At 37.4% G+C, this 40997-nt stretch carries 53 protein-coding genes; 6 read left to right on the top strand and 47 right to left on the bottom strand.

Annotation, left to right across the window (positions count from 1 at the left end):
• Window positions 1-290: 290 nt before the first annotated feature.
• Window positions 291-881, top strand: a complete 591-nt coding sequence (locus FC81_RS03035; RefSeq protein ID WP_057742885.1) for a hypothetical protein — start codon at window positions 291-293, stop codon at window positions 879-881.
• Window positions 881-1072, top strand: a complete 192-nt coding sequence (locus FC81_RS03030) for a hypothetical protein (RefSeq protein WP_057742883.1) — start codon at window positions 881-883, stop codon at window positions 1070-1072. Before FC81_RS03035 ends, FC81_RS03030 begins: the two co-directional genes overlap by 1 nt.
• 110 nt (window positions 1073-1182) lie before the next feature.
• On the opposite strand, the gene FC81_RS03025 is transcribed toward FC81_RS03030, so the two are convergent.
• From FC81_RS03025 to FC81_RS02915, 25 genes are all read right to left on the bottom strand, one after another.
• Window positions 1183-2379: a GH25 family lysozyme gene (locus FC81_RS03025; protein ID WP_157054685.1), complete on the bottom strand. Its 1197-nt coding sequence runs from the start codon at window positions 2377-2379 to the stop codon at window positions 1183-1185.
• A 51-nt stretch (window positions 2380-2430) separates the two neighbouring features.
• Window positions 2431-2898: a phage holin gene (locus FC81_RS03020; RefSeq protein ID WP_057742879.1), complete on the bottom strand. Its 468-nt coding sequence runs from the start codon at window positions 2896-2898 to the stop codon at window positions 2431-2433.
• A 13-nt stretch (window positions 2899-2911) separates the two neighbouring features.
• Window positions 2912-3160, bottom strand: a complete 249-nt coding sequence (locus tag FC81_RS03015) for a hemolysin XhlA family protein (protein ID WP_057742877.1) — start codon at window positions 3158-3160, stop codon at window positions 2912-2914.
• A 75-nt stretch (window positions 3161-3235) separates the two neighbouring features.
• Entirely contained in the window at window positions 3236-3703 is a 468-nt protein-coding gene (locus tag FC81_RS03010; RefSeq protein ID WP_057742875.1) for a hypothetical protein, read from the bottom strand.
• 18 nt (window positions 3704-3721) lie between these two features.
• Window positions 3722-3898, bottom strand: a complete 177-nt coding sequence (locus tag FC81_RS10865; RefSeq protein WP_157054683.1) for a hypothetical protein — start codon at window positions 3896-3898, stop codon at window positions 3722-3724.
• Window positions 3895-4368, bottom strand: a complete 474-nt coding sequence (locus FC81_RS03005; RefSeq protein ID WP_057742873.1) for a hypothetical protein — start codon at window positions 4366-4368, stop codon at window positions 3895-3897. Before FC81_RS03005 ends, FC81_RS10865 begins: the two co-directional genes overlap by 4 nt.
• A 12-nt stretch (window positions 4369-4380) precedes the next feature.
• Window positions 4381-4647, bottom strand: a complete 267-nt coding sequence (locus tag FC81_RS03000; protein ID WP_057742872.1) for a hypothetical protein — start codon at window positions 4645-4647, stop codon at window positions 4381-4383.
• Window positions 4647-5087 carry a DUF1617 family protein gene (locus tag FC81_RS02995; protein ID WP_057742870.1) on the bottom strand — a complete coding sequence of 147 codons (441 nt, stop codon included), beginning with the start codon at window positions 5085-5087 and terminating at the stop codon, window positions 4647-4649. Before FC81_RS02995 ends, FC81_RS03000 begins: the two co-directional genes overlap by 1 nt.
• Window positions 5088-5196: 109 nt before the next feature.
• Window positions 5197-11274: a phage tail protein gene (locus tag FC81_RS02990; protein WP_057742868.1), complete on the bottom strand. Its 6078-nt coding sequence runs from the start codon at window positions 11272-11274 to the stop codon at window positions 5197-5199.
• A 3-nt stretch (window positions 11275-11277) separates the two neighbouring features.
• Entirely contained in the window at window positions 11278-12129 is an 852-nt protein-coding gene (locus FC81_RS02985; protein WP_057742867.1) for a phage tail domain-containing protein, read from the bottom strand.
• A gap of 48 nt (window positions 12130-12177) precedes the next feature.
• Window positions 12178-16557, bottom strand: a complete 4380-nt coding sequence (locus FC81_RS02980; protein WP_057742865.1) for a tape measure protein — start codon at window positions 16555-16557, stop codon at window positions 12178-12180.
• Window positions 16558-16580: 23 nt separating this feature from the next.
• A complete protein-coding gene (locus FC81_RS11035) occupies window positions 16581-16733 on the bottom strand; it encodes a hypothetical protein (protein WP_164477446.1) in 153 nt (50 codons plus the stop codon).
• Between the two features lie 56 nt (window positions 16734-16789).
• A complete protein-coding gene (locus FC81_RS02975) occupies window positions 16790-17278 on the bottom strand; it encodes a phage tail tube assembly chaperone (protein WP_057742863.1) in 489 nt (162 codons plus the stop codon).
• Between the two features lie 101 nt (window positions 17279-17379).
• Window positions 17380-18075: a phage tail protein gene (locus tag FC81_RS02970; RefSeq protein ID WP_083478729.1), complete on the bottom strand. Its 696-nt coding sequence runs from the start codon at window positions 18073-18075 to the stop codon at window positions 17380-17382.
• 2 nt (window positions 18076-18077) lie between these two features.
• Window positions 18078-18464 (bottom strand): DUF806 family protein, encoded by a 387-nt coding sequence (locus tag FC81_RS02965; protein WP_057742861.1) that lies wholly within the window; start codon window positions 18462-18464, stop codon window positions 18078-18080.
• Complete coding sequence (locus tag FC81_RS02960) at window positions 18464-18865, bottom strand: HK97-gp10 family putative phage morphogenesis protein (protein ID WP_235804621.1); 402 nt, start codon at window positions 18863-18865, stop codon at window positions 18464-18466. The genes FC81_RS02965 and FC81_RS02960 overlap by 1 nt, the downstream gene beginning before the upstream one ends.
• A gap of 1 nt (window position 18866) precedes the next feature.
• Complete coding sequence (locus FC81_RS02955) at window positions 18867-19220, bottom strand: phage head closure protein (protein WP_057742887.1); 354 nt, start codon at window positions 19218-19220, stop codon at window positions 18867-18869.
• The gene (locus FC81_RS02950) at window positions 19213-19527 is read right to left on the bottom strand and encodes a head-tail connector protein (RefSeq protein WP_057742860.1); all 315 of its coding nucleotides are present in this window, start codon (window positions 19525-19527) and stop codon (window positions 19213-19215) included. Before FC81_RS02950 ends, FC81_RS02955 begins: the two co-directional genes overlap by 8 nt.
• A gap of 114 nt (window positions 19528-19641) precedes the next feature.
• Entirely contained in the window at window positions 19642-20856 is a 1215-nt protein-coding gene (locus tag FC81_RS02945) for a phage major capsid protein (protein ID WP_057742858.1), read from the bottom strand.
• An 18-nt stretch (window positions 20857-20874) separates the two neighbouring features.
• Window positions 20875-21822, bottom strand: coding sequence for a head maturation protease, ClpP-related (locus tag FC81_RS11250; RefSeq protein WP_083478728.1), 948 nt, complete (start codon window positions 21820-21822; stop codon window positions 20875-20877).
• Window positions 21800-22996, bottom strand: a complete 1197-nt coding sequence (locus FC81_RS02935) for a phage portal protein (protein WP_057742857.1) — start codon at window positions 22994-22996, stop codon at window positions 21800-21802. Before FC81_RS02935 ends, FC81_RS11250 begins: the two co-directional genes overlap by 23 nt.
• A complete protein-coding gene (locus FC81_RS02930) occupies window positions 22996-23181 on the bottom strand; it encodes a DUF1056 family protein (RefSeq protein WP_057742855.1) in 186 nt (61 codons plus the stop codon). Before FC81_RS02930 ends, FC81_RS02935 begins: the two co-directional genes overlap by 1 nt.
• An 11-nt stretch (window positions 23182-23192) precedes the next feature.
• Window positions 23193-25049: a terminase large subunit gene (locus FC81_RS02925; RefSeq protein ID WP_057742853.1), complete on the bottom strand. Its 1857-nt coding sequence runs from the start codon at window positions 25047-25049 to the stop codon at window positions 23193-23195.
• On the bottom strand, window positions 25036-25506 hold the full coding sequence (locus FC81_RS02920) for a phage terminase small subunit P27 family (protein ID WP_057742852.1): 471 nt from the start codon (window positions 25504-25506) through the stop codon (window positions 25036-25038). Before FC81_RS02920 ends, FC81_RS02925 begins: the two co-directional genes overlap by 14 nt.
• 134 nt (window positions 25507-25640) lie before the next feature.
• Complete coding sequence (locus tag FC81_RS02915) at window positions 25641-26396, bottom strand: HNH endonuclease (protein ID WP_057742850.1); 756 nt, start codon at window positions 26394-26396, stop codon at window positions 25641-25643.
• A gap of 100 nt (window positions 26397-26496) precedes the next feature.
• Here FC81_RS02915 and FC81_RS10725 point away from each other — a divergent pair, with 100 nt between their 5' ends.
• Complete coding sequence (locus FC81_RS10725) at window positions 26497-26634, top strand: ribbon-helix-helix domain-containing protein (RefSeq protein ID WP_083478727.1); 138 nt, start codon at window positions 26497-26499, stop codon at window positions 26632-26634.
• Here the strand turns inward: FC81_RS10725 and FC81_RS02910 are convergent.
• From FC81_RS02910 to FC81_RS02825, 22 genes are all read right to left on the bottom strand, one after another.
• Window positions 26631-27158, bottom strand: a complete 528-nt coding sequence (locus FC81_RS02910) for an HNH endonuclease (RefSeq protein ID WP_057742848.1) — start codon at window positions 27156-27158, stop codon at window positions 26631-26633. The two genes, FC81_RS10725 and FC81_RS02910, sit on opposite strands and share 4 nt — an antisense overlap.
• A complete protein-coding gene (locus FC81_RS11220; protein WP_268871904.1) occupies window positions 27158-27280 on the bottom strand; it encodes a hypothetical protein in 123 nt (40 codons plus the stop codon). The genes FC81_RS02910 and FC81_RS11220 overlap by 1 nt, the downstream gene beginning before the upstream one ends.
• A gap of 462 nt (window positions 27281-27742) precedes the next feature.
• A complete protein-coding gene (locus FC81_RS02905; RefSeq protein WP_057742847.1) occupies window positions 27743-28183 on the bottom strand; it encodes an ArpU family phage packaging/lysis transcriptional regulator in 441 nt (146 codons plus the stop codon).
• Window positions 28184-28410: 227 nt separating this feature from the next.
• Complete coding sequence (locus FC81_RS02900) at window positions 28411-28593, bottom strand: hypothetical protein (protein ID WP_057742846.1); 183 nt, start codon at window positions 28591-28593, stop codon at window positions 28411-28413.
• On the bottom strand, window positions 28586-29152 hold the full coding sequence (locus tag FC81_RS02895) for a hypothetical protein (protein ID WP_057742844.1): 567 nt from the start codon (window positions 29150-29152) through the stop codon (window positions 28586-28588). Before FC81_RS02895 ends, FC81_RS02900 begins: the two co-directional genes overlap by 8 nt.
• Window positions 29149-29385, bottom strand: coding sequence for a hypothetical protein (locus tag FC81_RS02890; RefSeq protein WP_057742842.1), 237 nt, complete (start codon window positions 29383-29385; stop codon window positions 29149-29151). The genes FC81_RS02895 and FC81_RS02890 overlap by 4 nt, the downstream gene beginning before the upstream one ends.
• Window positions 29382-29570: a hypothetical protein gene (locus FC81_RS10860; protein ID WP_157054682.1), complete on the bottom strand. Its 189-nt coding sequence runs from the start codon at window positions 29568-29570 to the stop codon at window positions 29382-29384. The genes FC81_RS02890 and FC81_RS10860 overlap by 4 nt, the downstream gene beginning before the upstream one ends.
• Window positions 29509-30018, bottom strand: a complete 510-nt coding sequence (locus FC81_RS02885; RefSeq protein WP_083478725.1) for a phage N-6-adenine-methyltransferase — start codon at window positions 30016-30018, stop codon at window positions 29509-29511. The genes FC81_RS10860 and FC81_RS02885 overlap by 62 nt, the downstream gene beginning before the upstream one ends.
• Before the next feature lie 107 nt (window positions 30019-30125).
• A complete protein-coding gene (locus tag FC81_RS02880) occupies window positions 30126-30983 on the bottom strand; it encodes an ATP-binding protein (RefSeq protein WP_057742841.1) in 858 nt (285 codons plus the stop codon).
• A gap of 12 nt (window positions 30984-30995) precedes the next feature.
• The gene (locus FC81_RS02875; protein WP_057742840.1) at window positions 30996-31805 is read right to left on the bottom strand and encodes a phage replisome organizer N-terminal domain-containing protein; all 810 of its coding nucleotides are present in this window, start codon (window positions 31803-31805) and stop codon (window positions 30996-30998) included.
• Window positions 31806-31819: 14 nt separating this feature from the next.
• Entirely contained in the window at window positions 31820-32245 is a 426-nt protein-coding gene (locus FC81_RS02870) for a single-stranded DNA-binding protein (protein ID WP_057742838.1), read from the bottom strand.
• Window positions 32242-32925 (bottom strand): putative HNHc nuclease, encoded by a 684-nt coding sequence (locus tag FC81_RS02865; RefSeq protein ID WP_057742836.1) that lies wholly within the window; start codon window positions 32923-32925, stop codon window positions 32242-32244. Before FC81_RS02865 ends, FC81_RS02870 begins: the two co-directional genes overlap by 4 nt.
• Window positions 32926-33795: a PD-(D/E)XK nuclease-like domain-containing protein gene (locus FC81_RS02860; protein ID WP_057742835.1), complete on the bottom strand. Its 870-nt coding sequence runs from the start codon at window positions 33793-33795 to the stop codon at window positions 32926-32928. It lies immediately after the preceding gene.
• The gene (bet, locus tag FC81_RS02855; protein WP_083478724.1) at window positions 33728-34543 is read right to left on the bottom strand and encodes a phage recombination protein Bet; all 816 of its coding nucleotides are present in this window, start codon (window positions 34541-34543) and stop codon (window positions 33728-33730) included. The genes FC81_RS02860 and bet overlap by 68 nt, the downstream gene beginning before the upstream one ends.
• A complete protein-coding gene (locus FC81_RS02850) occupies window positions 34543-34824 on the bottom strand; it encodes a hypothetical protein (RefSeq protein WP_057742833.1) in 282 nt (93 codons plus the stop codon). Before FC81_RS02850 ends, bet begins: the two co-directional genes overlap by 1 nt.
• Complete coding sequence (locus FC81_RS10855) at window positions 34802-34978, bottom strand: hypothetical protein (RefSeq protein WP_157054681.1); 177 nt, start codon at window positions 34976-34978, stop codon at window positions 34802-34804. The genes FC81_RS02850 and FC81_RS10855 overlap by 23 nt, the downstream gene beginning before the upstream one ends.
• 12 nt (window positions 34979-34990) lie before the next feature.
• A complete protein-coding gene (locus FC81_RS02845; RefSeq protein WP_057742831.1) occupies window positions 34991-35689 on the bottom strand; it encodes a hypothetical protein in 699 nt (232 codons plus the stop codon).
• A gap of 177 nt (window positions 35690-35866) precedes the next feature.
• On the bottom strand, window positions 35867-36190 hold the full coding sequence (locus tag FC81_RS02840; RefSeq protein WP_057742830.1) for a hypothetical protein: 324 nt from the start codon (window positions 36188-36190) through the stop codon (window positions 35867-35869).
• 194 nt (window positions 36191-36384) lie between these two features.
• On the bottom strand, window positions 36385-36549 hold the full coding sequence (locus FC81_RS10850) for a hypothetical protein (protein WP_157054680.1): 165 nt from the start codon (window positions 36547-36549) through the stop codon (window positions 36385-36387).
• On the bottom strand, window positions 36546-36863 hold the full coding sequence (locus FC81_RS02835; RefSeq protein ID WP_057742829.1) for a DUF771 domain-containing protein: 318 nt from the start codon (window positions 36861-36863) through the stop codon (window positions 36546-36548). The genes FC81_RS10850 and FC81_RS02835 overlap by 4 nt, the downstream gene beginning before the upstream one ends.
• A gap of 119 nt (window positions 36864-36982) precedes the next feature.
• A complete protein-coding gene (locus tag FC81_RS02830; protein ID WP_057742827.1) occupies window positions 36983-37744 on the bottom strand; it encodes an antA/AntB antirepressor family protein in 762 nt (253 codons plus the stop codon).
• A gap of 16 nt (window positions 37745-37760) precedes the next feature.
• Window positions 37761-38012, bottom strand: coding sequence for a helix-turn-helix transcriptional regulator (locus FC81_RS02825; RefSeq protein ID WP_057742826.1), 252 nt, complete (start codon window positions 38010-38012; stop codon window positions 37761-37763).
• 144 nt (window positions 38013-38156) lie between these two features.
• On the opposite strand from FC81_RS02825, the gene FC81_RS02820 reads away from it, so the two are divergent.
• The 3 genes from FC81_RS02820 (at window position 38157) to FC81_RS02810 (ending at window position 40938) form a co-directional block, all read left to right on the top strand.
• Window positions 38157-38813 carry a LexA family protein gene (locus FC81_RS02820; RefSeq protein ID WP_187327405.1) on the top strand — a complete coding sequence of 219 codons (657 nt, stop codon included), beginning with the start codon at window positions 38157-38159 and terminating at the stop codon, window positions 38811-38813.
• Window positions 38814-38991: 178 nt separating this feature from the next.
• Window positions 38992-39708, top strand: a complete 717-nt coding sequence (locus FC81_RS02815) for a hypothetical protein (RefSeq protein WP_057742822.1) — start codon at window positions 38992-38994, stop codon at window positions 39706-39708.
• 99 nt (window positions 39709-39807) lie between these two features.
• A complete protein-coding gene (locus FC81_RS02810; RefSeq protein WP_057742821.1) occupies window positions 39808-40938 on the top strand; it encodes a tyrosine-type recombinase/integrase in 1131 nt (376 codons plus the stop codon).
• Window positions 40939-40997 lie beyond the last annotated feature (59 nt).

Below are 40997 nucleotides of genomic sequence, written 5' to 3'. Positions count from 1 at the left end.
TATGCCGGCTGCAGGCGTTCTTAGAAGAATATAGACTAATATGATAATTAACAAATACCGGTTTTATAGTATTTTTAAGTTCTCTACTATTATATAGTAATGTGTTATTTTGTAAAGCGATGCAATTTTGTTGCAATTGGTTGCACAAAAAATAAGCCCCCATCTCAAATGAGACGGAGGCTTTTACTGCACGCATAAATAAATTTTAAAATAATAGCACATTTATGTTGACGTTTCTTTATGTGTGCGTTACTATAGTCTTGTAAGATAAATACGAGGAGGAAATTAAAATGAAAATTGAAAAATTGAACTTGGAAAAAGCTTTACAGAGCGAATGGAAAGAATGGAAAAACTATGGTAAGAACCGTCTTTACTTCAATGTTGAAGAATCACCACTTTTAGACTTAGGTTTTTACAAATCAGGAAATATCAATTTTTCAGAATTTAAGGGTGAAAAAATTTCTCACGCAGAGGCTGGCAAATTAGTCGCATCTAAAATTTTCATTGACCTTGATACAAACGAGCTACATGTTGAAGCCGCTGGCGATGAAGATATGTTAGACGAAATTGCAAAAGCTGCTATTGAAGAAGTTGAAGAAAAGGAAGATGAAGAAAAGATGGCAAAGCTAGAAGTTGAAGTTAAAGAAACTGCTGAAGGCATCACAGGAAACATTTTGGACATGGAATTAGTAGGCGACAACCGTGAAGACTGGGCTGCTTTTTCAGACCTCTTCAATGACTCGATAATGAGTGAAGATGAATACGAAGATCTTTGTGATATTTTCAATCAGCATTCGACCATTGAAGGTGTATTGAAAGACTTGAAAGAACATAAACTCATTGAAGACTATGAATTTTTGGAAGGGGAAGACGAAGATTGATGATAGCCGATCCAGATATGATACAAAAACTGCTAAATAGTGATTTGTCTGGCTGGAAGATTGAAAAAGAGACCGGTGTGTCCCGCAATGCGATCCTTGAGATGCGGCATGGGCGTAGGAAAATTAAAAATCTTCGACTTGAGACAGCAATCAAGCTTACCGCATACGCTAGCAAAAAAATTATAGATTAATGAGCACAAAAAATAAGCCTACCCCATTTGAGAGATAGGCTTTTCGATGTTGAATCGATTAAACGTGTTGTTGCTTTACGACTGACCGACAAAAATGTCGGGCAGTTATATTATCTAAATGTTCCCAGTGGTACTCCGTTTTCCCGTACTGCAATGTAATGATGATAACCAGCGCAATTTACATAGCTAATATATACATAGTTGCCACGTACATAGTAACCGTCATACTTAACGGACTCGCCTGGATAGTATGTTGCTCCGGTCGGTTTTACTCCTGGATAAGCAAACACTCTCAAAGCTGTTTTAGCTGTGAATGTACCGTTCTCGCGGTTAATTGTATATCCGTCATCATTAAATGTTCCAGAAACGTTGTTAGATATGCTTTGAGTTTGAGCCTGCACCTTAACTACATCTGTACGATTTACAGCAGACATAATTTCTTTAATTACTACACGATTGCCACTAGCAGATAGAACGTGATAGTTCTTATTCTTTGCGAACTTAGGAATCGTAGTGTTGGATCCGTAATACTTATTTGCTGCCGTTTTAATATAAACGGTATCGCCTGCATTTAACTTATCTGTCGTAGCTGTAGCAGTTCCGTTATGGATTGCTTGTGCAGGGCTTGAAGCGTTAGACGTGCCAACATGATAATACTTATCATTGTAGTTTTGAGAAACGTCAAAATTGCGACCAAGCATATTCCAAAATTGAAAATCCGATCCCCACTGCCATGAGTTATTGGTTGAATTGCGTGTTCCCGTTGGTATGCCAGGATAACCAGCAATCCACCCTTTATTTGCACTATTTGTACTAAAGTGATAATTATTCCAGCTTTCACTAGTATAAAGATCAGTCGAGTAATACCCTAATTTATTTAATTGCTTGTAAAATATGTCATTAAATAGATTATTTTGTGCGAAGGTGTAATACAAAGCTGTAGATTCGCTATCATTTACCATTACAACGTGTTTGTCAGAAGTAATTGACTTTACATAATTTGCAAAATAATTAGCTTCGTTAATAGAATCTTGAACGCTGGTAAGATGGCTGAAATGATAGAAGTTCAGTGCAAGACCAGCCTTATCAGCGTTTTGTGCTTGCGATTTAGCGTATGGGTTTTTATACCAATCACCTTCTGTCGCTTTAACAACAACTGCTTTAACACCTTGCGACTTCATTTGTTGATAATCTGAAACAGATACGTAACCGTTATTTGAGCTAACATCGACCATATCAGCACGAGGCTGCGTCACTGACTGAGTCATTGCATGCGCTGAATTAGCCCACAAAAATGGAGCAACCAAAATGGCTGCCCCAATCAATATTTTTTTAATTTTCAAAGGATTACCTCCTAGTTAGTCTTGAACATTTTGCATAGCAGCTAATTTTTGTTGCTTGCTCTGTAATTCTTGCTGTTCCTTAGCGATCTGATCCTCTAACTCTTTCTTTTGAATTGCCTTTTCATCAGCGGTAAGCTCTGCCTCAGTTTTCTGTGGGTATACCTTTTCCAAATTAGCGGACAAATCAGCGTAGGCTTTCTCAACTGCGTTAGCTACAATATCTTGGTCAGCTTTGGTAAAGCCTAACTTAGCTAACCCTTCTAGCACAAATTGAACAGCTTTACTCTTTTTGAGTTCTCCTTCTAAGTATTGATCTACGCCTAATTTTTCAACTGCGACCACAGCCGCTTTCGCCAGCGGCCCAATCGCATTCAAAACTGCAAGTGCTGTTTTATTGTTAAGCAAAGCCTTTGCAACAAAGCCACCAATCACTGGAATAGCTACTACTGCAATGCTAATAATTAAATCTGCTACATTATTCATAAATAAATTCCTCCTAAATAAACTTTTCGACTAAGTACAAGGCGATCGGAATCACGATAGCCACAATGGTCGTGCGCCAGTTCCATTTGTTATCCGACTTGATATCTTTGATATCCTCTGCGTTCTGTTTGGACATTGCGTAGGCTTTATCAGCTTTCTCACCAATTTTATTAAGCCCAGACGTATTTGTTTCAACTTTCGCTAAGCGCTGTTGAATATCCATCAGAAGTTCAATGACATTTACATCTTCTTTTTCCTGCAACTCACCACTTCCTTTTTCCTACCCGCCCACCACTATTTTTGTGTAAAAAAATAGCCTAGCTTTGAGCTTGGCTTATTAGCTATTTGTCGTCATATAGACAATGTTGATTGGTAAAAACTGCTGTGCTGTAATAGCACCTGTACTAGAAGCTTCAATAGTCCAAACTCCATCACTACCTGAACAATGCCACCTCAAAGTATTGCTTCCTGCTGTTGGTGAAATTGCATATACACTGTGATCTGGCGCTACACTCGAAGGAATACCAAATGCTGACCCTACATTGGTTAAGTTTGTTGCGGCTCCTTTAAGTTCTACTAATTTAATATTCCCCATTTGTATATAGCGGTAAGTTAAAATTGTTGCATCATTATAGTTTTTACCACCATTATAAAAAGTAACTCCAGCACTTGACCAACCTGTAAATGCAGGAATATTTCCAATATTATTTAAATTAGGCTTGTTGGTAATATTAGAATAATCTGTTTGAGGTAAAATTGTATTTCCATCTTTATCGTGTAATTGAACTGTATTAGCATTTGCCATTTTATTATCAAAACCTTTCTATTTGTTCTCTAATCGTGTAATACGTGCTTTAATGCTATTTAATTGAGACAGTTGAGAGTTAATGTTATTTAACTGATTTGATAATCCATGTACGCTATCAATTGAACTTTCAACATAACATTGGTGTTCATCTCCATCTGCATCAACATATGTTAATCCAACAATTTTTATCATATAGTTACACTTCCTTGATCAATAATTGAAATTTTATCTACCGTTGTACTTTCATATCCTGTTTGAACATCTGGAATAGTTACATCACTAATTTTTGTATAACTAATATTAAGTCCACTATTCGTACCCAAATCTCTTAATTTAAGTGAAACTAAATCTGTACTAAATTTATCTAAGTCAAGAAATTGTGGTGTTTCAGTTTGTTCTTCATCTAATCGAGCTTTTAAAGTGGAATAAGTTTTACCATGTACATCAATTCGTGCATCTGTAACTTCACTAGGTTGTGGAGAATTTTGTATTTGTTGGTTAAAACGTAAATCATAACCAGCCATAACACCCTGTAGCCATGCATTTAAGCTGCTTCCATAATTATTAAGCTTGGACCAGTTACGGTTATGAGAGCTATACATCTCGCCACCTAGCAATGGAGATGGTTCATATTCAAGACTGAGGCTTGGTAATTCTGCCATAATTTAACCTCCTTATTGTGCTGTAGTCGGTGTTGCTGTCGGTTCTGTATATGCTGTAAGCGCAGCTAACTTTTTACGCCCAATTTCTGTAAGTTGTTTCTTGTTGTAGTCATCAAAAGTCTTATCTTGCTCTAAGTCTGCCGGCAGTAATCGAAGATAAGCATTAATGCTATTGCCAGAATTATCAGTGTCATATGAAACAAAACCGATGTTAACTGCTGCAGTGTTACCATTATTGTCAAATTGATAGTTTAAATTGTTCAAATTAATTGCTAACATTATTTATTTTCCCCCTCAAAATTCTTTTCCAACTGCGTCAAAACAAGCTCGTAATTTTCAGCATCTGATCCTGAAAGCTCATATTCATAATTTACTAAAGCATCATATAGAGCTTTTAGCTTTTTACCATACTCTGTGAATTCAATAATCACTTCTGAATCTGTAAGTTCATCAAAAGCTTTATTTACGTCTTCAAGTTTTTTTCCTTCTAGCAACTGTAGTTTGCTATCTTTCCCTACCACAAATTTGCCATGGTCGTCTTTCTGAAAGTATTCGCCACGAATCTCATCAGCATCTTTATCTTGTTCTTTTGCTTTTTCACTCAATCTTTCAACCAATCGAGTTCTACCGATGCTTGCCAAATTTTTAAGCTTAAGCTTGATTAAAAAGTTTGCTAAATTTACAATTTGAAAATTTTTGAATTCTAAAGTCTTTGTCATTTTATTTTTCCTTTCTTGTATCTCTGTTACTATTAGCGTGTTTGATGTCTTGATTCATTTTTACGAGACTATAAAAATAGCCGCCATATCCGGCGACTACTAAATCTTATTAAGCTGCTAACTTCTCAACTTTCTTTTTCAAGCTGTCTATTTCTTTTTGCTGCTGTTGTACTGTATCAATTAATCCTGTAATCAAGTTACTTTCATTGACTCCAGTCCCTTCATCGTTAATAAAAATATCATCTAGTTTAAACTTCTTTTTATTGTTAACATTGTCGATAACTTGCCCATAATGGAGCTTATTACTGCTTGCTTCATCTTTATAATGATATGACGCTAAGTCGATGTTTAGAATCTTATCAGCTAATACACCAAGTTCCAGTTTAGTAACATCTTTCTTGACGCTTAAGCGTGACCTATGCGTTAAGCTATCGTACGTAACATCACCAGCTAGCAGTTGTCCTCTTCCGCCACTATTATTCCAGTAATAAAATTTACCTGTTTCGTTGAACCAAGAACCACCATCTGTTGAAAATCCACCGAAATGGAATTTGTGGCCATTAGTATCGAACCAGATATCACCTGAAGCAGGAACAAAATGAACATCATTACCTGAATTGTAAGCTTTCAGTTGCTTACCTGATCCAAAATAAGTTGTTGATGTCAACTGAACATCATCTAAAAATGTCGTTCCAATAAAACCATTTGTGACACCAACCCCCGTTGGAGAGTATAAAAGACCACCAACGGCTGCGGCATCTTCAATTGAGGTACTACCATCAACAGGAGACAGACTTCCAATTCTGACCTGATCACCGCCATAAGGATTTCCCCACCACTGTTGTGGAGTTAATCCGATTAATATGCCAGACTCACCACTCCCCTTTGCGGTAGCCTTTTGATAGTTCCACCCAAAGCCACGTACATATCCTTGAATCTCTGTCTCGTAATCGCTTGCGTTGTTTGAAGTGTGCCCATTTAACTTTACAGGTGTTTGCATCTCAATACCGCTTTTAGTTACGTTTATGCCCCACTTCAATCTAGGATCAGTATCGTAATTGCCAATATGCATGTAATCCTTAGCGTTCACAATATTGGTCTCAATAACCCCATTTTTTATCCACGTATCTTGACCACCACTAGACTGATGAATACCATTTTGATCTATCCACGTGTCCATACCATTACCTGTTTGGTGTAGCCCAGCTGTGGTAATATAGTTTCCTGTCAGCTTATTAACAGATAGATTAGTAATCATAGCATCTGAAATAAACGCATTTCCACCAAACACAACGCTAGCTGCGTCTAAATACAACTTACCTTTGCCGTTCGAGACTTGAATAAGTGTATTGCCACCAGCCTCCTGGTTCATTTGAGAAATGACATTACCTTTGCTTACACGCAAATTTATATCATTTGAGAGCTGAGTAATTTTAGAATTATAATCATCAGTTGACACTTTAGTTTGCACTACGTTAGCTAGTTGAGTAACTACGCTTGATTCAGCCTTATTAGCAACCGTTGACTGAATACCACTTATTGTTTGATTGATATTTGTAAACTTACTATCTGCATCACTCTTATTATTAGTAACAGTTTGAGAAATACTGTCAGCTTTCTGACTTACACTAGAAAGAGCTGTGACGGTAGCTAAATCTGCATCCGCAACTGAGTAATCAGTAGCTACATTACCCTTTTCGAGTTTTTCCATTCCCAAGTTCCATTTTTCACTTTGAATGCCTTTATCAACATGATATACAGCAAAACTAGTGTTACTTGGAGCTGTTGCTGTAATTTTAATTGTTGTAGTAACACCCGTATTAGGTGCTGTGTCACCAACAGCGGTTGAAATAAGATTCCCAGAAGTGTTATACCAATCTATTTTTATCTTAGCTGCTCCTGAGTTTGTACTCGGAATATTAACTGTTGCTTGTCCTGTGTAGGGTTGTCCCGGAACGATACCAGTTACTTTTTGAGTAAAGCCAGCATATCCTCCAGTAATATCCTTTACTGGAACTAAAGAAGCACTTGTACCTGTTAATAGATTAGCCCCACCTATTTGAGTATTATTAACCTGGTTTTGCAATTTTGTTACATTACTGTTTATTCCATCAGCAGACTGTTTAATCTGTGATTGAGTATAAGTTTGAGTAGCGTAAGGAGTAAGCATATTTTGAACATCGTTAGCTGATACTTTTTGAGTAATAGCATTAGCATTAGCTGTAATGTTACTTTCAGCCGTAGAAACTCGTCCAGTTAAATTGTTCACATCTGTTGAGTTAGCTTTGAGAGCTATATCTTTACTATTCTGGCTAATTGTAGTTCCCTGTGTGTTAACCGTACCTTTCAGAGTATTAAAATCAGTTTGACTAGCTTTAGATGATATATCTTTAGCTGTCTGAGTCTTATCTGTCGTGTAAGTAGAACTATCTACCTTATTCTGCATATCGCTAGATAGCTTAGTAGCTGTCTGCTTAACAGAGCTAATGTTATCAGCATTATCTTTAATATCAGATTGCATCGTTGTAGCTGATTGTTTAAGCTGCGATATATCCCCTGTATGAGATGAAACGGTATTAGTTATACTATCGACCTTTTGAGAAACTGCGGAGAAATCATTTTGATTAGCCTTATCTGCATCTGCCCTACTGTAATCAGTAGCAACGTTACCTTTTTCTAACTTTTGAGCATAAAAATATACAGAGTTGCCTACATTGCTCCATGTGCCATGTGGTTCAATTCTTGTTGCATTATAGGTATTTCCATCTCCAATAAAAGTAACAGAATATCTTACATAATCATCAGTAACAGATGCTGTTAAATATTTTCCCAGCGCAATTCCAGAGTCATTTGAAGTATAAAATGTTAAATACATATTGCCTGATGAAGCACCTTTAGCATAAACTGAAACAGTATAGGGTACATTTTTCTCAAATGTAATACTTTGATTGTTTCTAAATGAACCCCAATTTGTAGTTGACTTTACTATAGAAAAGCCAGGAACTTCACTATCGGTTATAAGTGTTGCATTCGCAGAATACCAGTACTGACTATTAAAATTTTTTGTACCTGACCATAAGTTAGCTCCACCAATTTGAATGCTATCAAGCTTAGTCACCACATTAGAAATACTGTTGGCGGTCTGTGTCTTATCAGATTGGTAAACTGTAGTATCAACTTTACCCGACATCTGTGAACTTAAGCTATTTGTGGTTTGTTTCAGTGTTGAAATATCACCAGTTGCCGTTGACATATTACTCTCTAAGCTACCAGCTCTAGCCTTTAATGAACTAATGTCTCCATTGGCACTAACCATATCTGCACTGAGTCCACTAGCCGTTGTCTGTAACTCAGTTACATCACCTTTAGTATTAGCTAAATCCGTTTTGATTCCATTAACCGTACTGTTTGTAGTATTAATATCTTTACCATTCTGAGTAGCTAAATCAGATATGGTTTTTAAACTAGTCTTAGTATCAGACAAGTTCTGTGAAACTTTAGATAAATCAGACGACACGTCAAAAATAGTTGTTTGATTATCTGAAATTGACTTTTGCAAGTCTGCTTTAGTATCACTCAAATTCTTATTCACTGTGTCAATACTACTGTCAAGGCTTGTAATTTTATCAGTATTACTACTTGAGGCGTCCAATGCTGATTTAGCATTGGTTAAAGCTGTTTGGGATTGAGTTAATGCTGTACCACTGTCAGATTTAACTTGTGCAACGACAGGTGCCAGGTTATCAGCTACTTGCTTAGCTGTATTGGCTGTATTTGTTGCAAAGCCAGCTTGCTGAATAGCTTGATCACCTTTTGCGTCTGCTGCATTAGCTGCATCTACCGCTGTTTGAATACCCTCTTTAGCATCATCTACTTGTTTATCTACATCAACTAAGTGTCCTACCATGTTATCCATAGTCAAAGTATTGTTGATATTAACCCATTCTCCGTCAGACCATACACTAGTTAGCACTTTTTGGTCCGAGTTAGAAATATACTTGTTAACTTCATTCCCATTCCTGGTCGTGTCATCTGCTGCCGGTTCTTCTGCAATATCACTTTCCAATGCTGATAAGGTCATTATGCCGTTAGGCTGATCTACGCTTTGTTTGCGAATAGGCTTAGTCCACAAATCACCATTTTTTATAACATTTTCAGCACTGTTGGACGGATCCGTAGCAGTGTAATAATTTACAATGCTTGTAGTTGCTCTGTTCAAAGCCTCGTTGGCCAAGGCGTTAACTGCTTTAATTTGCTTATTGATATTAGCGTCCTGGTTCAAAACCGTGGCTGGCAAATTGGCAAAGGTTAGCTGAGTAGGCTGCGTGTCATCGAACGGATACCAGGTGTAACCGATAATGGAAACATCTGTAGTAAAGTCCATCGGCTCTACGGTCAAGTGCCTTATTTCCCCCGCAACTGGCATCTCATTTTTGTCATTAGTAACTTCAATAGCTACAGTTGGATCAGGACTTAACACCGAATTAAGCACATAGTTTTCCATGTTTTTTTCTATTGTAAAGTTCTCATTACTGTAATCATCCGCTGGGTGTAGTCCCCATTTTTTTATGCTAGTTGCATCTTGCACTATTTTAGGTGAGAAAACATACTGAGTAGCTGTGTTGTCACCTGTGTTGTCAAGTGCTTTAGGGAATATCTTTACACTGTTAGTAATACTTGTAGAATCAACCGTAAGCTTAACTTCACTAGAATCATGGATATAATCAATCCGTCTACCGTAGCTTTTCTCAAATGCGCCTTTGGTGTATACACCTATTTCTTTGTTATTAGGATAAATTACTACTCCATCATCTGACCATGTTGAGATAATCTTGCTTAGCATATCAGCACCACTAGTATTACCTAGATCAGTGATCTGTTGTTTAGAGAAATTACCATACGTCTTGTAGGTAAAGCCAAAAGGATTAGCTGTTTTATCATTAAGATAAAAACTCAATACATCTGCCGGCGAGTTATAAGTTAGCGTGCCTGTTTTTACGTTGCGTTGTCTTACTCGTGAAATTTCATTAAAGACATGTATAGCAGTTACTTGCTTATAGTCGACCCCATTAACCGAGTCGGGTATGCAGCTCTTAATGATATACTCCTGGCCATTGAAAAATACACTGCCCTCAGTAGTTATTAGCGCGTATGCGAGCGAGTTATCCTGTACAGCGGTAAAAGCAACTTGGAAAGTGCTGTTTTCCTGCCATTGAACATTGAAAGTATTTCTCTGAATACAAGCCATTGATAAAGGTGCTACCTGGTCATTATGCAGAGCTTTAACCTTTACAACCTCATCAAAATCACCATCATCATCTTCACGAGTATAAATCTTTGATGCACTTTCATTTACAAGTATGGAACCATGTCGCATTTTGAATGGGCCATTAACTGCTGATTGCACAGACCAGTTGGTGAGATCGCTTATTTGAGCTTCACGATAGACTACCCCAGCGCCTTCTGTCTGATCTGAATAAAGTCGCACATTATCGCCACCAACTACCAGGTACGGTCCTTCGGTCCAGCCAACAACTGGGTTACTTTTCTTCCCGTAAAACTGTGGTACGGGAGCAAAATTAGTTTTGATAGGTTTGTACGGCCCTAATAGATTATCTGATTGAAATAAATAGTTACCTGCAAAGGCTAAAATATACTTATCATTGATAATCTTGACATCGCCGTCAATAATGTTACCAAAATCAAAGTTATAAGATGATAAGTCAATATTGATAGATTGTTGTAAGTTAGTTGCTGCATCAGTTTCTGGGTTGAAATCAGCCATGTACAATCTCATGTTGTACTGATTATAGTCACCTGCCGCATAGACAATATGATAGTTGCCATCTTTATCAAGTACAAATTCAGGGGCCCAAACCGTTTTAAAACTACTTGTCTTAATGGGCAAATTAAGAGTTGTGAAGTCTACAAAATCCTGTGTCTTGTACATATCAAAAGTGCCAATTAAGTAATACCAATCGCCAATTTTAGTAATGTCACCATCTCGCAGGTTGCCTAGATTATCAAGATAGGTGAGTAAGTCCCAATCACTGCCGTTGTTTGACACACACAAGCTAGGTCTAGCACCCCAAGGATTAGTATTAGTGGTTGCTTCTTCAAAACCAAAATAAAAATATTTATGTTGAGCTATACTAGCTTTGATTTCTACTGCTTCTATTTTAATCACCTCCTATCCTATATAAATAAATTTGAAATGAAATAGGATATCCAAGTCACCAATTCCAGCCACTGAAAACTCATTCCAGCCTGGTGCAAGTGTTAAATATCCATAGTCCGTATTATTATTGTCGATATTGCCGTTTTTAAATGTGTTAATTCCGTCTAATAAAATAGTATCGCTACTGGTTGTCTTGCCGGTGTAACTCCATTCTTTTCCTGTTGTGTGATTGATTAAACTAAAACCATATCCATCGTGTTTCATAATCAACTGTAGTTGATGATTTTGATAATATGGATCAATAGTAATATCACTAGCATTCCATACTCTGAAATTGGTAGGATTAACAAATTGATAAGGAGCTTGCTGCACGTAAGGCATATTCATACCTACCTGCCACAGCTCTGATTGATAATCTTTAATGTCATCACAATACCCAAGCGAATACTTGTAGCCGCTAGGATTATCAAACGGTATTGTAAATAAAGCATCATTTGCTCCAGGACTTATCGGCTTAATTTCGAATGGGGCTGCCCTGACATATTTGACTATTGCAGGCTCGGCATCAGTTCTTATTCTTATCAACTCTTTTGTCATAAACTTTCTAAAAATATTTGCTTTAGCAAATTTATACTCATAATAGTCTCCAAAATGAACGCAGAATTCAGCATTAATTATATTTTTTTGAAACGTAGCATAATTAAAGCTGTTCCCATCCTTAGCTGAGTCGCTCAAATAGGCGTTAGCTATGCTGGGGTTTTCATCATCTCCCAAAAACTCTAGTCCTGGTGCAATACTTTCTGCATCTATTTCTGGTTGATTGCCTATTTTAATGTACAGTTTTGCATCTTTTATTTGTATCACCTCTTTTTCAAGATAAAAAGGGTTTGGAGTCGAAATATAAAGCTTTCATTAGTACGTTTGGATATTTTTGAACTTTGAATCTAAAGCTTGTCTACGATACAAATCATCTTTTGAAAACGCACTGTCAGTTGTAGCCTTAATTTGTTGTTTCATCAACAGTAATACTGTGTCAAACTTTTCCGAAATTATTTCTATTTTTTGCGTTAGGTTTTCAATTTGTTTATCCTTTTGGTCAGATAATTTTGAAACAACATTTTGCCCGCTAAATTGGCCATCGGCATAATTATCAACAACTTCTTTCAGTAGTGACCAAGCTCTTGCGCTTTGCCCAACCATTGGAATGACTGCTTCTTTTTTATTCCCTTCGGCAACTTCAATCATTTGATTAGTGCCTATAATTCCGCCATTAGCATAACCTAAAGGGCCTGAAACTCTGGCAAACATATGAGGACCGCGCCCATAGGTAGCAGCAGCATAGTGAATACCAGCAAGTAAGTCGTCATAACCGTTATAGACATCACCGTGACCAGGGAACTTATTGGAATTAAAGGTAGGTCCAATAGTCTGAACAAGCCCCATAGATGGCACACCTTTTTTAGCATTGCTATCCCACAAGTTAATTGCTCTAGGATTGCCATTAGACTCACGAGCAATAACTTTCATCCATGCATTTACTTGACTGCCAGAAGCTGAAAAGCCATTTGCTTTAAGAGCTCTTACTACGTCTTTTCTCCATCGAGCTACACCAGCACCGCCCGGATTTCCATGGGCACCACCGGCATCACCAAAACCGCCATCTGCATTGTTAAATAAGTCTTTAATCCATTTTGTGGCATTCTTGGCTACTGTTGCAGGAAAATGAGTAATAATGTCTGAAGCTAGACTAATGTCGCTTGATATACCGCCAACAAACTTTTTAAATACTCCACTCAGAAAGTCGATTGGATGCGCTATGATCTTATCTACATCATCTAAGATATCTTTACCTTTATCCCACATACCTGAGAAGAACGAACCAATGCCTTTGCCCTTCTTATACGCAGGAATACCCAGCATTTTAGCAAAACTAGCAGACCTATCGCCATCAAGAACACTAGTACCCTTGGGCAATGGTACAATCATGTTTCTGTCTTTAGGAAACATACCGATTTGACCGCCGGGCAACTGGTACATTTCACGATAATTAGCTCCTTGACCGTCGTTTACTAGCGCCAGTCCGCCTTTGTGCGTATCTTTAGTGCCCTGTGCATAGCTAGGCATCGATACACTCCAACTACCACCAATCTTATCTGCTCCAACTTTGTCAAGTACCCAATTAATACCTTTTTTCAAACCAGATAACATATCATTGAATGGTTTTAATACGCCACGAACAATATCAGTAAATGACCGATGAACCGCGCTCACAGCCCCGGATACAACGCCTTTTATTTTGTCAAAAATAGACTTAAAAGTATTTAATATGTCTCCAAGTCGGCCACCCGTTAAGCTATTAAGTTTGTCGTACATGCCCTTAAAAATATCTTTTTGAAATTTAGTCAAATTTCTTGCAATATTTTTTAAGTCATTCCCAACTTTGTTCCATTTGCCATGCATGATGTCATTCCAAGTGCTTGTGTAATCTTGCGTAACTTTATAGCCGTCTTTAAACGTTGCTTTATTTTTTGACATCATGTCTTTAACAGTATCGGTCGTCCATGATCTCATGTTATTGAATTTATTAGATATGTCTTTAGCATGATCCTTGGTCCAATTACCAACAGTACTGATACCATCTTTAAACGTTGACTTAGTAGACTTCCACATATTTGAAGTATGATCAGTAGCCCATTTTTTCATATCACCAAATCTGGCAGCTACTGTTTTAGCTCCATCTTTAGTCCCGTTGTAAACTACTTTCCAGCCATCACCAAAAAGCTTTTTTGTGTCTTTCCAAGTATTTGATACATGATTAGAAATACCCTTTTTCATGTTGCCAAACCAACCTGTTACACCTTTATACATATTAGTGACAACTTTTACTGTATCTTTCCACAAATTTTTAAAAAACTTAGTTACATTTTTCCAGCAATCTTGTGCAGCCTTAACTAGTCCGTTTACAAACTTTCTAAACTTCGCGTTATGTTTATACAGTTCAACCAATGCCGCTACCACAGCCACTATAGCTGTAACAATCAAAATAAAAGGATTAGCTTTCAAAAAATTGAATGCTAATTTAAGACCAGCCCCAGTTACTTTAGCAGTTTTTAAAAGCCCAGCCATTGCTAGCTGAGCTCCTTTTACAGCAATCTTAGCCGTAAAGCTAATTCCTTTTCCTATTAACTTCCCTGTACCCTTAATGCCAGACCATAAAAGAGACACTGATTTTTTAGCACCAGACCAGGCAATCTTAGCAGTCCATTTTAATGACTTCCAAATTGCTGAGGCTGTGCCCTTTATCGCTCTAGCGAATAATGTAAGCTCTTTTTCTCCCTCGGTTCCATCTACTTTGGGCTTGAAGATCATTCTTTTACCAATATCTGCCAATTTTCCAGAGGTATCTTTTAGCATACCTAGTCCATTAAAGGCAAGAGCTAAACCAGAAATAGCTTTGCTAGCCAACAATCCATTTGCAGCAATTGCTGCAAAAATTTTAGGATGATCAGAAGCGAGTTTCCCAACAATTTTCAAAACAGGTTCAAGATCCTTTAAAGTTTGCACTAAAACTGAAAAAGATGTTTTAGAAGCTGTCTTTAGGGAAGAAAATAGTTCTTTTATCTGGTCCTTGTGAGCAACAATCGTTGCACCTAATTTATCAATTCCGGTTTGCAAATTGAATAAAAAACTGTCTAGCCCATTTCCAACGTCAAACTTTTTTCCACCAAAAGCTTCCATAATGTCTTTCATTTGAAGCTGGAGTGCATCCCCAACTGCAGCAAATTCCTTCTTAGTCTGCGGATCTTGAATCCATTTTGTAGCTTGTCCAATCAGTGGAGACTTCATGTTAGCGATCGGTTGGTAGATAGCATTAACTAGCGCTGGCATTTGAGTTTTGATTGAACGTTCCATACCAGGTATTGTTTTCATAAGGTTTTCTGACGCTTTTTGGTATTTATCACCTAAACTGTTCATTACAGCTTCCGCATCTTTAGCACTGATTTTTCCGGCACTCATTTGTTTTCGCAACTCACTCATCGTTAGTTTCGAATTCTTTTGCTGCCTTTTCTCGAAATCTAACATTTTTTCAGCATACATAGGTAACTGATCGTTAATCATATTAAAGTCGCCTAGTTGCATCTTGCCACTTGACAGCATGTGGGTGAAGTTTGTGCCTAATCTAGTTACGTTCTCATCTGATAAGTTTAACGTATCACCCAAAGTCAAAACCGATTTTGTTAGTTTTTCAGTTTCAGGGGCATTATCAAAAACATGATAAAAAGATTGATTAAGTTCATCGACTATATCAATATTTTGATTATATGCTGTGGCTAATTTATTACCTATATTAACCATGTTGGTCCCAGCACCATCACTACCTGTCAAAGTATCCCATGTAGCTTTCATCGTTTGCTGCTTATTGTTGTACTCTACAACTGAATCTTTAAGCTCGGAAAAATGTGCCTGGATAGACGCAAGGACATTGGTTATCCCATTAGCGACTAAATGAGCTCCTAAAATTGTGCCAAACAAATGCGAAGTCTTTTCAGCTTTATCATTGACATCTGTTAACTTTCCCTTTATTCCATCCATGAAACCACTAGGCTTTTTATTCATAGACTCTCGTAGCTCATTCATTTCAGTCTTAGTTTTAGCCATTGCCGTTCCAGTCTCATTTAATCGAACTTGCTGCCTTTTATAAGCATCACTAGTGGCTCCTGATTCATTAGCGACCCGCTTTAGCTCCTCTTGTTGCTTAGAGTATTGCGATGAAAGGTTTGCTAAGGACTGTTTTAAACCGCTCATTTTAGCTTTGTTGGCTTCTTCTGCCTTTCCCTCAGCTTGTAGTCGCTCTACAAAGCTCTTAGAAACCTCGTTCGTTTGTCGATAGCCCTTTTGCAGTTCGGCAAGACCGCTTGTGTAATAGGTCATGCTGGATTTTGCCCGTTGCTGTTGTGCTTCATACGATGCAAGTTGTTTTGTTGATGAATCAATTTGTTTCTGCAGTTTCAAATACGTTTCAGCATCTTTTTGATTCTCGACATCTAATCCGGCCTGTCTACTCTTAAGTTCATTTATTTTTGACTTCTGTCGTTCAATGACATCTGAAAGCCCATCATATTTAGCTTTTATTGCGCCAGTACTATCACCAGCACTTTTTAAAGCTGTTTCTTGTGCTTTCCAAGCATTTGTAGCTGAACTAACAGCACTTTGAAGTCCTTTTAAACTGTTCGCAGCTGAAACCGTATCTATCGCAATACGAGTAGCCATTTCATTTTGAACTTTTACCATGAATTAACCTCCTTCCCAAATTTTTAATCTCCACGTAGTTTGCGAAAAGCGTCATGAGCCGTTACAGGTCGTTTATCACGCGGCTTAGCCTTTAATATTTCTAGCAGTTCAAAGTAATCTTCTCTACCGACATCGCTCGGGAGTGCTCCTGAATCTACGAAAAGACGTTGCTTCAAGAAATTTATATCTTCGCATTCATTTTTTGAATCGAAAATGTATCTGCGAAGACGTGCTAATCTTTTTTTGGGTCTTTCTCTTTTTGAATAATTTCCTCTTTCTTCGCCAATGCTTCAATTTGCTTGTCAGAACTCCCCTTAATACGTGCTACAACATAACTTACATATTCCATCAACTGAGTGTAATCTGCTAAGTTCCTGTGTGCGCTTTTTACTTGTTCATCAGTCAGACCTAAAACATTTTTCAAAAAATTAAACGATGATTCTACTATTTCTTTTTCTTTGTCTAACTCTTTTTGCTGTTTTTCCAATTCCAACAACTGATCTTCCATTTTTTCAAGTTCAGTTTTTGTCGATTCGCTCTCATTTTCTGAATCCTCGGTCTCTTTCAAGCGTTCCTCTTCAACTTGTTGCCTTAGAGAATCAACGTTTGCCTGAACCATCATCCGCCCTATTTTAGAGCTTTCAATTTGAAGATCCACTGACGGTTTAATTTCAATAGGTTTTTTGATTCCAATTTGTGTAGCTTTGATTTTTATAGTCAAAATAAATTCCTCCAGTTTAGTAGCCGCCCTTGCGTACTGTGAATTTAGTAGGCGACTTTCACTTATCATTTAACGACAATGCGCTGATATTTTTTTAAATGTTAAGGATTCGTTGTACTTCCTGTTGTCGATCCAGTCGTACTGCCCGTTGTTGAACCAGTTTGGGTACCGTCTGGCAACCCAAATACTTCTTGCCGCATTAAATTCTCAGCAAAATTATCATCCGATTCAGCAAAAGTTTTGTACGGCCGCTGAACGCCCTTATCATCAATAAATGTCCCGTTTGGAATAGGTGTAAGTGCTTGGTAAGTCAAAGTTGTGTCTGCTTCCGTCTGATTGTTGTTATCAGTACCGTGATTGCGCCCAGGTTCAATAAGCTCACCATTCGCAAAACCCTCGTAAAGAAGTGTCCCGTCAAGGTCTTCTGAACAAAGCAGCATAGCAACGTGCGGCTTTTTACCAGACGAAAGAACGTACCCTGTTTTGCCGCTTTTTACATACCCTTTTAGCTTGTTAAGCAGTTTGCGTTGCATATCTAGCAAAATAAGCGCTACCTGTGGTTGTGGCATGCCGTGTGAGACCCTTTTTGCTTGATTGTTAGCCCACTTTATTTGCCCCGCTTCTTCAAGACCAGTGATATTAGCCTGCGTAGTACCTTCTCCATCACCATCAACTCTCACATATCCTTTAGCATCGACGCCTGCTTCTGCATCAAGAATCGCTTTTCCTAAATCATCAGTAATGGCAAATTCAGCCCATCGAATGCCATGGCTGGTTGTACCTGCTTCTTCTGGCATATTTAAATTCCTTCTTTCAAATTAAATTTTTTTGTAAAATAAAAGACCTTAGAAACTTGGCCAGTGTCTGGGTCTTTTGAATGATGCTTTGATTGATCAACCGACCAACCATCATTTTCGAAAATTCTCAAAAAAGTTATTTCAGCATCTTGTATATTTATTTTCGTACTTTCTGCATAGAATATTTGAACCTCTACTCCAATTTCCCATCCTTTAAATCTTGAATTGGCGTATCTGGTAGGCTCATTAACGTACTCACTAATAACGACGTCTGTCGTCGATGTATCATTGACAACACCTTCAGGAACAGAGCCTTGATAAACATTGTCGATCCAAGTTAATTTATTTCTTTCCACAAGCTTTCTAGCCTGCACAACAGGTAAGTCCATTAGTAGTCACCGCCAGTTAGCTCTTCATATTTTTTTCTCTGAGCTTCAAATATTTTTTCCTCTGACTCTCTGCGTGCATTGTCGACAAAATGGTCTCCCTTCATTTTCTTTGTACCATCGTTTAACCACTTTGCGACAAATGCTTTTTTACCGAAACCTACTGTACTACTACCGTCTTTTTCTCCGTCAATATTGTTTTTTTGATAAACGACATTATCAGCCAAATGCCCGTATTTCACATCATTATGTTTTGTATAATGCTTTTCTTTAGTGACCTCTTGCAAATGTTCAGCAAAGACTTTAGCACCTGCGCCAGTGATTTCAGATTTTTGTCCAGCATTAGGAATTAATTTTCCAGTTTGCTTAAAAAAAGACTGCATTTGCTCACCTAAACTAGGCACGTTATACTCCCTCCTTCTTTTTAGAGATTTTTATGGTCAAATAATCATATGCCATATAGTTATTTCCGTCGTTAGGGTTATATACTAATATGTCGTACACTTGTCCCTTGTATAACGCTTTAAGTTCAGTTGAAATCCTGTCATCATGCCTAACTATTAAATCTAGCGAGTCATTGAGGCTTGTTCCATACAGAGAATATTGCTGCATTCTTGATCTTTTCGATGGCTTGCACCACGTTTTGAAATCAGCAATAAATTTTATATCGTAATCTCCTATATTGTCGTTTAAAACTGATTTTACTGTTCCAAACTGAATGCGTTGATTAAAGTCGCTATACAAAAACTTCTTAGGCATTTTCATTCACGCTTTCTGATAATGCGTACATTCCCCTAAGTTGACCAATTATGCTATTTAAAGTTAAGTCTATTTCATATGACTGCACATCAACTATTGGAATGCGATACGTATAATACGCTCCTGCTAATGATAAGACGGCAATGTTAAAAAGTGGCTTTACTTTTTCATCGTTCCAGAATTTGTTATCATCTCCAACAGCGCCCTTTACGTATTGAGTCGCAGCTTCTAAATATCCCGAAATTACGGAGTCTTCATCACTACCATCAATTTTTAAAGACTCTTTTAGATCATCAAGTTGTGCCATAAGCACGCTCCTTTAAAAACCGCCAAAGCTATGCGCTCTTATTGTCTATTTCGTGGGCGATTGTACTATGTCTGTTTGAATCGAAGCTTAAAATTTGCCTCTCAACACATAGATTTAGCCGTTATTTGCTGCTGCACTAGCTGTAAAGTTAGCTTTTTGATCGGCAACGGACGAGAAAGACCCAGCGGCAAAAGCCCCCTCATCAACTGATTCGACATCAAATCGATCAATAACACGAATCCACGTTTGGTCCTTTTGAAATGATGTTCCACCTTCAGTGGTTTGTGCTAAACTCATATTTTCACGATCGAATAATGTAACTCCTTCTTTGAAACTTCCAAAATAAAGGGGATGAACATTATTTGCTGTGTCCGGAAGCCAGTTATCAGAAACAACCACAACTTGCTTATCATTAATAACTTTTGGCACACTTCCTTGTGGATCACGCTGAATCAGGTAATTTCCCATAGCATCTTTTACTTTTTTAATCGTTACCCACCCAGATTGATTAGTCAAAAAGACGCCAATATTTGAAATGGCCGGATCAAGTGCACCATCGGACAAGTCAATAATGTCATCCCATTTAGCAATAGTAGGTTTCTTTGGAGCTGTATTTAAAACTAAAATAATCTTTTTATTGCGTGTCACAACAACTTTTTTAGCAATCCATGTTACTATCCAATTTATGATATTTTCATCAGAGTCTTTGAGAAGTGTATTAGTGATTTTATTGATGCCAGCATATCTCTTGATTTCATAAGAAACTGGTTTAAGCTTTGGTTCATCATTATCACCAATATCAGCGTCTTCGTCATCAAGCTCCACAAGCTCATTCATAGTTGAAAAAACTTCAACATTTCGTGTACCTTTTTCTACAGATGTTTTTTCAACATTTACTAGTGATTGAAGTTGATCATATTGTCTAATCAATGTGTTGATCCGAGTTTGAATGTCTGGAGGAATTGTCAATCCTGCCCCTGAGGTTGAAGAAGTATCGCTTGAGGTTGAAACAAGATTCAAGTGTTTTACTTTTCCTCTCAACAAGTCTCGAATCCCTTTTGCAAAAGCTTTATGACCATTCTTGTCTGATACAACAGTTACCTTGTTATCATCGCCAATGTTTGTTTCAGCCTCAGCACGTGCTTGGTCAAGTTGGCCTTTTAGTGCATCACGGTGTGCCATTTCATTGTCTCGATCATTCTTTAAATTTTCGAATGTCTTTTTGTCAAAAGAGTCATCCAAAACAGCAGCATTCAATTTAGCATTAAGATCTGCTACTTTTTGTCCTGATGCAATCCATGCATCGTTAATCTGATTTACGTTGAACATTTACATGTCCCCCTTTTATTATTTTTTTCCAAATAAAATAGCCAGTTTGCTTTTTTTTAGAGAATTAGCATGCTGACTATTAGTTTCGTTTTCTATTGGATCTGGTTCAGTTAGTTCATCTTCCGTAACCCATTTATGATCCAAAACCTCTGGTGAACCGTCTGTCGGCTGATAATCAATCATATAAGTGTTGCCGTTATACGCATGTTTAACAGTTCCAACGGCACCCTCCATGCCAGGCATATGATCTGCTAAGACTTTAACGGTTGACCCTTCGGCATAAAGCGGATTGATTGCTTGGTTTAAATTATTATCTCCATCATCATCTGCATCAGACTCCATGTTATTATGCTTAATGAATAAGTTCATAAACTTATTAATAGCTTTTTTCGAGGGTATATGTGAAATAGCATTGACCGGTTGCAACTGATTTTCATTAGCAAACATAATTTCATCAGCAAAGCCTTTATCAACTGCATCTTTAGCCGTTAGCCATGTTTCATTTGACATAAGTTGTAATAAATCGGATTGTTTCATACCGGTTTTTGCTTCATATGCCGACGCAATTGACTGATCAATTCCGTTCAGAACATTTGCCTCATGATTCAAATCATCGGAATTACCAGCTTGCTGTGACCAAGCTTTATGGATCATGATTTGAGCGGTTGGGGAAATATTAACTTTATCGCCGGCCATTGCAATCACACTAGCTGCAGAAGCTGCTAATCCTTGAATGTTAACTGTAACATTTCCTTGAACCCCTTTAAGCATCGTGTAAATTTCGCTGGCTGCAAAAACATCTCCACCATTAGAAGCAATATCGACTTCAACATCTGAACTAGGATCATCACTGTTTAAAGCATCTGCAACCCCAGAGGGGGAAACAGCTGGCATTCCAAAAAATTGGTAAAATGCAGCTGTTTTATCATCAACTACATCCCCTTTAATCATTACTTTCTTCGGCATTATTATCACCTCCCTTCGATTGGTTTCCAATCACTAACTGTTGAACGGGATTTTTTTTAGCTTCGGGCATGTCATTAGGAAAATATCCTACTTGCTGTAATACCCATGTTGCTTGATTAGAGCCAATAGTTCCATCTTTAGCAAGGCCTGAAAGAGTAGTAGCAAATGAGTCTCCCAGTGGATCAACTGCTGGCCTAATATCAGCACTAATGTTGGCTGAAAGTTTATCGTTAAGTTCACTTAAGATGGAACGCATGTACCTATTAAGAGCAGTCACATAAAACTTACTTGTCATTTCCAAACTAGACTGTTGATCTCCGCTTCCATTCAAATAACTATCTGGTACGCCGTAAACCTTAGCAATTTGTGTTGATGTCCAATTAACTTGGTTCAATAGTGCAGCAACATTAGATTTGATTTCGAGTGGAGTATAATCCTCCAAATCATCAATTACGATTGGCCCATTATTTGAATTGTTAACTTGCTGCATAAATTGTTTTGATCGAGCAGATTTTTGCTTTGCATCAAGCAATCCGCCTTTATTAACTTTCAAAACACCTGGTGAAATAATAGATTGTGCAAGCGCAGCGAGTGTCAATTTATCAGATGAATTTTTGATATTCATTTCATTTGCTAAAGCCGACAAAGGACTCATTCCAGTCATTCCACCGTTTTTACTCATTAATCTAATATGAATTATGTCAGACTGTGGTATTGCTTGAATGACTCCTATTTGTGGTTCATCAAACGAAACATTGTAAATTAAGCCTGACCCATCTTCTAACAAAAAAGGGCTAACCTGCGACGGCCTTAAATATTCCCACCTCAAATCAATTCCATTTAAATTTCTCCACCGATAAGCAAAAGCTTCGCCACCTATTAAAAGCTGAGCATACATAGACTGCCAAAACGAATGTGTATTAGACGTTACGCTAGGTTTATCTAATATGCCTTGTGATCGTGTTTTGTCTGCCTTTAACTTTATTGTTGCTAAATCTCCAGAAAGCTGCATCACAATTGAATAAACATCAGAGTTCTGTAGAGCTTCACTCGCACTTACATATTTGCTTGGTGTACCTGGACTTAAAAAATTGATAATGTCTGGATCGCTAAACGGAATACTTTGCTGTCCCACTTCTAAACTATCAAAAACTTTAGGCTTGAAAATAGGCATTAATTACCACCTCCTTTCCCACCGGAGATTAGTTCTGAACCAAATCCCCAGGCAAGAAATAAAAAGGCAACTGATAACCAACGTAAATCTGTAAATACTGCATAAACAACTGCAAAAGTCATTAAAATGAAGCATATTACGTCAAAATAATGCCAAATTAACGCCAATATTGACTTAAAAATCATTCAATCACCTCCTAATCATCTGATAATCCCGAACTTGGACTATTAAACCAATCAACAACCTGTTGCTCTGTCATTAACTCAACTTGTTTAGATTTGTCGTTAGCAATCCCAAAGTCTTCAAAATGATACATTCCTTGGAATAAAGCATCTATAATTGCATCGACAACATCAATCTTTAATGTTGCAGTGGCTTTATCAACTTGAATGCCAATTTTATCTTCCACAATTTGCGCATTTATCAATGCCTTTTCCATAATTTTGTCGTCAAGCCTCGTTATCGTTCCTTCAACAAAACCTTTTTGTAAGAATTTGGTTGGATCTTTTAATTCACTAGTTCTTTGTCTGATAGCTTCAAGCGGCCAACTAGTATTAATTTCCATTTGTTTAATAGCACTAGTTGCTCCCCAAGCGTCATATCCAAAGAAAACAACTTGTAAATCATTCTCCTCAACGTAATCCAAAAGCCATCTATAGACCTGTTCATCATTTATTAGTCCCTGTGGATGGCTTGTTATTGTACAGAACCCTTTACGCTCCATTTCACGATAATTTATACCATCTTGTTTTTCTTTAGCCTCTATTGAACCGGCCTTTTGCCAAGGAATAAATGAATGTTGCTGAATGTGCCACTTGTTCTCATAAGGATAGACAAAAGCTATAGCCGTATTATCAGAAAACATTGAATAATCAAAGCCTATATAGACTTGTTTACCTTTGATATCAAAGCTATGAATAATCGCTCTTTCAATATCTGATAACTTCAAAAAACTATTTGTTGACTCTTGCAACCAAATATTCAGATTCTTATTTTGAAAATCAGTTACATTGCCTGAAAGCATATCGCTGTCCCTTTTATCTAGTAGGCCTTGCATTAATACTTTCTTTTCGCTTTTTAAATAAAGTAGCGGATTCGATTTGACCCACATTTCAGGTTTAAACGTTTCTTCAAGCGAATCTTGTGCCCATATTAGTCCTAAATAAGTATCAGCTTCTCTATTCCAATCTTGTTCCATCGCTTGTTGAATCATTTTTTGATCATCATGAAACGGTACACTTGGATCAGGATATGACGTCGATATTTGAATAAACTGTCTATTAGGCACTTTAACTTGTCCTGAAATAATCTTAGAGATTTTATCACGTGATTTTATTTCGCCAATTTCATCAAAAACAGCTGTAGTAAAATGAAAAGAGTCATATTGCCCCGATTCATGGCTAATTGCTCGAAGAATATTATTAGTTTTTTTCATGATTATCTGGTCATTTTGAATAGCCAATCCCACTTCATCCGCAAAACTTTTAAAAGGTTCATCCTCAATAATTTTTCGCATCATGTTTTTGATATATCCAAAAAGTTTGTTAGTTTGTTTGAAATTAATGCTTGCAACCAAATAATCTTGGTTAGATAGTCCTAATGATTCAATAAAGTACGAATAGCACATTAAAATTGCCATTAAGTAAGTCTTTCCTTGCCCACGAGCAACTGACACAATCCCACGGCTGAACCTCTTACCACCATCAGCGTTTCTCCACCCAAAAAGCATACAAAAAATGAACTGTTGCCAGTCCATAAGTTTAGTTGGTTCTCCAGTATCTACATTAGGCGCTATCGAAGCAAATTTAAGAAGGTTTTCAGCATCTCTAATTGAGTAATGATATTTAAAATCAGTATTGCTTTCTCTCTGCAAATCTCTCAAATGTCTAAACGCTGCTAACTGAACTAGATATCCAACTTCAACTTTTTTGTTTAGAACGTCAAAAGCATATCTAGTCCCATAGTCTTTATACCGTTTTTCAATATTCGAAAAATCGATTTGCTTATAAACTCCAAAAGCATCATGTGATTGTGTTAAATCAATTTTCTTCATGACTTCCTCCAAAGAACTCCCTCATGCCATCAGTAACAGATTTTTTATTTTGGCTCTTAACAAGCTTAAGTAATTCTGCTCTAGATTTGGGCGATAATCCCAATTCTGATCCAATTGATGACATCATATTGATAGAATCTTTCATTGTGGCAAGAGCAGGATTCTTTTTATACCCAGTAAAATATTTTCCAATAACTTTGCCCGTCATGTCTTGAAGTGGTTTAAAAGTTTTGGTTTGAATTCCATCTTTTTTAACACTCTCATATGCTTTTCGATAAATTCCATACTGAGAGCAATACAATTCAACGAGTGAACTGTCAATCCGTTGTACCTTACCTGTACTTTCTAAAAAAGGTACAACTTTGCGCCAACACTCTTTAGCCAGTGCACTCAATTGCTTTGGAGGGTCCTTTGATAGATGCCCACCGTTTTGCTTATAATAAACATTTTTGACCATCTAAAAAATATTCCCTCCATTCTGGTCACCCCCCCCCTAGCTAAAAATTCAAAATTTCAACTTTTTTGTAAGACGATGGCAATGTGTGGCTCTTCCTACTTTGAAAATAGGCGGGGGATAAAAATTTCAAGGGCTCATGCTCCCAATATTTTAATTCCTTTTTCAACATTGCAGTTTCGACAAGCGAGTTTAACATTCTCCCAAGTATTTGTTCCGCCTTTGCATATTGGAATTACATGCTCAATAGTTGGTGCATCTGTTCTATTATAGTCCTCTGTCAGTGCAAGATGCTTACCACACAGATAGCACTTTCCTTTGTCTCTAATGTAAAGCCGTTGCAATGATATTGCTTCATACTTCCCATTTGCTTTGGCTCGCTCATAGCGTTTGCTTTTGCGTGCACTCTTGTCATGGTTTTCTTTTGCCTTCCTGCATTCAGTTGAGCAATAGCATCTACACATTGAATGAGCAAGGAAAACATTGCCACACAATCTGCAAGGTATGTAAATATCAATAGTAAAATGTTTGTTCATTAGGCTATCGTATTTTTCCCTATCACTGTTTATTACGCACATAGATGCTGAGTGACTGCACACAGAACAATGCCATTTCTTTTTTCTAATTGCACTGACATAAGCATAAAACTTAATGCCTGTTTGTTTGCACATAAGCAATACTCGATAATTAAAATGATTGTCGTTGGCCTTGAACCCACTGATATATTCAACGCCAGGATGCAATAGCGATATTTTATTGGCGAATGCTTGTTCACGCTGCATAGCGTTTCTTTTATATCTAAGCGTACTTGCACAGCTTTTGGAACAAGTCTTTGTTTTCCTGTGATCCGTTTTAAATTCTTTGCCACAGATTGTACATTTTTTAATATACATAATGCAACACCCTACTTAACTTATATTGTATAGTACCATTATATAACTTGAATATTGATAATGCAATACTCGTATTGTATAATAAGCTCGAGGTGGTTATATGAAAAAAAGAATGACATTTACTCTTGACGAAGAACTACTAAAAGAGTTAAAGGAATTATCGGACAGAACTATGATTCCTCAGTCAAGACTTGTTGAAAAAGCAATAAAGAATATCATTAAAGAGTATGACAACTAGTCATGCTCTTTTCTATTCATCATCAATACAATCCTATTAATATCTGTGATAGGTTCTACATCTTTCAACGTATTCCCATCACCAGTCCCGTAATACTTCCGTTCCCAATCAGTCTTCTTATGATGGCATTGTCTACATATCACAGCCAGATTGTTGATGTCTGCTTTGCTATTAGGCCGTGCTTCCACAGGTACAACATGGTCCACTGTTTTACTATTAGGTGTAAGCTTGCTGATTGCTCTACAGTATTGACATAAATAATGGTCACGATCCAAAACTTGTTGTCTTAGATGTGACCATTGTCTTGTCCTATAAAAATTGTATTGCTCGCGTTTCGTTTCACTGCGATTACGTGTGACTGTGTTGTACTTGTGTGACTGTGCTTTGCTCTTATTGCTGTTCGTCCACTTCTGTCGGCTAGCAACATATTCTGCTTCATGTTCAAAGTGTTCACTGCAATAATGATTAGGAAACTCGACCATAGCATGACATGATGGGTAGCGGCATCGTCTTACTCTAGGCATTATAAACCGCCAACTGTCCAGCCATCTAGGAAAGTTGACGGCTTATAACTGAGTAGCCCACGTTTCATGTCTTCTTCAATTCTTTTGCGATCCTCATTTAATTTCTTACGGTCTTCGTCCATACCTATCAGCTCCTTTTTACGCACAAAAATAGCAGCCGTTAAGCTGCTGAATAAAATATATGTAAGACGGTCTCGACAACCGCCAGCCTATAACGTAGCCACCCGAACTAGAATTCCGACGGATATAAGATACCGTCTATGCAGTGAGTGAGTATTGCTCTCACGTCAGCTCTTTGCTGTCACTGCTCCGCTAGTATCACGACTAGCACGCCAAATGCCCCGAAAGGAGAAAATCTGTGTACATTTAAGTAATCATACGCACGATTACATGCCATAATATACTTAACAACGAGATCCGGAATCGAACCGGCATCAACTTACCAACAAGTATCTCGCTACTCAAAATCATCAAATTAAAATATAAAGTGGAGGCTCGCTTAGTGTACCCTCATACACTTTCGAACAATACCATTTTATAACATTGAACAATCATTGTTCTTTCATAATTCACTCAACATTCAATCAATTATCACTCATTTTGCTAAAAACTAGTAATTTTCCATGTCTGAAAGCTTCCGCGAATTTAACCAAAGTTTCTTTTAGATTACGATAGAATGTCGCCTCGGACCAACCGTATTTTGGATAGATCATATAGTCCGAAAGTCTATTCTTCCTAAGGTATTTGTCATAAATAAGCTTGCGCTCTTCCGGATTAAGAGTGTTAAAAGCACTATGAATATCAATTAACGTCTGCAATGCTTCATCTTGCATAATCAGTGCTGTATCCTGCGGTATTCTGATTAAGTTAGTCTGTGAGTTCATTTCTAAAGAGTATGTTGTCGTTACTTTAGGCTCGTATCTAGTGCCAGCTACCCTTAGTAAACGTCGATACTGAGAAAGGAGCTCATTTACATCATTTTTAGTTTTCTCTTTATCAAGATTAGCAAATAATTCTATCTCCACACCATTCCACCCCTTTATGCTAAAATTATCTTGTTGGGCGCTTACCTTTGATGGTAGGTGTTTTTTATTAGTTCAAGCATCACATACACCTCAATCTTTAAAAAAGCTGTAAAGAGTCGCACCCGTAAACAAAATGAATAACACTATTCCAACGCCATTCGCTACCCAGAAAAGCCAAGGCACGCCAATTTCATTGCAAAACTTATAAAAGAAATATATGTCCATCTTTATTTCACCTCGCCCTTAGTTAACCGCTTAACTACTTCATTAAGTACTGACACCTGTGTGCTATAAGTGGCGTATTGCATGATATTACCTGCCGACCTTTCAACTTTTGCTTTCAGCGACAAGTCATATATTCTTTGCTGCAAATATTTAAGCATTGTTTCGCTACTTGTTAACTTATTCATTCTTGCTCTCCTTTGCAGCTACAAACCATTTAGCTTGTAAGCCTTGAATACCGAGTTGCTTTTCTGCTTCTTTGACTTGATTGAGAGTAAATTCAGTTTTACGACCGGTACCATCCAGCAAAGTTGCTATTAAAAAAACATTTGAATGACCTAGTTGCAAGTATTGTCGTCCTATTTTGATTTCGCGTTTCTCTGGCTCAACAACTTCAATAAACGAAGGATCAGCCCACACACGAGCAAACTGGCATTGATGGAGATTGTCAATTTCTGTTAGATTATTATGAAAAAGCCAACAATCTAACGCGCCTGTAGCTTCATCTAACGCACTAATTAGGCTGAGAGATCGTTCTAGCTCATCAAACTCTTCTTTCATTTCAGGCGTAAACTTGATTTTTTCTGGCTTTGATTGAAAGTCCTCAAGCTTGCCTAAAATGTCACTCTCAGCAATCCAACTATTACCATCAGGTTTTTCGTTGACATCGTACGGAAATTCATCATCATTCTTGTCAATGTATTTTATTTTAACTACTACCTTGTCTTTAGCTTTGTACTTACTCATTTGCTTTCACGTCTCCTAACTTCTGCTCTAAAAATTTGAATAGCTCGCATTATTTCATCGTTCGTCAGTGGCTCGCCTTGATACCTTTTATAAAGCTTGTGTGCAAACTCATCTAAAAAAGTCCAACGTTCACCATCAACATTAACTAACTTGAAAACCAGCGAATTAACGGTTAGTGTGTAGCCCCTATTTTCCATTGAGTCGCAAAGTTTTTTTACTAGTAGATTGCTCATTCTGCTTCCTCCCAAAATTTAAAAACGTCTATTCCACGGAACAATGGTAACGTGCTGATATATTGCAACTTTTTACGCGTTACTTCTGTCGCACTATATTCATTCCACTCCCACTCTGCCGTATCATCGTTGAAATGCAGATACTTGTGAAATTGTGGAATGTAGACTACTTCGGCTTCCACCATGTGTCTTACCTCCTTCATAAGTAACGAGAGCTGATGGAAATGGAGCAGCGTCTTTTGAAACGCCATTTAATTCAAATTTTAATCTACCTCGTAAAAATATAATTTCAGCTTTTCCAAAAATGTAATCATGCCAATAACTTGTATCAGTTCTGGCTGGAATCAGCATTACAAGTTGTTGACCCAAACTCAATCTTGTTTCAGCTGCTTTCTTTACCCATTTTTTAAGTTCTCTGCCATATGGTGGATTAAGAAATAAATTTCCTTCACATTTAGACCAGTCTTGTTTGAGAGAATCATCATGTTTTGTATAATATTTAGAGCACTTAGCATTACGATTACTTGCCGCTAGATCCCAATTAAAATTATGTTGTTTATTCAACATTTCAAAAAACTGATTAGGTGTTTCCCAACTGTTCTTTTTTGTTGAAAACATCAAATCGTTATTCATCTTTCACACTCTCCAAATCCTAAATATGCCCAGTCGCCCTCATCTATTTTTTGATCAACTATCTTCAATGCTCCTGCGATTAATTCGTCTGTTTTGTCTTTCATGTTCTAACCTCTATGGTCCGTGATGCCGTTGAATGAGAATGAGTTACCTACACCATGCATTTTCATTCTGCTGAGTGCACGGTCACCATACTTGTCAGGCAAGTCTTGACCGCTTAAATTCGTTGTAATAATCATATTTTTGTTTTCTGTTGATCTTAGAAGTGTGTCAATTACGCTTAAAGTAAAATCACTATCACGCTCAGCTCCTAAATCATCAATTATGACTAAATCACAGCTTTTAGTTGCCTCAACGCTGGTATCAACTCTTTTTCTGACGTCTGAATTATTTATTCCAAGTTGCAGCTGAGACATCAATTCTGGAAAATCTATAAAAACAACTTTCAACTTTCTAGTTTTATTATCTCCATTTTTGTCAGTATAATAATTCAAGTATTTTTTGCGTTTAAGATAGTCGTACATGATTCCTGTTGCTAAATGTGTTTTTCCCGATCCAGAAGATCCAAGCAAAATAGCATGTACTTTTTCACCGCTAGCCATTTTTTTAGCTATCTCTTTAGCATATTCAAGCGCCTGACGCTCTTTAGGCACTCTCGTGATGTAATTATCGAACTTGTTATCAAAAACGCTGAACGTGCTTAATATTGAATTGCTATTAAGATATTTATAAGCATCATTCATATAAGCGCTGATAGTTAAGTCTTGCCCACTCATAGTCCTTCTTTTGGCATCTTTTAATGGTTCTCTGTACCCACAATCCATGCAGGCACCTGGTATCTTTTCACCTTTTTTATTAAATGCCTTTGGTCGATAAAGATTAGCGCCACATTCAGGACATTTAACTCCAAAGGTTTCAAAGACTATCTTTTTCGCAGCTTCAATTCCCTCTGCTACACTCTCCATCACTTATCCCTCCTAAAACGGAACTTCATAGCTGTTTCTATCTTTTTCGCCAGCAAACTTGTTGTATCTTTTCTTTTGATCAGGAGTTAAATCGTATTCATCATTCCAACGTTCCTGATTAAACCAAGTGCCACCTTGTGCAATAAACTTCTTTTCAGTGTCTTTAACCTCAATGTATTTCTTATAAGCAACAATGCCATCTTGTATCTGTTTGTTAGTAACACCTTTTTTAATAACTCTTTTATAAGCATTAAAAGCATCTTTCTTGCGCTCTTTTTTTGGATAGAGTGACCAAAGCTTATCGAAATTGTCGCTCAAAGTGGTTTTCTTTGGCGGAGAGGGTTTATCTTTTCTCTTATCTCTAATCTCTAAACTCTTATCTCTAATCTCTGGTGTACGTTTGTTGTACATTTGTACATCATCAATTTTTTTAACATTATTTAACTTGTTGCGATAAGCTTTAATCCTATCTGCCTCAGTGCTTGACTTGCCTATAAACAACTGAATGTCATTCATAAAAACTGTGCCGTTTTCTAATACCGTTATAAGCCCTAGAGATTTAAATTTTTCTATCGCGTCCTTAACTTCACTAACACTGTGATTAGTTACTGTTGCAAGCATCTCCGGACTGTATGGTATAACTCCTCTGAATAGCAGTTCGCCCTCATTTTGAAGACTTTTGAGGTACATTTTTAGTAAAATATCCGAATAAATATACCCTTCATTTTTGCCACTGCTAAAGCTTTGTAACATCTTTAATTCATCACTTTCAAAGAAATTATCTTTGAGTTTCAAGTAATAATATTTTTTGTTATCCGCCATGTTTTCACCTCAAATCAGAACGGCAAATCTGAATCAGATATATCAACCTGACCGCTGCCACTTGCAAACGGATCTGCACTATTATTTCGTTGTTTTGAACTACTGTTCCTTTGCTCATTATTCGAACCACGGCTATCCAACAAGTCAAAGTGGTCAATGACTACATCAGTCGTATAAACCGTTTGCCCATTCTTTTCGTATGATCCAGTGCGAATATTGCCACTTACTCCGATTTGTGATCCTTTGTATGTGTAGTTAGCTAGATTTTCGGCACTCTTACTCCAAACTTGGCACCGTATAAAGTCAGCCTCTTGCTCGCCGCTTTGATTTTTGAATGGTCGATTAACTGCCAAAGTGAAACTTGCTACTGCTTTGCCACTATTTGTGTAGCGTAAATCGGGATCTCTGGTTAGACGACCAACTAAATTAACTGAATTCATTTTATTTTCTCCTCGTCTATTTCATTCATTCGCTTACGCGTCATCACGTTTAGCCTGATTAAATCTTCTTCACTCAACTTGACTGGCTTGATATGATATTTCTCACAAAAACTCATAACGCCTAGTTTGTGCTGCTCAGTGTGATGTACTCGGCACAAGCTCATAAAGTAAAACTTGCGGTGATCCACCATGCTACGCTTACGATTCCCAACTGCCTGATAATGAGCTATATCAGCATGAGCACCACAGATTACACATTGCCGTTGTCTGATTGCTAACATTTGTTTAGGAAAATAATTAGGTATTGAATCCCATGTTTTCGTTTTGAATGGAATGTCTTCTTGAAACAAGAAATCTAATATTTCCAGAATCATATAGTTAGCAACTGTTACAGAACAATCAGACAAACTAAACGGTTTGACACCTAAATCAATGTGAGTCTTAAATTTAAAGATTTTTTCCCATTCATCTGGAACATCACCAGTGTGTTGACACAAATCATGTATCAGCGCCCATATTTTTTTACGTTGGTCTGGCGTTATTCTTCGACTGTCGGGCACTGACAATTCAACTGTTGGTTTCTGGCCATCCGCTAGCCTATTTACCTTGGAAACATCTAAAACATTGTCTAACACAATCTGAACGGTATTTCCGTTAATGCTAGATATTTTGCCAAACATCTATTCCACCTCAATTGCACTTGCACTAACAAAATCCGTTAAGTGTTTAACTGAGCGACAATAATCACACTTGCCACACATTGTCGGTTTTTCCTCTCCATTCAGAACAGCCAACATGTGATGTTCTTTTTCTTTCAGTTCGGTCATTGCATAACTCAATTCAGCAACATCATCACCACTAGTAAATTTGATTGCCATCTTATCTGGTGTGGCTTGTTTTGACACCGCAAAGATAAATGGAGTGCAATCAACGCCAAAAGTTTGTTTTATCAATTCTTTGTATAATGTAATCTGTGTGAAATATCCGTAAGCCTGCACAAAGTTTTGCCATTGCCGATATTCTGGATTCCAAATCTTTTTATGAATATCTGCGGTCGTTTTCAAATCACAGAAGTATCTTTTTTCAAGGTTCAATGAGTCAATTTTGCCTTTCCACTTCACACCATCAATTTCGCCAGTGACGATTTTTTCTTTTTCCCCTGGCATGTATGCTTTCTGGAAAAGTGGTTCTTCTTCAAGAGTTGCAATCATTTTGTCAGCAAGCTCATAATCCTTTTTGATTCCTTTTTCTTGCTTCCCGTACTTGTATATCTGTTTAGCATGTTCATTGCAGAAACTATCGTGCGATTCTCGGCTTTCAAAGTATGAATGGACATAATTGCCTACCAACAATGCTTTAATGTCTGTATCGGGCTTATATTCATTTTTAAGACGTGCTATTGTTTCAGCTTCGCACTTTTTAAACTCGCTATATAAGCTTTTTGAAAGATAGTGCCATGAGGCATCATCGGAGTAATAATTGTCAGACGTTAGGTTGAATGGTTGCCCCTTTGAAGAGGCTTGTTTGCTCTTCGCTATTGCTGTCGCCATCTTTTTCAGCCTCCTTGCTGTTTACTTCTTCAAAAGTAGTTTCTTGTTCTTCATATTGTTCTGACTCTTTTGGCTCTCCTTCTTTTTCAGCAGGTTCATTTTTAGGCTTAATATCTTTAACTAAATCATCAACAACACTTTCTGCTTTGTCGTCGACTGGCTCAGATTCTTTCACAGCCTCATTTGGATTTTTGTCGTCTTCTGTATACATTCCACCAAGTGTCTCAGGAAAGGCTTCACGCAAAGCATTAACGATTGCCGTTTTGCGAATCATTGTTGCTGGCATTGACTTCCACGTTGATTGTTGCTTACTAAATTCTTCCATGCTGATTTCGATGTGATGCGGTTCATCACGATCTTTCCGATTCACCTCAGCCCACGCGCCAAGAATTTTGTCAGTCGGAAGTTTGAATGCGCCTTTGGTGTATTTGACATCACTATTTCGTAAAACGATAAGCCCTGCTTTTACTCCGTTATAAGCTGGGTGTGATTCAGCACGTTTCATAAACGCCTCTTTAGAAGTAATGATTTGTGCTGGCTTGTTGCCAAATTTGATTAGATATGCCTCATTCAAGAAAGGATTCAAATGCTGATACTCGCACAATTTGATAAACATAAATGCTTCTTGAGAAGTAATGTTTCCATTCCCTGATGTTAAAAAGTCTCTTACTGTACTTGGCTTTAGTTTTACTTCCTCATTACCAGCTAAATAAACAACTTCATTCTTTTCTGCCACTTCGTTTGCCATTACAGCTCCACCTCCACGTATTCTATTTCTGCCGAATTCATAACATTTTTGACTTCTTCAATGTCCATGTCTTCAACGATTTCAGCGATATACGTTGGCAAATCATCATCAATCACTGCTTCACACTCACCGCTAATCTCGAAAAAATAGTACTTCCGATTGGAAATGATCTTATTGCCCTTGTAATCAAGCTGTGGGCGATCACATGGTGCAAACAGGTGTTGCTGTTCCTCATACGCCTGGATAGCTTTGTGTCGGTCAATCGCTTGTGCTGGTAACATTAGTCACACCTCCGAACGCTAATTCGCTATATTCCTGCTCAGCTTTGTCTAGGTCAGCGTAGGCTTTCTCTAGCACTAGCTCGTTGCTTACCCACAACTGACCGATGAAAAATTTCATTGCTTTAACACGTTGGTACGCTTCTTTTACTGTCATGGTTACTCCTCCTTAATAATTCGGCTCTGGTTCTTCCTGCACTTCAACATCTTCCTCTGCATCTGTTTCATCAATTTCAATCCTTACTTGATTAGCTTCAATATTTCTCAACCAAAACTCAAATTCATCAACCATACGTAGGCTCGGACTACCTTCTCTTAGCCAAACCGTGTTGTTGAAATTGAATATTTCAAATTCGCGATCCAATGAATCGTCTTTCTCACAAGTGAGCTTAACTTTAGATGAAGTATCACAGCTTTCAATTTCCATATTCACAACTCCGCCATCAAATGAAGGACCATCATCAAATTCAACTTCTAGTTCTGATGTATCAATATTCTCTTCAACAAATTTCAGATACCTACCAAAAATTTCAGATGTTTTAACTTTTTCCGGCGGCTCGAAAGTAGCCCAATCTTTGAATCTTTTGAGCGTGTTATTATTTTCAGCGGACGCTTGCTTGATAACCTGTCTAACAAGCAACTCAAGTGATACTACGCTTTGCGAGTAATCAGTATTCTTCATTTGCTTCAAGAGACCACTACGTAAATTTTTATCAATGATTTCTTTAACTGGTGATTGATAGCTAGTAAACAAATCTTCAATCACATCATCAGTCGCTTTTTTTACAGCATTTTCAATTTTTTTAGTGACCTCTTGGCTAGCTAAGTAGTTGCTCATACTCGAAAGTATTTTATTTTCTAAAGTCATTTACTTGTCCTCTTTCCTGTTGTCATATCCAACACTTCTTTTACCTCGTCAGCAGTTAATCCGTAATGCTTTGCGAGTACCTCGAACGCTTGTTTTAGTTCCATGATTAATTACCTCCGTTGTGTTAAAATTAGTTAGTTAATATTTTTTATGGAGTCCATTGCCGTGGGCTCTTTTTTATGCTGGTATAAGATTGCCATCTTCATCAACACCCAACGTTTCTGCATCGGACAGGTATTTTTCATATGCGTTAGCAAACATTAAAACTAGCTTGATCTGTTGCTGTGGTGTGATTTGTGGTTCGACAAAATTAATAGTTCCAATTTCAATTCCTTCGTCGTCCCAAACTCCGATGAATGTCGGGCGATATTCTTCGCCAGCTTCATCAACTGCTTTTTTACTTTCACCCAGTTGGACAAACCACTTTGAATCAGTTGTATCAATGAACCCTAAACTCTCGCCGTACTTGATAGCCTCAGCAAAGTAATCCTTAAACTTCATTTTTCTTCCTCCTTATTTTTGACTTTTGTCAGTATCGGATTGACCACATATTGAATCAGCAACGCCAGTATCAATATCACGACTACGACCAACCATGCAGCCATCACTTATCACCCCTTTCACTTTGATACGCCCACTTGCTCAACACAGCGCCGACCATGAAACACACTGTGCAGAATGCGAGCAGTGCTAAATCATAGCCGATTGACACGGTCATAAGCCCCGCTATCTTGACGAACATCATGCCGATCAGAAATCCCACTGCCATTTTTTTCATCTTTGCTACCTCCAATCAAAATCAGTGTTACTGCCACGCCTACGAAGGCACCCCAGGCAAAAACGATTGCTGTGTATGTCATAACTCACTGCTCCAATCTATTTCATGAGCATGTTTCTCAATCCATTCACAAGCTTCTTTTGCAATGAACTGATAGCTACTTCTACCCCCGTAGTAATATCTGCACCAGCCACCATTTCTCACGTCAATTTCATCCCTATATGGTTCAAGAATATTTTTGACAATCCACGCTTGACCCTTACTGCATCCACACCGCTCGTTGAATGTCTCCATGTCCCACCAGACTGTTAGACTGTCCAGATAATCACCTACGTATTTGTCGACCATCTCTTTCAAATAGCCAGTCAATACTTTCTCATTCAAAAGAGCTTCCATGTGATCATTCCTTTCTATGCTTATTCATCATGCGTAAGGGGTAACGATTCGTTCCTCCCTAGGTCTGCGTAAAATATCGCAGGGCCTATATAAAAGGGGGTGGCGATTCGCCCTAACCTCTAATATTGGTCTTTCCAAACACCGTATTTAATTGCAAACTCTTTAACAATAGCCATGTAAATCTCAATCAGCTTTTTATCTTGAGAGATAACGTCAACACGGTTTACTTTGCTGAGTTTCGTTTTAGACGCTCCTTCAAGCGCCATTCTACGTTTCAAGTTTGTCAACCGAATATTCAGGCTCACTCCTCCACGTCTATCAACATCTGCGTATATATCAGTTCGTATAGTTCTGTGTGCGTCGCCTGTATTCCCTTGCTGACGTGCAATTTTATTGATCAAATGATTAGTTTCGTTCTTCCAATCTTTTGTTGATACAGCTACAATTTCAGAAATGCTGTCGACTTTTGAATCTAACTGCTTAGTTGCTAGCTCATTCTTAGCAAGAGCTTTAAACAATCCGTTAAACATCTGCAATTCCGGGCTGAGATTGGTTGTATCAAGTTGGCTCTGCTTATACTTGTTTTCAATAGATATAAAATATTTACGAGCCTGCTTGCCTTTTTCATTCCGTTGAAGCATTGAAATCTCTTTAGCCATGTCAATTGTCATAGCATGGTCAACCGTTGGGCGCCCTCCGAAAGGTTTTTCCGATTTTTCGGATAAACTTGTAAAATCAACGTTTTCAGCAAATCCATACTCAGACATCCTTTCAAACCATTGAGTATATTTTTCTCTTACTTCTAAGAACTTGTGCAAATCACGCCCACTTACTAAAATATTTCCGTTGTTGTCACGATGCGTTGGTATTAGTTCTTTCATTTTTAAAACTTCCTTTCTATTCCTTAACTAACTGTCTTTTTCTCAAGTTACGAATAAACTCGTTTCTATTTCCAAAAAAAATCATGTCAGCAGGTATCTTATATATAGAAGCTATCTTGTTTGCTTCTGGAATCGACAAGTTAGTGCTATCTTTTTCCCAAGCTGAAATGGTTTGTGGGTGTACCCCCATAAGTTTTGCTGCATCAATTTGTGAATACCCAGCATTCCTACGTGCTGCTTCCAAGGTAATTTTATTTTTGATATTCATATGTTTCACTTCCTTTCTACGGTTATAACTATAAACGAGTTTACTCGTTGTGTCAACGATTAAATTCGTTATTTTTTATATTTTTATATTGTTTTTATCGAATAAAGTCGTTATAATTGTAAATATAGAAAAGAGATGATTATATTGCCTAGAAACAAACTTTCACCATTGGAAATCGAGATCAGGAAAACTATTTCTGACAACCTTAAATTCTATAGTAGAGGAATGACCCAAAAGGAACTATCTGAAAAAACAGGAATACCAGTTTCAACGTTATCTGGATACTTTGCCAAAAGATCTACACCTAATATAGGTACTATAGAAAAACTTTCAGAAGCTTTGAACGTTAACAAGAGTGATATTGACCCTAGATTGGTCAAAGGTTCTATGCCTAATAATGTAATACCTATAACGAAAATTACAAAAATACCATTATTAGGAACAATCGCTTGCGGTGATCCTATCCTAGCCGAAGAAAACATAGAGGAGTATATAAGTGAGCCTGCAGACGATTTACCATCTGGCAAATTATTTTATTTAAAAGCCAAGGGCAACTCAATGAAACCAACAATACCTAATGGTTCAAAAGTATTAATACGTTTACAAGAAGATGTTGAAGATAGTGAAATAGCTGCAGTTTTAATGACTGAGGACAATGAAGCTACGCTTAAAAGAATAAAGCGTGTCAACGGCACTATGTTTTTAATGCCTGACAATCCAGAATTTGACCCTATCATTGCTGATAAGAACCATCCGGCTAGGATATTAGGCAAAGCAATAAGATATACGAGTGATTTATAGGCAAATAAAAAAGCCCTAGCAAGGACTGACAATCATAACTAGGACTTAACATTTTCGTATCTGAGTAAAATATAACATAACTCAGATACACGTACATAATGATTTATATTTTTTATTAACAAATACTTAGTCCAAATCCTGAAGACATTAAAAGCTGACAAACAAGGAGGCCAACAAAATGGCAAAGAAAACTATTAAGGGCGAAGATGGTAAGCAATATGAGGTTAAGGAGAAAAAGCCCTTCTATAAGCGTGTGTGGTTTTGGCTAGTTGTAGCTGTTGTTGTAATTATTGGGTTTAGTCAGATAGGAAATTCAAACAATGATACGAGTTCTTCTGCAGCATCTGGTAAAGCTACAGCACACAAAACAACAAAAGCAGAAAAAGGTGAGTCTTCTGCATCAGCAGATAATGGTTCAAAGAAAATAACGATTTCATATCAAGATTACGACGTTGCTAATTCAAAAGCCTATTCAACTAATTTTTCAGATTCTAATTGGGCAGGAACATCTGTTAAAGTCGACAAAGTAACGGTGTACAAATTAGCCAAAGACTACAAATACAAATCAGCTAACGATGGTACATTTCAAGTAAATGGCTTTGTAAGAATCCATTTCACAATATCTCCTACTAGAGATATTAGTATCTATCCAACACAAGGAACAGCTATATATAGTAATGGTGAGCAACATGAAGCTGATTCTGACGAATCGTGGGACGGCGAAATTTCAAAAGGGGCTAACAAATCTGGAGACGTAACGATACCGGTTAAATCTCTCAGCAGTGTTTCGTCATTAAAGACTATCCGCTATAAATTCGATGCAAATTATGATACAGATGATTACGAAGATGAAAATTCTAGCCATACTTATGATTTCACTTTAAACTTAAATTAATAAAAAACACATCCCCCACCGACCAAAGTTAAGGATGTGCTGCTGTAATAAATTATGGGGCAATTATGCCCTATTTCATTATAAAGGAGGAAAAATAGTATGGCAAGAATAATCAAGGTTAGCAAGGGCAACTATGCAGCTCGTATTTCTTGGAGGGAGAATGGCAAGCTTAGGCAAAAATATAAATCTGGTTTCAGACTGCAACGTGATGCCACTAAGTTTGCTACTGATTTCGAAAATAAAATAAACCAAGGAATCGCAGTAACGAAAAATATACCCTTTTCTGATTATTTTGACGAATGGTATAAAACGTATAAGCAGCCTAAAATAACTAACGTAACTCTCAGCCGCTACAAAATAATATCAAAAGTGATTAAAAAATATTTTAAGAACACAAAGCTAGGCAGTATAACGCGCCCTACTTACCAAAAATTCATTACTTTTTATGGTTCAAATCATGCGAAAGATACTGTGCAGAAACTCAATTCAATTGTCAGAGCGTGTGTTAGATCAGCAATATTTGATAATCTGTTAGCGAAAGATTTTACTCAGAATGTTGAGCTGAGTTGGAATAAAGATAAGCAAGTAAAAGTTGAGTATCTCAGTATTGCTGAAATAAATAAACTGGTATCAGCGCTCAAAAGTGGACGTCAAAAGCATTTCACTTCACGATATATGATATTAACAGCAATCTACACTGGCATGCGTCTAGGCGAAATTATGGCACTCACTTGGAATGATATTAATTTCACGTGGAAAACAATAGATATCAATAAGGCTTGGGACTACACCAACGGTGGTGGATTCAAGGAAACAAAAAACGACAGTTCTAAACGTATTATCAAAGTGAATGATTCTCTTTTGGATTTGCTGAAAGAACTAAAAAGCGACTCAAAGATGGTATTTGAAAATCAATATAAAACTATTCCAAGCTCAAGTGCGGTAAACAAAACGCTTAGACAGATAATGAAGCAAAGTGGCATTCAGAAAAAAGGATTTCACTTTCACAGTTTAAGGCATAGTCATGTTGCATATCTGCTAGCGAATAATGTCGACCTATATTTAATAAGCAAAAGGTTGGGACATTCCGATATGTCTACAACATCAAAAGTTTATGCCTATTTGATAGAAGAACATAAAGCGAAATTGGATCAACAAATTGAAAATTCATTAGATAAAATTGACCAAAAAAATAAGCCAGCTGCAAAAGCTAGCAATTTGATGCAATAATGTTGCAATGGCAACCGTCAAACCCTATCAACACTAGGTATTAATATGCCGGCTGCAGG

The sequence above is a fragment of the Liquorilactobacillus capillatus DSM 19910 genome, from assembly GCF_001434915.1.
GTDB classification, from domain to species: Bacteria; Bacillota; Bacilli; order Lactobacillales; family Lactobacillaceae; genus Liquorilactobacillus; species Liquorilactobacillus capillatus.
This window is presented reverse-complemented; position numbering and strand designations above follow the sequence as displayed.

Bases quoted from the DNA above. Each gene is read 5' to 3' on its own strand.
- FC81_RS03035 (WP_057742885.1), top strand. From the start codon at position 291: ATGAAAATTGAAAAATTGAACTTGGAAAAAGCTTTACAGAGCGAATGG.
- FC81_RS03030 (WP_057742883.1), top strand. From the start codon at position 881: ATGATAGCCGATCCAGATATGATACAAAAACTGCTAAATAGTGATTTG.
- FC81_RS03020 (WP_057742879.1), bottom strand. From the start codon at position 2,898: ATGAATAATGTAGCAGATTTAATTATTAGCATTGCAGTAGTAGCTATT.
- FC81_RS03010 (WP_057742875.1), bottom strand. From the start codon at position 3,703: ATGGCAAATGCTAATACAGTTCAATTACACGATAAAGATGGAAATACA.
- FC81_RS10865 (WP_157054683.1), bottom strand. From the start codon at position 3,898: ATGATAAAAATTGTTGGATTAACATATGTTGATGCAGATGGAGATGAA.
- FC81_RS03005 (WP_057742873.1), bottom strand. From the start codon at position 4,368: ATGGCAGAATTACCAAGCCTCAGTCTTGAATATGAACCATCTCCATTG.
- FC81_RS03000 (WP_057742872.1), bottom strand. From the start codon at position 4,647: ATGTTAGCAATTAATTTGAACAATTTAAACTATCAATTTGACAATAAT.
- FC81_RS02995 (WP_057742870.1), bottom strand. From the start codon at position 5,087: ATGACAAAGACTTTAGAATTCAAAAATTTTCAAATTGTAAATTTAGCA.
- FC81_RS02980 (WP_057742865.1), bottom strand. From the start codon at position 16,557: ATGGTAAAAGTTCAAAATGAAATGGCTACTCGTATTGCGATAGATACG.
- FC81_RS02970 (WP_083478729.1), bottom strand. From the start codon at position 18,075: ATGCCAGAAGAAGCAGGTACAACCAGCCATGGCATTCGATGGGCTGAA.
- FC81_RS02965 (WP_057742861.1), bottom strand. From the start codon at position 18,464: ATGGACTTACCTGTTGTGCAGGCTAGAAAGCTTGTGGAAAGAAATAAA.
- FC81_RS02955 (WP_057742887.1), bottom strand. From the start codon at position 19,220: ATGCCTAAGAAGTTTTTGTATAGCGACTTTAATCAACGCATTCAGTTT.
- FC81_RS02950 (WP_057742860.1), bottom strand. From the start codon at position 19,527: ATGGCACAACTTGATGATCTAAAAGAGTCTTTAAAAATTGATGGTAGT.
- FC81_RS02945 (WP_057742858.1), bottom strand. From the start codon at position 20,856: ATGTTCAACGTAAATCAGATTAACGATGCATGGATTGCATCAGGACAA.
- FC81_RS11250 (WP_083478728.1), bottom strand. From the start codon at position 21,822: ATGCCGAAGAAAGTAATGATTAAAGGGGATGTAGTTGATGATAAAACA.
- FC81_RS02935 (WP_057742857.1), bottom strand. From the start codon at position 22,996: ATGCCTATTTTCAAGCCTAAAGTTTTTGATAGTTTAGAAGTGGGACAG.
- FC81_RS02930 (WP_057742855.1), bottom strand. From the start codon at position 23,181: ATGATTTTTAAGTCAATATTGGCGTTAATTTGGCATTATTTTGACGTA.
- FC81_RS02925 (WP_057742853.1), bottom strand. From the start codon at position 25,049: ATGAAGAAAATTGATTTAACACAATCACATGATGCTTTTGGAGTTTAT.
- FC81_RS02920 (WP_057742852.1), bottom strand. From the start codon at position 25,506: ATGGTCAAAAATGTTTATTATAAGCAAAACGGTGGGCATCTATCAAAG.
- FC81_RS02915 (WP_057742850.1), bottom strand. From the start codon at position 26,396: ATGTATATTAAAAAATGTACAATCTGTGGCAAAGAATTTAAAACGGAT.
- FC81_RS10725 (WP_083478727.1), top strand. From the start codon at position 26,497: ATGAAAAAAAGAATGACATTTACTCTTGACGAAGAACTACTAAAAGAG.
- FC81_RS02910 (WP_057742848.1), bottom strand. From the start codon at position 27,158: ATGCCTAGAGTAAGACGATGCCGCTACCCATCATGTCATGCTATGGTC.
- FC81_RS11220 (WP_268871904.1), bottom strand. From the start codon at position 27,280: ATGGACGAAGACCGTAAGAAATTAAATGAGGATCGCAAAAGAATTGAA.
- FC81_RS02900 (WP_057742846.1), bottom strand. From the start codon at position 28,593: ATGAATAAGTTAACAAGTAGCGAAACAATGCTTAAATATTTGCAGCAA.
- FC81_RS02895 (WP_057742844.1), bottom strand. From the start codon at position 29,152: ATGAGTAAGTACAAAGCTAAAGACAAGGTAGTAGTTAAAATAAAATAC.
- FC81_RS02890 (WP_057742842.1), bottom strand. From the start codon at position 29,385: ATGAGCAATCTACTAGTAAAAAAACTTTGCGACTCAATGGAAAATAGG.
- FC81_RS10860 (WP_157054682.1), bottom strand. From the start codon at position 29,570: ATGGTGGAAGCCGAAGTAGTCTACATTCCACAATTTCACAAGTATCTG.
- FC81_RS02885 (WP_083478725.1), bottom strand. From the start codon at position 30,018: ATGAATAACGATTTGATGTTTTCAACAAAAAAGAACAGTTGGGAAACA.
- FC81_RS02880 (WP_057742841.1), bottom strand. From the start codon at position 30,983: ATGGAGAGTGTAGCAGAGGGAATTGAAGCTGCGAAAAAGATAGTCTTT.
- FC81_RS02875 (WP_057742840.1), bottom strand. From the start codon at position 31,805: ATGGCGGATAACAAAAAATATTATTACTTGAAACTCAAAGATAATTTC.
- FC81_RS02870 (WP_057742838.1), bottom strand. From the start codon at position 32,245: ATGAATTCAGTTAATTTAGTTGGTCGTCTAACCAGAGATCCCGATTTA.
- FC81_RS02865 (WP_057742836.1), bottom strand. From the start codon at position 32,925: ATGTTTGGCAAAATATCTAGCATTAACGGAAATACCGTTCAGATTGTG.
- FC81_RS02860 (WP_057742835.1), bottom strand. From the start codon at position 33,795: ATGGCGACAGCAATAGCGAAGAGCAAACAAGCCTCTTCAAAGGGGCAA.
- bet (WP_083478724.1), bottom strand. From the start codon at position 34,543: ATGGCAAACGAAGTGGCAGAAAAGAATGAAGTTGTTTATTTAGCTGGT.
- FC81_RS02850 (WP_057742833.1), bottom strand. From the start codon at position 34,824: ATGTTACCAGCACAAGCGATTGACCGACACAAAGCTATCCAGGCGTAT.
- FC81_RS10855 (WP_157054681.1), bottom strand. From the start codon at position 34,978: ATGACAGTAAAAGAAGCGTACCAACGTGTTAAAGCAATGAAATTTTTC.
- FC81_RS02845 (WP_057742831.1), bottom strand. From the start codon at position 35,689: ATGACTTTAGAAAATAAAATACTTTCGAGTATGAGCAACTACTTAGCT.
- FC81_RS02840 (WP_057742830.1), bottom strand. From the start codon at position 36,190: ATGAAGTTTAAGGATTACTTTGCTGAGGCTATCAAGTACGGCGAGAGT.
- FC81_RS10850 (WP_157054680.1), bottom strand. From the start codon at position 36,549: ATGACATACACAGCAATCGTTTTTGCCTGGGGTGCCTTCGTAGGCGTG.
- FC81_RS02835 (WP_057742829.1), bottom strand. From the start codon at position 36,863: ATGGAAGCTCTTTTGAATGAGAAAGTATTGACTGGCTATTTGAAAGAG.
- FC81_RS02830 (WP_057742827.1), bottom strand. From the start codon at position 37,744: ATGAAAGAACTAATACCAACGCATCGTGACAACAACGGAAATATTTTA.
- FC81_RS02825 (WP_057742826.1), bottom strand. From the start codon at position 38,012: ATGAATATCAAAAATAAAATTACCTTGGAAGCAGCACGTAGGAATGCT.
- FC81_RS02815 (WP_057742822.1), top strand. From the start codon at position 38,992: ATGGCAAAGAAAACTATTAAGGGCGAAGATGGTAAGCAATATGAGGTT.
- FC81_RS02810 (WP_057742821.1), top strand. From the start codon at position 39,808: ATGGCAAGAATAATCAAGGTTAGCAAGGGCAACTATGCAGCTCGTATT.